Genomic DNA, 57671 nt, shown 5'->3' on the forward strand with positions numbered 1-57671 from the left:
CAATATCGAGCCCAATTACTGACACTGTCATTGGCCCCCTCCTTATGGCTCTCGTTGAATTGTTCGCACGATCAACCATGGCACATCGATGCCGAAGAGTGGGAGGGGACCATCCCATCAGCTACATGCTCGAGTTGACTGACGCTTCAAGACGAATCAGCGCCCACAAAAAAGCCGCTCGGCGAGGAGCGGCTTTTGCGAAATCAGGCGGCTGATCAGCTGCCGGACAGCGAGGTATCGGAAGGATCGATTTCCATCTGCTGGATGGCAATAACCGCCTGGGTCCGGTTGCGCACACCCAGCTTGCGGAACACCGCCGTAATGTGGGCCTTGACCGTCGCCTCGGACACATCCAGATCGTAAGCGATCTGCTTGTTCAGCAAGCCTTCGGCCAACATCCCCAGCACCCGGAATTGCTGCGGCGTGAGGGACGCCAGCTTTTCGGAGAAGTCGGTGACATCCGCCTGCATGCGCTCCAGCTTTTCAGCGACGCCGGCCGGCAACCACACTTCGCCATCCAGCACATCGCGAATCGCGCCGGTGATTTCCGGCAGCGGTGCGGATTTGGGGATAAAGCCGGAGGCGCCGTAATCGATGGAGCGACGCATCACCTGCAGTTCTTCAGAACCGGAGACGACCACCACCGGCAACCCGGGATACTGACCGCGCATGAACACAAGACCGGAAAAGCCGTGGGCGCCCGGCATATTCAGGTCCAGCAGCACCAGGTCAGCGTCGGGATGTTCCTCGACCGCGGCCTGCAACGTCTTGATACTGTCGACCTCCACCATCTGGGCATCCGGCACGGCCTCGGATACGGCCTGGCGCAGAGCCGCCCGGAAGAGCGGGTGATCATCGGCAATAATTATCTGCTGAACCATCGGGCGTTTGGCCTCCTTCATGACTTCTTGGCGGAAACGGACATGATGGATGCCGCTCCCGTGCGTTGAGTGAATGATAGCACGCGCAGGGAACACTCTGACCAATTCCCCGGATAGACAAAAGCCAGCAGACGCTGGTAACGCCTGCTGGCCCGAAACAAATCACGGTCGCCGACGACTGTCAGATGGCGACCGGGCAAGTCCGCTTACTTGAACTCGCGATGTTCGATCAGCTCGTCCACCACACCCGGGTCGGCCAGGGTGGAGGTATCGCCCAGCTGATCGTGCTCGTTGGCGGCGATCTTGCGCAGGATGCGGCGCATGATCTTGCCGGAGCGAGTCTTCGGCAGACCCGGCGCCCACTGGATCACGTCCGGTGATGCGATGGGGCCGATCTCCTTCCGCACCCACTGGACCAGCTCCTTGCGCAGCTCGTCAGAAGGCTCCTGCCCCTGGACCAGGGTGACGTAGACATAGATGCCCTGCCCCTTGATCTCGTGCGGATAACCGACCACCGCGGCTTCTGCCACCTTGTCGTGGGACACCAGCGCGCTTTCCACTTCCGCCGTACCCAGACGGTGACCGGAGACGTTGAGCACGTCATCCACACGACCGGTGATCCAGTAGTAGCCGTCTTCGTCGCGGCGCACACCGTCCCCCGTGAAATAGCGGCCTTTGTAGGTGCTGAAGTAGGTCTGCTTGAAGCGTTCGTGATCACCGTAGATGGTGCGCATCTGCCCCGGCCAGCTGTCGAGCATCACCAGGTTGCCCTCAGTCGCGCCTTCCAGGATGTTGCCGTCGTTGTCGACAACCGCCGGCTGGACGCCGAAGAACGGCAGCGTGGCCGAGCCCGGCTTCAGGTCGATCGCGCCCGGCAGTGGCGAAATCAGGATGCCGCCGGTCTCGGTCTGCCACCAGGTATCCACGATCGGGCACCTGGAGTTGCCGATGACCCGGTAGTACCACTCCCAGGCCTCCGGATTGATCGGCTCACCCACCGACCCGAGCAGCGTCAGACTCTCGCGGGTGGTATTGGCCATGCAATCGTCGCCCTGGGCCATCAAGGCGCGGATGGCCGTCGGCGCGGTATAGAGCACGTTGACTTTGTGCTTGTCGACCACCTGCCCCAGGCGCGACGCATCCGGGTAGTTCGGCACCCCTTCGAACAGCACGGTAATCGCACCGTTGGCCAGCGGGCCATAGAGAATGTAGCTGTGGCCAGTGATCCAGCCAAAGTCAGCGGTACACCAGTAGACGTCGCCCTCGTGGTAGTCGAAAACGTACTCGTGGGTGATCGACGCATACACCATGTAGCCACCGGTGGTGTGCAGGACACCCTTGGGCGCACCGGTGGAACCGGAGGTGTACAGCATGAACAGCGGATCTTCCGCGTTCATCGGCTCCGGCGGGCAATCCGCGGAGGCGCTCTTCATCAGGTCTTCGTAGCGGGCGTCCCGGGATTCATCCCAGGGCACGTCGGCGCCGGTGCGGGTCACCACGACCACGCGCTCGACATCCGGCACCTTGTCGCTCTGCAGCGCCTTGTCGACGTTCTTCTTGAGCGGGATGGTCCGACCGCCGCGTACGCCTTCATCCGCCGTAATCACGAAACGTGACTGGCCATTCTGGATACGGGCCCCCAGCGCTTCCGGCGAGAAGCCGCCAAAGACCACCGAGTGGATGGCGCCAATCCGCGCACAGGCCAGCATGGCCACGGCGGTTTCCACGATCATCGGCATGTAGATGGTGACCACGTCGCCTTTGCTCACGCCCAGCGTCTTCAGGACGTTGGCAAACTTGCAGGTCTCGGCGTGCAACTCGCGGTAGGTGACGTGACGGGACACCGAGGGCTCGTCGCCTTCAAAGATAATGGCCGTCTTGTCGCCCCGCTTTTCCAGGTGACGATCCAGGCAGTTGGCGCTGGCGTTGAGCTCGCCGTCTTCAAACCATTTAATGGACAGGTTGTCGTAATCGTAGGTGGTGTTCTTCACCTTGGTGTAGGGCTTGATCCAGTCGATTCGCTTGCCGTGCTCGCCCCAGAAAGCCTCCGGGTCCTTGACCGACTGTTCGTACATCTCGTCGTATTTGGCTCGATCAATGAGGGTGCGCTTCTTGAAGGCATCGCTCACTGGATACACAGATTTGTGTTGTTCTGTCATCGTGCTCCCCTTACTTATGGATCGGATTTATCGTTATTGGAATCGTCGGAACCATCAAGGCGCCTGCGCGAGGCACTGACCGGGCGCTGGGTTTGGTTGCCCCGGTCCTGAGATCGGCAGGCCGTGTAGGCGGCCTATCGGGCAGCGTTGCGCAGACCCTCTCCATTTTCCGTTAGTTCAACACGGTGCCTCTCACCGGTTGAATTAGACTAACGTACTATTAAGACAAAACTTTGTAGGCGGCCCAAAGGGTTACCTGAGCCACCTGATACGGATTTGGACACGCCAACAAAGCATAGTTCCTGAGGACGCGGGACGACAAAACCCGGACCGCAAAAGGCCCCGTTTGCCAGGCAACCGGCAGGCAACAAAAAACCCCGGCGCGAGGCCGGGGTTGAAAGAAGACACGGCGGAAGGCTCAGGCGGCCTTGCGCTGCTTGCGGGTCTTGAGCCGGTAGAGTTTGCGCTCGCTCAGCGCGTACTTGTTCAGCCCCGCCAGGTGGATCTTGCGCAGGTAGGTCGGCCAGTCGATGCGACGTGCATCCACCGGGAACAGATTACGGTCCAGCTCCCCCATTCGATCGGCCAGTTCCAGCAGCTGCGCGTTGTCGAACACGTAATCCGGTGCCGTGTAGAAACCGAAAATGGTGGCCAGCGACAGCGTCGTGTCGATGTTGCGCAGGGCCTTGAGCTCACGCTCGCTGCCGGCCAGCTTCAACGCCTGGTTGAACACCTTCAGCGGCAGGCGTGCACCACTCATCATGGTGTCGAACAGACGACGATTGACGGCAATGAAGGGTTTCCGCGGCTGACGATAGAACAGCTTGTCGTAGGTGGCGTAGTTTTCTTTGGCCTCCGCCATCAGGTGGTCGATGAACTCGCCCAGGTTGATGGGATTGCCCGAACCACTGCAGCACTGGTAGATCCGGTGCGCTGTCGGGGCACTCAGGCTCTCTGCCAGCGACAGGATAATGCTGTTGCCCACCAAATCTGCGGGAATGACATCGATGATGCCGCTGCGTTTCCCCGGGAAGAGGGCCACTTTCTCACGGGCGTAGGCAAGGATGATCGCATCGGCCACCTTCACCCCTTCAATCCAGCCTGGAGCCGGCTCTTCCAGGGCGCTCTCAATAATGGAGGGGCGCAGGACGGTCAGTGAGGACGCTTTCAAACCACGGGCGAGGATCTGCTCCCCCATCCACTTGGTGAAAGTGTAGGTATCGCTCCAGCCATAATGGTTGGCTTCGCGGATGCCCAGTTCCACCAGTTTCTTTTCCAGCACCTGGCCGGAATACCGGGCCTTCACGTCGGCGATCTTGTCCTGCAGCAGGTGAATCAGTTCGTCAACCTCGTAGGCGCCCTCGCTGTCCCGGCTGATGCCGCCATGCGCCGGGCTGACCGTCGCCTCGCGGGCCAAACCCGGATTCATGCCATTGACGTAGCAGGTCGATACCTGAACCACGGGCAACTCGCCGCCGGCACGGGACAGATCGATGATATTGTTCAGGCACAGGGCGTTGATCTGGAGGGCCTTGTCCAGCTCCTCCCGAAAGTTGACGCTGGCTGCGGAATTGATGACCGCGTCCAGGCGGCCGGCCAGCTCCTGGAAACGGCTTTCCGACAGCCCGAAGTGGGGTTCGGTCACCTCACCGGTGACACAATGCACCTTCTGCTCCAGGAACAGTTCGAAGGCATCCTGATCGTCCATTTTCAGACGCTCAAAAACAGAGGAACAGGCAATCTCGTTGACGAAACGATCCTCCGCATCCGGGTGTCGGCGGTTGCCACGGATCAGGAGGTGAATGCCCCCAATATCCGGTACGGCACGGATCAATTTCTCCAGGACCACCTTCCCCAGGAAACCGGTTGTTCCGGTAATCAGCACATGCTTCCCTTTCAGTGCCTTCAGAACATTCGAACCGCTGTTTTCAACGGTGTACGGCATGACGAAACTCCTTCTCGATATCACAAGCCAGTGTCTGATGAATAACTTGAGGAATGCATCAACCAGGCCAAAACCCTGAAATCGATGCACACATAACCGCCATACTTCCTAAGTTGCTGAATCGGGGGAAAGGATTTTCAGGCAACATACACATACGCCGGGACACCCGCATCCATTCAGTCAACGCTATTGGCCTTTAAGGCCATTTTACGGTGCACGCCGTGACAAATTGGTGACCTGAAGCAAGAAACTGCATCAGGTTGGAACACGTTACTAGAAATGTGAATTAGCGTCAGTGAAAGGTCGGCAATCTTGCGCGACTGCTGAAACCGATTGGTAATAAGGAAAGGTGAACTACTTCTTTCGTCGGTCTGACGAGGCAATCGAGTCCAGCCAGGCGTCGAGGGACACGTCGCTCGGCTGGTCTTTCAGCGCGCGCAACAGCGCATCCTGACTGCCGAAGCGCACCTCATCGTAGCGGGGTTCCTGGCGGGCCCGCGAGGCGTCGACGGCCGGAGCGGTCGGCTGGGGATCGATCTCTCCCGCCAGGTGGCGCAGGTGAGCGGCAAAGTGCGCACGCTGGGAGTCCGGAAGGCGCTCCCACGCCATCGATGCCAGGCCGGTCTGGATGATTTCGATGGTGTCTTCGTTCATCGTGCGCCCGAACTGGGCAAAGCAACTGGTCAGGGCTTCATAGCGCTGGATCGGCGATGTGTCCGAGGCGTTGAGCAACTCATCCAGTTCCCGGGTCCACTCACGCCAGCGGGTCGGCACATCCGCAGGCTGGGCCGGTGTGGGCGAAGGTGTCACTTTTACCGGCGCCGGGTTACGACGCTCGGCCAACCGGTTCCAGTAGGCCGCAAAACCGGCCCGGCGCGGCTCAACTTGCTCGAAACGCACCTTGACCATGTCCGCCAACACCCGGAACTGACGGCAGGACGGGTCGGATTCCGCCAGGGTCGCCACCGGGCGCTGGGTCGCCACCGCGTGTCGCAGCGTCTCATCCCGCCAGATGGCCCCCAGATAATGCGGGGAGATGTCCAGGTGGCGCTGGGATGCAGCGTAGAACCGCTGGAAGATCGACTGGGCCTGGCTGGCGCCCCGCGCCATATTAATGAGGATACTGGGCGTGCGCCGGTAACCGCGTCGTTTGAGCACCTTTAGCAAAGAAAAGGCGTCGGTGAGCGATGTGGGATCGGGCGTCACCACCACGCAAGCCAGCGAAGCACTGGCGATCATGTGCATGACGTTGGCCTGCAGCCCCGCAGCCGTATCGATCAGGATGTAGTCGTAGCGCTTCTCGAGCGACGCCAGACCGCGGAAGATCGACAGACGATCAGACGGCGCGATCCCCATACAGCGCTCCACGCCCGACGCCCCGGGCAGTATATGCAGCCCGAACGGCGCCTCGAAGATAGCCTCCTCCAACGTGCACTCACCGGAGAGGACATGTTCCAGTGTCCGGCCCGGATATTGCCCCAGCATAATGGTGACGTTGGCGAGGTCCGTGTCACCGTCCAGCAACAGCACACGGTTACCCTGACGCGCGAGGACCAGGGCGAGGTTCAGCGCGACGGACGTTTTACCCACGCCACCTTTACCGCCGGTAACGGCGAGGATACGCGGGGACGCTGTAGGGGATTCCGTGTGTCCAGCCATGGATCGACAATCCACTTTGCCAACGGTGAGCCGGCCCTGAGTGCAGCCGGTCCGGGAAGTTGATGTCTGGATTGTACAGGCCTGCCGCACGGATGGGACAGGCTTTAACTGCACATAGTCATGAAAAAAGCTCAGGATTTACGCGATTTTACAAGCAACATGCCTTGAATTGGGTCAAAATGTGTACAATTTCTCGTTGATATTCCATATGAAACAGCTAAGCTCCATCGTCAATAACGATATAATGTATAAAGCGTCATAACTTATGACCCGGGCTCATATCGAATTACCGGCCGACGGTGAGCTGCCCAGCCTGCCGCAGGTGGTCCTGCGTGCATTGGAAGCCTGTCGTGGCGAGGCGGATTATCGCGAAATCGGACGCATCATCAGTGCCGACACAGCCCTGTGTGCCCGGGTGCTGGCGCTCGCCAATTCGGCCCTGTACGGTCGGCCGGGTGAAATCAATTCCATTGAGCAGGCCTTGCTGCGCCTGGGTACCAACCAAATCCAGGCGCTGATCATCACCGCCTCCCTGCGCCAACTGCTGTTCGACCTGGGCACCGACCGCTGGCAGCAGCTGAGGGATTTCTGGCGTCACTCCCTGACCACCGCCCTCACCGCCCGGGCCCTTGGCCGACTGACCGGCTATCCGGATAACGAAGAAGCGTTCATGGTGGGCGTGCTGCACAACGTCGGCGAGTTGATCGCCCTGCGTCAGCCCGCCGGCGACAACCATCAGGCCCTGCTCGACAACCAGATCGAGATGGGCGCCCGCCTGGCCGAGCACTGGGGGCTGGGCCAGATGGCCACCGACGCCATTCGCTATCAGCAGGTGCCGGCCCGGGAGATCCGCGACGCCAGCCACCTGGTGAAACTGATCAATCTCTCCACGCGCCTGGCCCTGTCCGATTCCAGCGGGATCGAGGCTGCCCAAACCATTTTCGGCCTCACCAGCGCCCTCACCCGGGAAATCTGTGCCCGCATCGAGCGGGAGGTGTCCTCAGTGGCCCAGACCCTGGAGATACCGCTGGATGGCCCGTTTGATGGCGAATCCGCCCATCGCCGCCTGTTCAACCAGGTGGTCCGTTCAGCACTGGTGGATCAGGCCCTGCAGACGCTGCCCGCCCAGTCCACCGATACCGAACTGTTGGCCACGGCCCTGCGCAACCTGGTCACGCTGACCGGCCGGCCAGGCCTCGCTTTCCAGGAGCATGAAGGCGTACTGCGTCTGCTGGCCGCCACCCGCAGCCGACCGCCGCACATCGAAGTCCCGCTGGACAACCCGCGCAGCCTGGTTGCCCGGGTAGCAACACTCTATGAAACGGAAGTGCTGGCAGAAGATCATCGAACCGTCCTGGACCAGCAGTTGCTTGACCTGCTCGACTGCCCATCCATGATGTGCGTCGCCGTGCACGGCAATGGCCGCTGCCACGGCGTTTATGTCATTGGCCTGGACGCCACCAGCGACGCCGAAGACAGCGAAGTCCTGCTTGACCTCTTCGCCCGCCGCGTGGCCGGGCTGGCTGACACGCTGGAGCTGGAGAGTCCGGCCCGCGGCGATGAGACGCTGGAACAGCTGGCCCACCGCATCGAACTGCGCAAGCGCGTGCACGAAATCAGCAATCCGCTCACCATCGTGCGCCAATACATTTACCAGTTGCAGGGTAAACTGGCTTCCCTGGACGGGGGCGAGCGCGTGCAACCGGACCTCCAAATCGTGCGGGAGGAAATGGACCGGGCGGTTGCTCTGCTGGAGCGCATCAGCGAAACCGACCCGCCAGGCGTCGATGACAATGGTCCGACACTGGAGCTGAATACCGAGCTGACCCTGCTCTGCGAACTCTTCGAGGACGCCCTGTTTGCGCCCGCGCACATCGACTGCAAGCCGACGCTGACGGCCACCAGCACCGCTATCCGGGCGACGCGCGGGCCGGTGCGACAGCTGATCATGAACCTGGTACGCAACGCCGTCGAGGCGATGGAAGAGGGCGGCGAGCTGCGCCTGCACACGGCGGCACCGGTCTGGCAGGACGGCCGTCAGTGGGTGGAACTGCTGATCGAGGACTCGGGCGATGGAATTCCCGCATCCGTCAGGAGCCACCTGTTCAAACCGGTGCGCTCTACCAAGGGCCCGGCCCACAGTGGCCTGGGACTGAGTATCGTCAAACAACTCATGGATGACATGGAAGGTATCATCAGCTGTAAAACAAGTGACCAGGGCACCAGCTTCCGTCTCTTGTTGCCTGCAGCAGCAGACTCTGGAAAATACGACCGGGAAGCCAATGAAGAACCAGGGCATTAACACGAACCGCTTCCGGTTGCCCCAACAGGACGGGCTTAGGCCATGATGTCGGACCGACTGCAAGAAATCAGTACCATGGAGGCGCGCATCCTTGTTGTGGATGACGAGCCCAGATTATTGCGTAGTCTGGTGAACCTGCTCGAGGAACAGGGGTTCATTGCCGTGCCGGCGCTGGGCGGACGCGCCGCCTGTGAGTTGCTCACCCGGGAGACTTTCCAACTGGTGATGCTGGACCTGCGCATGCCGGAGGTAGACGGCCACCAGGTCATGCAGTTCATTCAGGACCGGAAAATCGAGACGCCGGTGATCGTGGTCAGCGGCGAGTCGTCCTTCACCGCCGTCAGTCGGGCCCTGCGCCGCGGCGCCGAAGATTACATCAAGAAACCGTTCGATCCCGAAGAGCTGTTGGCCACCGTCGGCAATGTGCTGCAAAAGCAGGCCCTGGCCTGGGCCCACCGCAACGTACAGATGCGCCTGGAAAAGTCCGAGGAACTGCACCGGTATATCGTCAACACGTCCCCCGATATCGTCTTCATGCTGGACCGCGAAGGGCGGGTCTGCTTCGTCAATCGCAAGATCGAGGCCCTGCTGGGTTACCGACCGGCGGAACTGATCGGACGCCATTTCCGGCACCTGATCGACGAGCAGGACGTGGCCCGCGGCACCTATGCCCTGCAGGATCCGGCCATCAGCGCGGAAAACCCCCGCACCTTCGAGATTCGTCTGAAAACCCGCGGCAGCCGCAAGGCCAACCGCTATTTCGAGATCACCGCCTTCCCGATCGGCGACGACAGCGGTCAGTTCCTGCCCCACGAGATCCGACGTTCTCACACCAGTGATCCATGCATCTATGGATCGGCCCGTGACATTACCGAGCGCAAGGAAGCCGAAGCCTTCATCAACTTCCAGGCCTACCACGACCTGCTGACCCGCCTGCCCAACCGGGCCCTGTTCAAGGACAGACTGATGCTGGCCATCACCCAGGCCCAGCGCAGTCGTCAGAAGCTGGCGGTGATGTTCCTGGACCTGGACCGCTTCAAAGTGGTCAACGACACGCTAGGCCACGCCATGGGCGATCGTCTGCTGCAGGCGGTCACCCAACGCCTGGAAAGTTGCCTGCGCAAGGGCGACACCCTCTCCCGCTTTGGCGGCGATGAGTTCACGCTGCTGCTGCCCGCCATCTCCACCCACAACGACGCCCGCAAAATCGCACGCAAACTGATCAGCGTGCTGAAGGAACCGTTCCAGCTCGGGGAGCATGAGGTGTTTGTCGGGGTCAGCGTGGGCATCGCCATTTTCCCGGATGCTGGCCAAACCATGGATCAGCTGATCCAGTGCGCCGACATCGCCATGTACCACGTCAAAGCCGGCGGCAAGGACGGTTACCGCTTCTACAGCGAAACCATGAGCATCGATACCGCCAACCGCCTGAGCCTGGAGCGGGACTTGCGCCAGGCCCTGGTGAACAGGGAGCTCTGCGTCCATTACCAGCCCCAGGTGGCCTCGGATACCGGCGAGGTGGTCGGCCTGGAGGCGCTGGTTCGCTGGCAGCACCCAGAACGCGGGCTACTCTATCCCAGGGATTTCCTGCCCCTGGCCGAGGAAACCAAACTGATCACCGAGCTCAGCGAGTGCGTCCTGGATACCGCCGGCCGGCAGATGAAGCAGTGGATCGACGATGGCCATCACAACCTGCGACTGGCCGTGAACCTCTCGCCCTTGCAGGTGGACCACCCCCGCTTCGTGCAGAATCTGATCGCCCAGCTCAAGGCGATCAACTTCCCCCCGGAAAATCTGGAAATTGAGATCACAGAAAACGTGATCATGAACGATCTGGAGCAGATCAGCCGCAAACTCCAGGAATTGGCCGAGCATGGCATCCGCATCGCCATCGACGATTTCGGTACCGGCTATTCCTCACTGAATTACCTGCACCGGCTGCCGATCCACACCCTCAAGGTGGACCAGTCGTTCGTACGGGGCATCCGCAGCGGTGAGGACGGCGCCTGCATCGTCAACGCCATCGTCGCCATGGCCCACGGCCTGCGTCTGGACATCGTCGCGGAGGGCGTGGAGACCGACATTCAACTCGCCTATTTGCGCAATTTGGGTTGTCAGCAGGTACAGGGCTTCTTCTACGGTCCTGCACGACCGGCCAGCGAAATCAATACGTTACTCAGCTCCCGTGCGCCAATCCAGGCGGTGGTCTGATCTCAGGTAGCGAGCCCGGATCTGCGTCAATTCGCCGGACTGGCGCAGCTCGACAATCCTCTTCCGGACGAATTCCCGGAATCCCGGCGGCCAGTTGATATCGATCACCAGATACAGCGGAAAGTCCGGAATCACCGCACTGAAATCCAGCCAGCGCAGGCAGGCGGAGCCCGCCTCTGGCATCGAACGGATGTGGTATCGGAGCCGGGCTTCCATCTCCACGAAACCGTCAGCCCGCCCCAGGCTCACCAGCTTGATTCCGGCTTCGTAACGATCGATCGGAATTTGCCGGAGGTGTCCCTGGGAGGCGGCCGTATCCAGCGACGGGTACTCGAAATTGCGCAGTGTGACGACGCTCAGATCCTGCAGATCGCTCACATCTAGAATGTGGTCGGGAATATTCTGGCGGCAGGTCAACATCACGTGATGGGTACGGAGGATCGGTTCCTCCACAAACAGCCCCCGATTACCAAACGTCTTCCAGGGTACCGCGTCGTAAGCAATCCAGTTCTGCACCTCATCATCCGCTACGACCCGGCGCAGACGGTTTACCGGATAGACCATGGGATTGACGGTATAGTCCGAGCCGGCAAAGATCGCGTCGACAATGTCCGAGACGATGCCACCGTCACTCTCGCCGTTCTCGACAATCTGGAATGGGCGGGTCTTGTCCTCGACAACGAGGTAGTTGACGAGGGTTTGTGCCTGAATCTGCGCCGCGAGCAGCAAGCCTGAAGCAACCCAACCAGCGAGCCCTGCCCGCCGACGTGCCCGGCAATCGGACATACCTATCACCTTGACCCTTACGGACTGAAGTGACGACCGGCCGGTGAGGGGCTGCCCTTCCTGCGCATCCGCACCGACCTTATTCCTGTCAGTCTTGCACCGATTCCGGCGATTCGCTACTGAACCCCGACATTTCCTGTCAGGCGTCATGCGGCTCTCAAAAAGGATTGTCCGACATTCCAATAGAAATTCTTGATTGGGTTTGCAAAGCGTAGCTTCACGTTAACTTTTGTATCGTGAAATGAGGGGTGCTGCACAAAACTCGATCGAGGAGTTTTCTAACCTTTCCACAGCAACAACAAAACAGATTCACCGCTCGCCCCGACATGTGAACAACAAGAGCCACCTGATTGGCCGGGACGACGGTTTCCCTCTGACTTGGACAGGCAGTGACGACAATGCGCGACAAGTATAAATACATCGGTCCCGTCTACGATTTCCTCAGTAACCTTTACAGCGGCAAGAGCATCCACCGTTGCAAGACCGCCATGCTGGACATTGAGACCATCCAGCCAGGCACTCGCGTGCTTTTCGCCGGCGTTGGCCACGGCCGGGATGCAATTCGCGCCGCCGAATTGGGCGCCGAGGTCACGGTGGTCGATCTGTCGGCCACCATGCTGCGCAAGTTTGCCGAAGCCCAGCAGAAAGAAGCACCGGGACTGAACATCAACACCATACACAGCGACATCATGAAGATTGACGAGACCGGGCAGTACGACATGGTTGTCGCCAACTTCTTCCTCAATGTGTTCGACGAGGACATGATGGTGACGGTCCTCGAACACCTGATCAGCCTCGCCCGGGACGATGGTCGCGTCGTGGTCGGTGACTTCAGCTACCCCACCGGCAATCCCCTCGCCCGACTGTTCAAGAAGCTCTACTGGTATGGCGCGGTCTTTACCTTCTGGCTGCTGGCCAACAACGCGTTCCACAAGATCTACAACTATCCGGAACACATGCAGCGGCTGGGTCTGAAGATCACCGACAAGAAGCACTTCAAGCTGCTGAACATGAACTGCTACTGGTCGATCCTGGGCGAGAAGCAGGCCTGATAACAACAACACGGACACGCCGGCCCCCAACAACACAACAATCGGGCCGGTGAGAACAGTGGTTTTTCGGGAGACATTCAACATGACTGACCAGATCCTTTCCCTGGACCGGTTGGCCGGGCTGCAGGAAGAAGGCCGCCTGACCTTCTCCCAGCGCGTGGATTACCTCAAGCAGCATGGCGCCCATTCCCAGTCGTTCTCCACGCTGCAACCCAACATGGATTACTTTGACCTGCCGGGCGTCGGCTACATCGCCTACATGCGCAAATGGGGCATGACGTTCGTGCTGTCGGATCCGGTGGCGGCACCGGAGCACTTCGAGCTGATCATCGAGCAGTTCCACGCCCGACACCCCAACGCCAGCTACATCCAGGTGTCCAAACCCGTGGTCGACATCCTGCACCGGCGCTATGGCCTCTACGGCACCCAGTTTGGCAGCGAGTCCCGCATTGATCTGCAGAAATGGTCGCTGTCGGGCAAGAAGAAGCAGATCATCCGGACCGCCGTGAACCAGGCCCAACGCAACGGCGTGACGGTCATGGAGCGTTTCAGCGATGATCACACGCGTGAGATTTCCGAGGCCTGGATTCGTACCCGCAAGGTGAAAAGCAACGAGATCCGGTTCCTGATCCGGCCGATGGAAATGGACTACCGGGAAAACGAGCGCCATTTCTACGCCTACGAGGACGGCAAGGCGGTGGGGTTCATCTACTTCGACCCGATCTACCAGAACAACCGGATCATCAGCTACGTGCCGAATATTTCCCGGGCGAACGCCGAATTCCGCCAGGGGCTGTTCTACACCCTGATGGCCCATGCCATGGAGGTGTTCCAGAGCGAGGGTGTTCCCTATCTGGATCTCGGCCTGATTCCGCTGTCGCTGGACAAGACCGCCGAGCCCCAGGAAGCCAAACTGCTGAAGAAGATCCTTCACGGCCTCTACGCTAAAGGGAACTTCCTCTACAACTTCAAGGGACTGGAGTTCACCAAGTCGCGTTTCCGCGGGGAATCGTTCAAGACCTACTGCTGCCATCAGCGTGTCCTGCCCACACTGGAATTCATGGCAATGCTCAAACTGACCCGGGTGGTGTAACCCGAGCTGTCAGGACGTTTCTGAAAGGCCCGGCCACTGGTCCCAGACCAGGCCGGGCTGCAGCCCCAGCCGGGGCAGGAAGGCATCGAGCGCCGCCGGCGCGGCCCCGGAAAACCGGGCAGCCAGACCCAACTCGCCCTCATCAAGAACGCCGTCCGCATCCAGGCCGGCTTCCTCCAGCAGGAACGCCACGCGCCGTGCGATGGCCTCACCCGAATCCACCCAATGGCGCACGCCCGGCAGCACCTGCGCCAACTCTTCGCGGATCAGCGGGTAGTGCGTGCAGCCCAGCACCACGGTATCCACACCGGCCTCGCCCAGCGGTTTGACCGCCTCTCGCAGCGCCTCCAGAGGCACCGGTTCTCCCGCCACCTTGTCTTCTGCCCAGCGTACCAATCCGGAATGCCCCACCCGGGTGACCTCACAGTGCGCGGCAAAGCGCAGGATCAGGTCATCGGTATAGGGGCGGCGCACCGTCGCCGGTGTCGCCAGCACGCCAAGACGCCCATTCTGCGTCAGCGCGGCCGCCGGCTTGATGGCGGGTACAACGCCGACAACCGGAATCCCCAAGCGCTCCCTAAGGGCCGGCAGCACCACGGTACTGGCCGTGTTGCAGGCCACGACCACCAGGTTAACGGGCACATCGGTCATCAGCCGCTCGACCAGTTCGACGCAACGGTGAATAACCGTGGCTTCCGGCTGGTCGCCATAAGGAAACCCGGCCGTATCGGCCAGATAGGACAGGCGCACAGCGGGCAGGTGGGCGCGGAGGCAGGCAGCAATACTCAGACCCCCAACACCCGAGTCGAACACAAGCACGTGGGGCGCATTCACGACGGGCGACGCCCCTCCGCGAGGGCTCGTTCGATCAGTCGACCGGCGATGGTATAGCCCGGGGGAACCGGTGGCAGCTGATCCGGAGCGAACCAGTCGGCGATGGCCAGTTCATCGGCCTGCAACCGAAGGTCGCCGCCGTTGTAATCGGCAAAGTAGCCCAGCATCAATTGATGCGGAAACGGCCAGGGCTGGGAAGCCTGGTAGCGGATGTTGGTCACCTTTAGGCCCGTTTCCTCCATCACTTCCCGCTGCACCGCTTCCTCGGCACTCTCACCGGGCTCGATGAAGCCAGCGATAAGACTGTAGAAACCATGGGTGTGACGGCTTGAGCGGGCCAGGAACAGGCGGTCGCCGTCGCGAATCAGCACGATCACGCAAGGGGCGAGGCGGGGATAGAACGGAATGCCGCAGTAATCACACCACTTGGCCCGCTCCCGGTCGTGCATACGGGTCGGGTTGCCACAGCGGCCGCAAAACCGGTGATCCCGCTGCCACTGCAAGACCTGGCTGGCCGTGCTGAGCAACGAGGCCTGAGCCTCGTCGACGCTGAACAGCGCGTCACGCAGGCCCACGGTGCGGTCGTCTTCGGTCTTCTCGGCCAGCGCCACAAACACTCGCCGACCATCCAGGTGGCCGAGGAACACCGGCCTTTCACCCGCCAGGCGCGCGTCTGGCGAGGCCGCGTCATGAAGCCAGCCATCCTCGGCGCGAACCACAGTTTGCCCTCGGGCCAGAACCAACCCATCGCCCGATTCGGGCGGCTTTTCCGACCAGCCGGGAGTCCAGACTGCCATACGCCACTCTCTCTCGCTGCAAGCAAAACAATCCCGCAAAGGTACCACAGAGTCGGTCATGCCGGGACATTTTGCCGCCGTTTGAGGTCGGCGCTTTGCGCTGCAGGAACGAGCAAGTAAACTTAGCCCACTTAACGGTTGTACTGGAGTCTGCATGCGACTTTTCCCGGGTCTTAGCGACCTGTTCTTTACGCTTTTTCGAAAGATCCTGTTTTTATGGGTACGCACCAACGTCATGGGTGCCAGCCGGGAACAGCTGGGTCTGGATCCGGATAAGCCGGTCTGTTACGTGCTGCAGTACAGCTCCCTGTCGAGCCGGCTGGTCCTGGAGCAGGAGATCCTGCGGGCCGAACTGCCCTCTTCACAGGCCCCGTTCCCTGCCGAAAAAGGCCCGCGTCGCTCGTTCTTCTTTCTGTACCAGCGTGCTGGCGGACTGTTCCGGCGCCGGCACTCGCCGGCGTTGACGCCGCGCATCAAGCAGATCACCGCCATGGCGCTGCACGATCCCTCACTGGACATCCAGATCGTGCCGGTCACCCTGTTCTGGGGGCGCTCGCCCGACAAGGAAAAATCCCTGTTCAAACTGCTGCTGTCGGACACCTGGTCCGTTGCTGGTCGCCTGCAGAAATTCCTGATCATCCTGGTCCACGGCCGCAACACCTACGTCCAGTTCAACCGCCCGATTTCCATCCAGCAGGTGGTCAACGAGTTCCGCGATAATGAAGAGCGGGCCACCCGCAAGCTCGCACGCATCCTGCGCACCCATTTCCGCCGGGTCCGTCAGGCCGTGCTGGGACCCGACCTGTCCCACCGGCGAACCCTGGTGGCTGAACTGGTCAAGACACCGGCCGTGAAAGAAGCCATCCGTGAAACCGCCCGGGACAAGGACCTGCCGCCGGAAAAAGTCCGCGCCAAAGCCCTGAAGTACGCCGACGAAATCGCCGCCAGCATGTCCATCGTGACCATCCGCTTCCTGGAGGTGGTGCTGTCCTGGTTGTGGAACCGCATCTACAACGGGGTGGCGGTCAACAACATCGAAGTGGCCCAGGACGTGGCCAAGGATTACGCCGTGGTCTACGTGCCCTGCCACCGCTCTCACATCGACTACCTGCTGCTGTCCTACGTGCTTTACCGCAACGGCCTGATGCCCCCGCACATTGCGGCCGGGATCAACCTGAACATGCCCATCGTGGGTCCCATCCTGCGGCGCGGCGGCGCCTTTTTCATGCGCCGCAGCTTCAAGGATAACCCGCTCTACGCCACCGTGTTCAACGAGTACATGCACGTCATGTTTTCCCGCGGGTACTCCGTGGAATATTTCGTGGAAGGTGGCCGCAGCCGGACCGGTCGAATGCTGCAACCACGCGCCGGCATGCTGTCGATGACGGTGCGCAGCTACCTGCGGGACCATCGCAAACCGATCGTCTTCGTGCCGGTCTACATCGGCTATGAAAAGGTCATGGAGGGTCGCAGTTACCTGGGCGAACTGCGTGGCAAGAAGAAGCAGAAAGAAAGCATCTTCTCGCTGGCCAAGACCGCCCGCAAACTGACCAACTCTTTCGGCAAGGTCGCGGTGAACTTCGGCGATCCGATCCGTCTCAGCCAGGTGCTGGATGACGTGCATCCGGCGTGGCAGGAAGAAGCCTACGACGCCGACTACCGCCCCCGCTGGCTGAACCAGGCCGTGGATGTCCTGTCGGATCGTGTGGCCGAACACATCAACGCCGCCGTGGCCGTGAACCCGATCGGCATGCTGGCGACGGTGCTGCTTTCGGCGCAGCGCCTGGCCATGGACGAGCGGCTGCTGGTTCGGCTGATGGACGAATTCTGCGACCTGATCCGTTCGGCACCCTACTCGCCACACGTGACCTACCCGGAAGGCACCGGCACGGACTGGATTGCCTACGGCGAAAACATGGGCCTCATCACCCGCTACAACCAGGACCTGGGCGACATCATCGCCCTGGAAGGCAACAACGCCATCCTGATGACCTATTACCGCAACAACATCCAGCACCTCTTCGCGCTGCCGGCCCTCATCGCCAGCCTGTTCGAGAACTTCTCGACGCTCAAGCGCGAGCGCGTGGTGTTCCTGGCCAGCTCGGTCTACCCCTACATCAAGTCCGAGCTGTTCCTGCAGTATTCAGACGAGGCGGTCGATCCGGTCATCGAACACTGGATCGATGTGCTGGTCGAACGCCAGCTGCTGACCCTGGACGGCGATCGCGTCTGCCGGCCGGCGGATGGGACCGAGGCAGCACTGCGGTTGCGTGCCCTGTCCCGCTTCATCATCCAGACGCTGGAGCGCTACCACATCTCCATCGCGATCCTGCGTAAGTACGGCTCCGGCCGGATCTCGGCCAGTGAGCTGGAGGAACAGAGCACCCTGATGGCCCAGCGCATGTCGATCCTGTTTGGCGTGAACGCACCGGAGTTCTTTGACAAGATGCTGTTCCGCAACTTCATCAATAACCTGCAGACCAACGAGATTCTCACCACCGACGAGAACGACCTGCTTTGCTATACCGAAGGGCTGGATGAAGTGGCGGAAGACGCCCGGCTGGTGCTGAACCTGGAGAAGCGCCAGGCGATCCAGCAAGTCACGATGCTGGGCGCCTGACGCACGGCCGCAGCCGCTATGGCAACGCTTTCAGGGCGTAGATGTCGTAGCGGCTGCTCTTGCCTTCCAGTTGCGTGGTCGGAGGCGGCCCCTCAATCGTCGGCGCCTTGCGCGGCCGCTTGACCACCACCCGGTAACGCGCCTTGTCCAGCGCCGCAGCCAACAAGGACGGTGCATCGTCGTCGTCCCCGACGATGGGCCGGAACAGTGCCATCTCCTTTTTGACCAGGGCCGACTTGTCGCGGTGCGGGAACATGGGGTCCAGATAGATGACATCCGCCAGCGGGCCCGGCCGGGATTGTATCCAGTCAATACTGTTGCCCGCTTCCAGGCGCATCCGCGCCACCAGCGGCGCCGCGTGCTCATCGCCCGCCCCGCGCGCCAGCCCATCCGCCAGCAGCGCATGAATGACCGGTGAGCGCTCCAGCAGGGTCAGCTCGCAACCCAGCCCCGCCAGTACATAGGCATCCTGGCCGAGCCCGGCGGTGGCGTCCAGAACATGCAACGGTTCACTGGCTCGCTTCAGGCCAACCGCCTTGGCCACCAGCTGCCCGGCGCCCCCCCCGTGTTCACGGCGGTAGCCGGCCTTGCCGGAAACAAATTCGGCACGCACCGGGCCAGGCACCTTGCGGCCCGTCATCTGCAGCGCCAATCCGGCTTCGTCCAGCCAAAGCAGGACCGGTACGTCACTTACACGGCGTGGGTCGATACACTCAAGACAGGGTAATGAAAGCTCGTGCGCCAGTTGTTGGGCACGTTCAAGGAAAGCGCTGTCGCCGCAGGCGACAGCCAGGGAAGAAGAAGTCATCGCAATGGCTTAAACGTGAATATCAATGCCCGCCAGCTCGACATCGCCGTCATCACGCTGGCTGGCCACGCCGTTGAAAACGTCGAGTGCGCGGGCATTACGCGCGGGAATGTCGTCGGCACGAAACTGCTCCAGCTTGGCGTCCTCGGATGCCTGCCGGGCCTGGACTCGTCGTTCCAGCCGCTCCGGATCCACCGTATCGCGTCGGGGCGACTGCTCCGAGACGACACTGTTCCGGTTGTTGTCACGCGCCTGAACCTCCGATTCCCGCTGGGCAGCGCGATCGGACGGTAAAGGCGTGTAGACGTTGGAATTGATCCCGCCAATCATGGACTGATATTACCTGAGAATCTCATCGAGTCAGATTCGGTCACAATACCACCAAAAGCAACACGGCGCCCAGTAACAAACGGTAAATCACATAGGGCAGGAAACCGAGTTTCTCGAGGAAGCGCAGGAACAGATGGATACACAGCAAGGCGCTGACAAACGACACGCCCGCCCCGATCAGGACATCCGCCCACTGGGACTCGGTCCCGGTCTGCGCCAGTTCGATGGACTTGAGCAGGCCGGCGGCAATGATCAGGGGAATCGACAGCAAAAAGGAGAAGCGTGCAGCGGCATCACGCTGGTATCCCAGGAACAACGCCGCCGTCATCGTGATGCCCGAACGCGACGTTCCCGGAATCAGCGCCAGCGCCTGGGCCAGACCGATCAGCACCGCATCCCGCCAGCCCAGGCTGGGCAATCCTTTCTCGCGTTTCCCGGCGACATCTGCCCACCAGAGCACCACGCCGAACCCGATGGTCGCAATGGCAATCACCAGCGCAGAACGCAACTGGGTCTCAATGACGTGCTCAAGTGCAATCCCGGCCAGACCGGCGGGGATCGTCGCAACAATAATCGCCCAGGCCAGCCGACTGTCTTCGGTCAGGCGACGGTGGGCGGTATCACTGAACCAGGCGCCGGTCAGCCGCATGACGTCCTGGCGAAAATACCAGACCACGGCCAGGAGCGTCCCTACGTGGACAGCCACATCGAAACCCAGCCCCTGGTCGCTCCAGCCGAGCACTTGCGAGGGAAGGATCAAATGGGCAGAACTGCTGATGGGGAGAAATTCGGTCAGGCCTTGGATGATGGCCAGGGCAAACGTATGCCAGAGTTCCATGAAAACGGCTTCCTGCTTGAGATGGACAGCACCGGCTTCAGACGCGCAAACACCTACGGATACCGCCCAGCGGCATCCGGGTTAGCCCGTCGTAGAGAGGGCGCGCTATCGTCCCGGCAGTTTCTTCCAGGTTATTTCGTCCCGAACGTAGACCGGAGCCGCCTGCTCGGCAGGTACGGTCGGGCCGTCGGGCCAGTCAGCCACCGCCAGGGTGGCGATGTCCGCGGCCAGAGGATACCAGTCCGGATGGGTCGCCAACATTGCGGCTCTGACAGGTTCGGGCATCTGATCCACGAGATTCCAGCCGGAACCGGCACCCAGCCAACGGCTGACGTCACCGGATAACGCCACTTGATCCGGTGGGCAGACCCGCTCCTGAGCGGTGGATTGTACCCGACCTTCAAGGATGCAATAACAGTTCCAGTAGACCTCGCTCATGCGCGCATCGAAAGCGACGGCGATGCCATCGCCCTCACCGGCAACGCCGGTTCGCAGGGCCCGGGAGGCCACAGCGGCAAGGGAGGAAACGGGGACGACCGGCAGGTCGAGCCCAAAGGCGAGGCCCTGCACCACACCAGTGGCGATGCGCAGCCCGGTAAAGGAACCCGGACCGCGGCCAAAAGCCAGGGCGTCCAGCGCCGCAAGGGCCACACCACTTTCATCCACCAGCTCCCGGATCATCGGCAACAGGTGCTGGGTATGGCCCCGTGGCGACCGGATGGCACGCTCGAACAGCGTGCCGTCTGTCCAGAGGGCTGCGGAACAGCCCTCGGCGGTGGTATCCAGTGCCAGTAGTTTCATGCGAACGCCGGTTTTAACAGCCGATCGGGTCGGCCGCCTTACTGCAGTTTGTTGAGGATCTGATCGCGGATTTCCGGCATGGTGCCAATGCCGTCCACCCGGACGTAGGTCGGTGCTGCGTCCGCGTCCTGCCTGGCCCAGTCCTGGTAGTAGCCGATCAGGGGCGCGGTTTGATCGTGGTAGATCCGCAGGCGATTGCGCACGGTTTCCTCGGAATCGTCGTTGCGCTGGATCAGCGGTTCGCCCGTCTCGTCGTCCTTGCCCTCAACCTTGGGCGGATCGTATTTGACGTGATAGATGCGGCCGCTGGCTTCGTGCACGCGACGGCCAGACAGTCGGCTGACGATTTCCTCGTCGTCGACGGCAATTTCCACCACGTAGTCGATGACCACACCTTCCTGCTTCAGCGCTTCAGCCTGGGGGATCGTGCGCGGGAAGCCGTCCAGCAGGAAGCCGTTTTTGCAGTCTTCTTCCTGGATCCGGTCCTTGATGAGCGCGATGATGGTCTCGTCCGGCACCAGACCGCCCGTGGCCATGATTTCCTTCACTTCCAGGCCCAGCGGGGATTCCGCCTTCACGGCAGCCCGCAGCATGTCGCCGGTGGAAATCTGGGGGATACCAAACTTCTCGGTAATGAACTGGGCCTGGGTACCCTTACCTGCGCCTGGCGCGCCCAACAGAATGATTCTCATAGTGGAATTGCTCCCGTTTATCGATGAAATCGTCGTGCGGAATCGGGAGGATGAACCTGCAACCGATCAAACATCGCACACCGCGCCTGCCCCCATTTGGGTGTCTGACAGACGGGCACTTTTATTCTTTATCGCCGGCCGCTCATGGCGAACCGATCCGGAATCTGAGATGGGTCGTGACGACGGTGTCCCGCTCTTGCAGGCCGCCGCAGCCTCAACCCGAGCCCCTGGCCATCTGCTGCCACCACGGGAACCATTGTGCGCGAACCGAGAGCAAACCGGGCATGAATCGCCAGCCGCAAGCGTCAGCTCGTCCACCCGCGCAGTAAAAGGATCGGGCATTATACGAACTCGGGCCGGCTATAGAAAGGGTACTAAGGTACGAACATTACCCAGATAAACCAGGGAACGTCTGATGGGCGCCTGAGCGGTCTTCAGCCTGCCCTAAGCCGCCAGCGAGCGGGCGAGCTCATCCAGCTCCTGGGCCACATCGTCAGTCGCGGACAGGAACATCGCCACATCGGCGTCGGTGAAACCCAGGGAATCGGCCAGCGCGACGGTATCGTCGGGATTGAACTCGTCGCCGATCTCTTTCCCCTTGAGCAGGCCGTTGGCGAGCTGGACCATGTGAACATGGTCCGCGTGATCCCCTTCATACTCCAGGTGCTGGTGCATGCCGGCGGTCTTGACCACCGCGTCCGGCAGTTGCCAGAGACGGTGCAGGATGCCGCCAATGGCCCCGTGGCCCACGGTGAGGAATTCCTGGTCGCCGCCGAACACCTGCATTTCCAGGGTGCGCATGCTCTGTTCCGGGTTGGCCTCGCGCAGGCGATTGAGCTGGTCGAATTCCGCCGGAAACAGATGCCCCACCAGCAGCAGCCCGAAGTTGTGCAGCAGACCGCACAAATAGGCCAGCCCCTTATCGACGCCCTTGAAGGCGGCCATCTGCTGGCACAGGTGAGCGCAGTAGAGGGAATGGCGCCAGAAGGCGTCCGTGCCCAGCATCCCGTCACGCGGCACGTCGAAGGCTCGCACCGAGGCAATCCCCATGGCCACGTGCGCCACCCTGTCAAAGCCCAGTACGCGGGTGACCGCTTCCTGTACGGAATTGATCTGGCCCGGGTAGTTGAACAGCGCGGAACGAGCGTAGCGCATGATCTGGGCCGAGAGGCTGGGATCGTACTCGATCAGATCCGACAGTTCCTTTGCCGTGGCCTCGGGATTGGCGGTCAGGCGCAGGATCTTCAGAGCCAGGGCCGGCATCGGTGGCAGGCGATAGAGCTTCTGCAGACGCCGTGCGACCTCGTCCAGCGTAATGTCCGAATTGCGCCCCTCGCCCAGGTCGTGGGCCTCGTCAACGATACTGATGCGGGCTTTGCGAGCCCCGGCCAGAACCAGACGCAGCGCCCGGCCGTCCAGTCGCAGGAGGCTATTATTGGAGCCGGACGTCAGATAGGCATGCGTCATCTCAAGCACCGGCGCATCCACAACCACCGGCACGTCATAGGCAGCACCCACCGGTGGGTGGAATCCGGGCTCACAGTCCGCGAAAAGCCGGTCAGCCTGACGGGCGGTGAGCAGTTGCAGGCGCCGGCCGGTCACTTGTGACACGGCGTCGACGTCGATCGCGGTCCGGTAGCTGTGAACCGCCATGACCACGCCATTGAGATCAATCAGCAGTGTGGCCCGCAACACGTCCTGCTGCGGAAGGCCCGCGTTGGAGACGGCCACATCGAAACTCGGCATTTCGTCATGGTTGACCGTCTCGTAATCGATACCCTTGCGATTGAGGAACATTTCCAGCTTGGCTGATGCCGGCACGCCCACTACCCCTGTCATACAAACCTACATAACCCAAGCGTAACCGAAACCGATGGGTTCGGGATACGGCCCGGCTCGTCTTTGCAACCGGTCAGCCGGTATTCCGCATCCCCGCGGCGATCCCCGCCATGGTGACCTTGAGCGCCCTCTCGACCTGTTCGGGCACTTTGCCCTGCCCCTCACCTTCCCGGTCACGGCGCAACAGCTCCGCCTGCAGGTAGTGCAGCGGGTCGGTGTAGGGATTGCGCACCCGCAGGGAGTGGGCAAACACCGGCTCATCGAGCAACAGTTCGTCCTGCTGCTTGAGTGTCTTCACATGACGGATACAGCCGGCAAGGCGCTCCCGCAGATCCTGACCCAGCGGCTTGTAGGCCGGCTCCACCAGGGTTTCCTCGTAATAGCTGGCGATACGCAGGTCGGCTTTCGCCAGCACCATTTCCAGCATATCGACATAGGTCTTGAAGAACGGCCAGCGAGCCATCATGTCGCGCAGGATCGGCTCATGCCCGGCCTCGGCGGCCTCTTTCAGGGCCACATCGCTACCCAGCCAGCTGGGCAGCATCATGCGCATCTGGGTCCAGGCAAAGATCCAGGGGATCGCCCGCAGGCTTTCCACGCCGCCGGTCGGTTTACGACGCGCCGGACGACTGCCCAGCGCCAGTTTGCCCAGCGCCTGCTCCGGTGTTGCCTGACGGAAATACGGCACAAAATCCGGATTCTCACGCACCACTTCACGGTAGGCCTGGAGCGACCGTTCGGTCAGCCAGTCCATCATGTCCCGCCAGGGTTTTTCCGGGGCGGGTGGCGGCGCCAGCGTGGCTTCAATCACGGCGGTGCCGTAGAGGGTCAGGCTCTGTTCCGCCAACTTGGGCAGACCGAACTTGAAGCGGATCATCTCGCCCTGCTCGGTGATCCGGAAACTGCCGTTTACCGAACCCGGCGGCTGCGACAGGATTGCCCGGTTGGCCGGACCGCCGCCCCGACCGACGGTGCCGCCACGGCCGTGGAACAGGGTCAGGTGCACACCGTATTCGGCGGCCACATCCGTCAGGGCTTCCTGAGCCTGGTACTGGGCCCAGGCGGCCATCATCTGGCCGGCATCCTTGGCGGAGTCGGAGTAGCCGATCATCACTTCCTGGCGGTCGGCACAGTACTGGCGATACCAGTCGACACTGAACAGCGCCGTCATGGTCGCTGGCGCGCCGCGCAGATCATCCAGGGTTTCGAACAGCGGCACCACGCGCATCGGGTGCTGCATACCGGATTCCCGCAGCAGCAGGATGACGCTGAGTACGTCCGACGGCTGGCTGGCCATCGAAATCACGTAGGAGCCCAGGGATTCCGGTGTCTGTTTGGCCACCACGGCGCAGGTGTCGAGCACCTCCCGGACATTGTCCGAGGGATTCCAGTGGCGCGGCACCAGCGGCCGGCGGCTCTGCAGCTCCCGAACCAGGAATTCCTGACGCTGGGTCTCGTCCCAGCTGCTGTAGTCGCCCAGCCCCAGCTCGCTGACGATCTCGGCGACCGCCTCGGCATGGCGGCCGGCCTCCTGGCGGATGTCCAGCTTCACCAACGGCAAGCCGAAGGTGTGTACGCGACGCAGTGTGTCCAGCAGCAGGCCATCAGCGATTTCGTCCAGGCCGGAGGCCACCAGCGAGTCATAGCACAGCTGCAGCGGTCGGATCAGTTCCTCATTTCCGAACAGGATATCGCTATCGTCCGCCGGCTCGCCGTTGACGCAGGCTTCGGCCCAGTCCCGGGTCTTCAGCAGACGCTCACGCAGTTGGCCCAGGATTGCCCGGTAGGGTTCGCGGGTCTCACCGGCTTGGGCGCGCAGCTCGTCCGTCGCTTCCCACATGGACAGCTCGGCGCGCAGGGTCTGGATGTCCCGCAGGTAGAGATCAGCGGCCATCCAGCGGCCCAGCCAGAACACTTCGCGGGTCACTTCATGGGTCACGTTGGGGTTGCCGTCCCGGTCGCCACCCATCCACGAGGCGATTCGGATGGGTGCGGCATCGATGGGCAGCCCCTTACCGGTTGCCTCGCGCAGGGAGCGATCCAGGCTGCGCAGGAAGCGTGGCAGAGCCTCCCACAAGCTGTTTTCGATGACGGCAAAGCCCCATTTGGCTTCGTCCACGGCAGTCGGGCGCTGGTAGCGGATTTCATCGGTATTCCAGGCTTCGGAAATCAGCTGTCGCAGTCGGGTGGTGATTTCATTGCGTTCGACCGGCAGCAGGTCGTCGTGATCCAGCTGCCCCAGGCAGTTGGAGATTTCATCGTACTTGAGGATCAGCGTGCGACGGGTGACCTCGGTCGGGTGCGCCGTGAGTACGAATTCGATGCTGAGCTCGGTGACCCGGCGATGCAGTTCGTCCTGATCGACGCCCTGCTCCAGCAGACGCTGGAACACATCGCCGAGGGATTCCACCATCATATCGGCGTGGTGACCCTGCTTGCGGCGGATACCGTGGTACTGCTCGGCGATGTTCGCCAGATTGAGAAACTGACTGAAGGCGCGGGTGACCGGTAGCATCTGATCGTCACTGAGATCGCTGAGCAGCTTTTCCAGCCGCTGGCCGGAACCGCTTTCCTGGCGCCGGTCGGCCTTGGCAGCGGCGCGAATTTCCTCAATCAGGTCAAAGCAGTCCTGGCCCGGGAATTTACGAATACTGTCGCCCAGTAGCTCGCCCAGCATGCGGACATTTTCCCTCAGATCTGGATGCAGTTCGGTCATGATGCGCTATCGTCCCTCTCTCGTGTTTCCGGGCTACCCCATCACCGGCCAGCCCTCTGTGAAGCAAATCGCATTTCAATATAACAGCCTGTTACCGCCACATCATCACAGGCTGCTAAAATACATCCTTGATTCATTCGATTGAAATCACGACCTCAAAGGTGTTTATTGGAAGCGTACTATCGCCGCGAAAAACGTGAGGACAACCCATGAAAGTGACTGACCTGCCCGCACATTGGGAAGGCAAGAAAGAAGAAGACGAACGGCCCCAGAGCTATACCCTGCGCCTTCCGCTGGAAGACGCCGCCCGTATCGCGGCCCTGGCGGAGCTGTACCCGGACCGGACCGAAACCGACATCCTGAACGACATGATCGGCGCCGCCCTGGACGACCTGACCCGGCAAACGCCGCTGAAAGGCAAGCTGGAATCCGTGAAGAAGTAAGAGACAGGAATGCTTTTACTCCGGGGCGCGCGCCTGCACCCCGGTCACCCCTTCCAATACCCGGTATGACGACGCATCGAGACGAGCTCGCTGGATATGGGTATCCATCGTTCGGGGACTTATTCGAGAGAGTCGTGTGCTTCTCAGGGCCGCCGGCCGGCGACCCCGAAGGGAGAGAGCCAGCCACCGGGCTGGCTTGTTACTGGTCTTTCAGGTCTTCAGGCGGCGGTTTCGAGCTGCCGCGCCTTCAGATCCTGCATGTGCTTCTGACTCAGGCTGACGAATCTTGGCGTGAGGCCTTCATCCTCATAGATTTCGAAGCCATCTTCATCAAAGGCTACCACTTTGCTGCCCTGGACGTAGGGGAAGCTGGTTTCCAGCTCGTCCAGTGCGGCAGAGACCAGGTCACGGATCAGGTCTTGTGGCGACTTCATCGGGTAAAGCTCGGCCAGCTTTTCCAGGCGGGCCTGATGCTGCTCAGACAGCGCAGCTTCAAACGTGTCCCGGCTCAGGCGACCACGTGCATGCTTATCCCAATACTTCACCAGATCCTTGATCTTCATGGTTCAACGCTCCCGCTTCAGTGCTCGATCAAGACCGCGCAGGTACCTTTTGAGTGCCTTTGCGGTGTACTTCTTATTTGAGCGTTGCGTCAGGACAAAGCCACTCTGACGTAACGGATGTCGCAATCCCGGTGGATAACCGGTGACGCGTACTGAAAGTGTAGCTGAACGATATGCGGCTTACTGCGTGATATCGTTACGGATTGTACCTAGTCAGCTTCCGAATCAACGCCCTGCGTAACGGTATTCAGCAGTGAGACCGGGTGGCACATCAGCTGTCGTTCGCGGCCTTTTCGACACCCTTCACGGATTGCCAGATGGCATCCAGTTGCTCGAGTGTCTGGTCATCGAATTCGCGACCTTGTGAGGCAAGCTCCCGCTCGATGGCCCGAAAGCGTGCATCGAATTTCCGATTGGTGCGTCTCAGCGCCTGTTCCGGATTGACTTTCAGGAAGCGTGCCAGATTCACGCACACGAATAAAAGATCCCCCAGCTCGTCTTCCAGCGCATCGCGATCCTCAGGGTGCTGCCGCGTGTGGGCCCAGGCTTCCTTGAGCTCGTCGATTTCCTCGTGCAGTTTGTCGAAGACCGGTTCAATGTCGGGCCAGTCAAAGCCATGGCTGGCCGCCCGGCGCTGCAACTTCTCGGCACGTACCATTGCCGGCAACGACCCGGCAATGCCGTCCAGCCGGCTGGTCTCAGCGACCGGCTCTGGCTTGGCCGCCCGCTCTTCCGCCTTGATGCGCTCCCAGCTGGCCTTGATCTGCTCGTCGGTGGGCCGGTTGTCCGGGTCCACCCGGCTTTCCAGCGTGCCTTCGGGAAAGACGTGCGGGTGACGACGGATCAGCTTGCGCACCAGGTGATCGACAACGGCATCGAAATCGAAGTGGTCCGCTTCCGCCCCCAGCTGGCCATAGAAGATCACCTGGAACAGCAGGTCACCCAGCTCGTCCTTCAGGTGGGGATAGTCTTCCCGCTCAATGGCGTCGGCCACTTCGTGGGCTTCTTCCAGCGTGTGGGGCACGATGCTGCGGAAGTCCTGCTTGCAGTCCCACGGGCAGCCGATCTCCGGATCGCGCAGGCGCGCCATCAGTGTTTTGAGGTCGTCGATGTCATAGGTTCGGGACATGCTTCACTCCACGATTACTGGCTGCGCTTGCGTCGAACGCCCATGATGTTGGGCAGGTTGCGGATCTGGGCCAGCAGCTTGGCCAGCTGCTCCAGGCTTTCGATCTCGACGGTGACGGTCATGGTGGCGGAATTGTCGTCCTTGTTGGACAGGGTATTCAGCGCCAGCACGTTGGTCCGGGACGAGGCCAGGATGGTGGTGATGTCCCGCAACAGACCGGACCGGTCGTACGCCTCGATCTCGATGTCTACCGGGTAGACCGCCTCCTGGCGACCGCCCCAGTTCACCTCGATGATGCGGTTCGGTTCGTACTCGCGCAGGTGCAGGAACGTCAGGCAATCCTGCCGGTGCACGGTCACGCCCCGCCCCACGGTAATGTAGCCGCCGATGGGGTCGCCGGGCAGCGGCTTGCAGCACTTGGCCACCTGGGTCTTGAGCTTGCCCACGCCCTGGATCTGGATGTCCGAATCGGCATCGTAGGTCTGGTGGCGGGTGCCCTGGAGCTTGAGGTCCAGTTGCTGACGACGAGGCTCCACCAGTTGCTGGGCGATGTTGGCCACATGGGTCGGGCGCAGGTCGCCGGCCCCGACGGCGGCGAACATGTCGTCCGCGGCCTGGTAGTTGACCTTCTGCGCCAGCTGGGTCAGATCCACTTCGTGGATCGACAGGCGCTTGAACTCGTCTTCCAGGATCGCCCGGCCATCGATCACGTTGCGATCGCGGTCCTGTTCCTTGAACCAGTGGGTCACCTTGGCCCGCGCCCGCGAGGTCTGGATGTAGCCCAGGCTGGAGTTCAGCCAGTCGCGGCTGGGCGCCGGATTGTTGGAGGTCAGGATGAACACCTGGTCGCCGGTCTTCAGCGGGTAGGTCAACGGCACGATGCGCCCGTTCACCTTGGCCCCGCGGCAGGCATGCCCCACCTCGGTATGCACCCGGTAGGCGAAGTCCACCGGTGTCGCGCCCTGGGGCAGATCCACCACGTGACCCTCGGGCGTGAAGACGTAGACCCGGTCCGGCGTGACGTCGGTCTTGAGCTGATCCACCAGGCCCGACAGGTCCCCCAGATCCTCCTGCCATTCCAGCACCTGGCGCAGCCAGTTGATCTTGGCCTCGTAACCGGTGGACTTGTTGCCCGTATCCATGCCCTTGTAGAGCCAGTGGGCGCACACGCCCAGCTCGGCCTCTTCATGCATCGCGCGGGTCCGGATCTGGACTTCCATCACCTTGCCTTCGGGCCCGATCACCGCGGTGTGCAGGGACTGGTATCCGTTTTCCTTGGGGCTGGCGATGTAGTCGTCAAATTCGTTGGGAATGTGCCGCCAGAGACTGTGCACGATGCCGAGGGCGGAATAACAGTCGCGCACCGTCGGCACCAGGATCCGGAAGGCGCGCACGTCGTAGACCTGGCTGAAATCGATGCCCTTGCGGCGCATTTTCCGCCAGATGCTGTAGATATGCTTGGCCCGGCCTGACAGTTCCCCCTGGATACCGGCGAGATCCAGCTCGTGCTTGATGTCCGCCAGGACCCGCTTGACATACTGGTCCCGGTCCAGCCGCTTTTCGTCCAGCAGCTTGGCGATTTTCTTGTAGGCGGATTCGTGCAGGTAGCGGAACGAGAGGTCCTCGAGTTCCCACTTGATATGACCGATTCCCAGGCGGTGGGCCAGGGGCGCGTAGATGTCGAACACTTCGCGGGCCACGCGCATACGCTTTTCCGGGGGCGCACTCTTGACCGCCCGGATGGCACAGGTCCGTTCCGCCAGCTTGATCAGGGCCACACGGACATCGTCGATCATGGTCACGAGCATCTTGCGGACGTTGTCCAGCTGCCCCTGGCTCTGGCCCAGCACGTTGCCCTTGAGCGGATGGTGCAGGGACGAGATGGCGGCCATCTGCTGGACACCGTCGATCAGACGGGCGACATCGTCGCCGAATTCCTCGCGGATCTCCTCGAGGGTCGCCCGCTCTTCACGAACCGCCCGATACAGGATGGCGGCGACCAGGGCCGTCTGGTCCAGGTGCAGTTCCGCCAGCACCTGGGCCATCTCGACGCCGGTGCGAAAACTGCTGGCACCCGGCGCCCACAACCGGTCTTCACGAACGGCCTGCAGATCGATGAGCGCGGCCTTCTCGCAGGCACGACGAAACTGATCCACATCCTCAAGGGTGGTCTGGGCCTGGATGTGCCGGACCCAACCTTCGATGTCCACCTGACCATCCGTGGTCACGGCGTAATCTTCTCGAACCTTCACCATAGCGGTCCACTTTCCCTTTATGACTGTCGCGAACAGGAAGACTGGTTACCTGGCGGCGCCTGTACCGCCAGCCGCAGCCTCCCAGGGCATTCGCAACACCGGCCCCGTGTTGTTGTATTTGGCGTCGAGACCGCGTTAAACGCGCTCGAACAGGGCCATTGATTCAACATGCGTGGTGTGCGGGAACATATCCATCACCCCGGCCTTGACCAGACGATAGCCCTTGTCCACCAACACGCCGGCATCCCGGGCGAGTGTCGCCGGGTTGCAAGATACATACACAATGCGGCGGGCCCCGAAAGCCGTGAGGTATTCACAGACTTCCTGGGCACCGGACCGGGGCGGGTCGATGAGGATCTTGTCAAACCCCTCGGCGGCCCAGGCCTCGCCGGTAAAATCGCCCTGCAGGTTGGCACCGTGAAAACGGATGTTGTCCAGACCGTTCAGCTCGGCGTTTTCCCGGCCGCGCACCACCATGGCATCGTCGCCTTCCACGCCAACGACCTGGCCCGCCTTGCGGGCCAATGGCAGCGTAAAATTACCCAGACCGCAAAACAGGTCCAGGACCCGCTCGTCGTCCTGCGGGGCCAGCCAGTCCAGCGCCTGGCGCACCATGCTGCGATTGATCTCGGCATTCACCTGCGTGAAGTCCATCGGGTGGAACTGCAGGGTGACGTCAAAATCATCCAGTCGATAGGACAGACGCTCATCATCCCGCCCCGCGCTCTCCGGCCAGATCCGGTGAACCGTATCGGGCCCTTTCGGCTGCAAATAGATATGCAATTCATGCGCCTTTCCGAAAGCGATCAGTTTGTCCGTGTCGCTTTCAGACAGGGCCTCCATGTTACGGAAAACCATGGCGGCCACATCGTCACCGCAGGCCACTTCCACCTGAGCGATGGTACGATAGGCCTCCATGCCGTAAAAAAGTTCACGCAGGTCGCTGATCCGCTCGCCGATGCGGGGATCCATCACAACACAGCGGTCGATATCGGTCAGGAAGCTGTTGCGCTTCTCCCGAAAACCCACCAGAACAGCGTCGCGCTTGGGCACGAAGCGCACACCCAGGCGAGCCTTGCGGCGATAACCCAGTCCTTGCGAGCGCATCGGCGCGATCCACTCTTCCGGCTCAATGCCCCCAAAATGGGCAAAGTGTTCTTTGAGCGTCTGTTCCTTGAACGCAATCTGGGCATCCGGCGCCATATGCTGGAGGCTGCAGCCTCCGCACAGATCGGCGTACTCGCACGGCGGCGTCTCACGTTCCGGCGACGCCTCGAGCACCTCCAGCGCCCGCAACTCATCGAAGCTGCGGCGCGTGCTCACGTATTTGGCCATCACCGACTCGCGCGGCAGGGCGGCATCCACAAACTGGGTCTTGCCGTCGAGGTGGCAAATCCCCCGGCCATCGTGACTCAGCTTTTCAATCTGGCAGTGGATCGGTTCGGCAGGCAGGACTTTTCTTCTACGTCGTTTACTCATCAGGTATTCCGGTCAGGCTTGGCGGGCCGGTTTCGGCCCGCCTCTTTCAACGTCAGGCGCCGGGAAAAACGCCGGTGGACAGATACCGGTCGCCCCGGTCACAGATAATGGCGACGATGACGGCATTCTCAACCTGCTCCGAGAGGCGCAGCGCGGCGGCAATGGCCCCGCCGGAAGAGACACCGCAGAAGATCCCCTCTTCACGGGCCAGCGCCCGCATGGTGTCTTCAGCGTCTTTCTGGTCGACATCCAGCACCTGATCGACCCGGGCGGCATCGTAGATCTTGGGCAGGTATTCCTGGGGCCAGCGGCGGATGCCCGGAATGGAGGAACCATCCGAAGGTTGCAACCCGACGATCTGGATATCCGGATTGCGCTCCTTGAGGTACCGGGACACACCCATAATGGTGCCAGTGGTTCCCATTGAGCTGACAAAATGGGTGATCCGCCCCTGGGTCTGCTCCCAGATTTCCGGCCCGGTGGTGCGGTAGTGGGCCAGCGGATTGTCCTGGTTGGCGAACTGGTCGAGCACACGCCCCTTGCCTTCCTGCTGCATTCGGGCCGCCAGGTCGCGGGCCCCTTCCATGCCTTCTTCCTTGCTCACGGTGACGATCTCCGCCCCGTAAGCCCGCATGGACGCCCGACGTTCCTCACTCATGTTCGCCGGCATGATAAGCACCATGCGGTAACCCTTGATGGCCGCTGCCATGGCCAGCGCAATGCCGGTGTTACCACTGGTCGCCTCGATCAGGGTATCGCCCGGTTTGATGTCGCCACGGCGCTCGGCTTCCTGGATCATGCTGATGGCCGGCCGGTCCTTGACCGAGCCGGCGGGATTGTTGCCTTCCAACTTGGCCAGAATCACATTGGACGTGTCACCCGGCAGGCGCTGCAGGCGCACCAGGGGCGTATGACCGACGTAGTCTTCAATGGTGGGAAAATGCATGGATTTTCGGACTCCTGACAGCAATAACTTGTGGGAAAAACTGTCGGTTCGGTCCACCGGCAGCCGCCGCAAGCTGTGATACACTCTGACGACGCATCATACGCGCATCGCAGCCGGTATCCCAATACAGCTTGTCGCTACTAAAATGACTGCAGGTTCTAAGCGGGTCTGGCGAAATGGCTTTCGGTTACCTGGCCGGGTGACCGGTGATGCGATTCCCGATTCTGTCGGGGTTCACGATCAAGAGAGTATGGCTTGCCGGTGGTCGAATCACCCGACGCCGAAGTGCCAATAAGAATCAGGGACGACGCTTTGTACTTCCGGAAGGCTCATGGACGAACCGGTACAAGGCCTGCTGACGGAATCAGGAAGCGCACGATGCGACGCTGGGGTATTCGCAAGAAAGTCATTTTTGTCACGCTGGTGCCGACCATCCTCACCACGCTGATTCTGGGGATCTTCTTCACCCAGAGCTGGGTCGGCAACATCGAGCACCTGCTGCGGGACCGCGGCGAATCCCTGTCCCGGCAACTGGCCGCCGCCTCTGAATACGGCATGTTCACCGGCAACCGCAGCCTGCTGAACAACCTCTCCAATGCGCTGTTCGAAGAGCAGGATGTTCGCTCCATTACCTTTTTCAACGCCAAGGGCAAACGCCTGCTGCACACCGGTCCCAGCCTGTCCGACGAAATCGGTGATGAAAAGCTGACCGACAAGAAAACCATGACGCTGCCCGGCGAGAACAGCTCTGTCTTTATCGCCCCAGTATTCCTGCAGGACCTGATGATCGACAGCATGCTCGATATGGAGTCCCGCAAGACCGCCCCCAGCGCCGTCGAGCCGATTGGCTGGGCAGCCGTGGAAATGTCCCACACCCGTACCGACGCCGAGCGTTACAAGGCCCTGCTGATCAGCCTGTTGCTCATCCTCGGTGGAATCGCGCTGAATGTCCTGATTGCCCTGCGCATGAGTCGCAGCGTGACTGACCCTATTTTCGAGTTGAACTCGGCGGTCGCCAAGCTCAAGGGCGGCGACCTCAAGACCCGCGTCCACACCCGGGCCGGACCGGAGTTCGAGCAGCTGGAGTCCGGCCTCAACGCCATGGCCCAGGAGCTCAGCGAAGCCCAGGCGGAAATGCAGCAGAACATTGACCAGGCCACCGAGGATCTGCGGGAAACCCTGGAGACCATCGAGATCCAGAATATCGAACTGGACCTGGCCCGCAAGGAAGCGCTGGAAGCCAGCCGCATCAAGTCCGAATTCCTGGCCAACATGTCTCACGAGATCCGCACGCCGCTGAACGGGATCATCGGTTTCACCGAACTGCTGCTGAAAACACCGGCGGCCCAGCAGCAGCGGGACCACCTCAACACCATCCGCAAGTCCTCGGAAATCCTGCTGACCATCATCAACGACATCCTCGACTTCTCCAAGATCGAGGCCGGCAAACTGGTGCTGGACCGCATTCCCTTCGGCCTGCGCGATACCATCGAGGAAGTCATGGTGATGCTGGCCCCCGCCGCCCACGCCAAGAACCTCGACCTGGTGCCGCTGATCTACAGCGACGTGCCGGACACGGTGATGGGTGACCCGTTACGGGTGAAACAGGTCATTACCAACCTGGTCAACAACGCCATCAAGTTCACCCAGACGGGCGAAGTGGTCCTGCGCGCCAGCCTGGAGGAAGAGGATGCCGAAGGCTTCAGCGTGGTTCTGCGGTTCAGCGTCACCGATTCTGGTGTGGGGCTGTCCCGGGCACAGCAGCAATCCCTGTTCAACGCCTTCAGCCAGGCGGATGCGTCGACCGCGCGCCAGTATGGCGGCACGGGCCTGGGGCTGGTGATTTCCAAGCGCCTGGTCGAAGAGATGGGCGGCGACATCGGACTGGACAGCGAGCTTGGCCGCGGCTCCACCTTCTGGTTCACCCTGGCCACCGAAGTGGCCCGCAATGCCGAGCCGCCCGCACCGCGGGATGGCCTGCAACGCGAGCGGGTGATCTACCTCGAGCAGCAGAAAACCACCGCCCTGTCGGTGACGCACCTGCTGCGGGACTGGGGCATCAGTGTGGACGAAGCCACCTCACCCGGCGATCTGCTGGAGAAGGTGGAACAGGCCCAGTACGAAAACCGCGGCTACGCCGTGGCCATGATCGGCGTCACCCGCCACCTCCTGCACTCCAGCCAGTACCGGGAAATGTTCCATACGCTGGAAGTGGAGCGGGACTGCCGCACCCTGCTGCTGACACCGACCCTGGACGATCAGGACGGCCATCTCGCCGGCGTTTCCAGCGGGCATGTATCCAAACCGGTGTGCCGTGACCGCCTTTACGACGAGCTGTTCATGCTGATTCACGGCACCCACGCCCCGGATCAGGCGCTGCCCGACAACCGGCCGGCCGAGCTGCCGCCGCCCGCATCGGACCAGACGCCCCGCGTCCTGGCGGTGGACGACAACGACGCCAACCTGAAGCTGGTGCTGACGCTGCTGGCCGATTGCAAGGTGCATGCGGAAGGCGCGACCAGCGGCTTCGAGGCGCTGAGCAAGGCGCGCCAGACCCGCTTCGATCTGATTTTCATGGACCTGCAGATGCCGGGCATGGACGGGCTGGAAACCACCGGCCGCATCCGCCACCTGGACGACCGGCAGCCGCCAGTGCCCATCATTGCCCTGACCGCTCACGCGCTGTCGGAAGAGAAGGATCGCCTGCTGCGCCAGGGCTTCGACGGCTACCTGGCCAAGCCGGTGAGCAACCAGCAATTGCTGGACACCCTGTACCGGCACACCGGCTACCGCGGTCCAGGCATCGTTGACGAACGGCCCACGACCTCGCGACACGAGACCCAGCAGCGCAGCATTCGCCCATCCAGCCGGGAGAAACAGCTGCCCTGCGTGGACATTGAAGAGAGTATTCGACTCGCCGCCGGCAAGGCGGATCTGGCCGAGGAGCTGTTCAGTATGCTGTTGGAGCAGGTGACGTTCGACCAGAGCAGCATTCGGGAACTGCTTGAGAAAGGCGACCATGCCGAATTGCTGGAGCGGGTACACAAGCTGCACGGCGCCACCCGCTACTGCGGGGTACCGGAACTGCGCAGTATCGCGGAGACACTGGAAACGGCCATCAAACGTGACAGCGATGAACGCGAACCCTTGACCCGTTCGCTGATGGCGGCCATCGACCGCCTGTTGATCTGGTCCGAGGAGACGGACTGGCAGGGCATGTTCCGCGGCCAGGTCGGCGCCACCGCCGACCCGACCTGACCGGGCGAGCGTCCTGTCGGCTAACGAGACTCGACGGCCTTGTCGAGGATAGCCCGCATGTCCCGCACGGCCTCTTTCATCCCGGTGAACAGGGCTCGGGCAATGATACTGTGGCCAATATTCAGCTCATTGATGCCCGGGATCGCCGCCACCCGTTCGGTATTGTGATAGTGCAGGCCGTGACCGGCATTGACGATCAGTCCCAGTGAGCGGGCATAGGCAACGCCATTGGCCACCTGTTTGAAGGCCGCTTCCACGGCCTCGGGCGTTTCCGCGTCGGCGTAGTGACCAGTGTGGATCTCGATGACCGGGGCGCCACAACGTGCGGCGGCGTCGATCTGGTCCTGGTCGGCATCGATAAACAGGGACACTTCAGCGCCGATACGCGCCAGCCGCTCGCAGGCCCGGGCCACCCGCTCTTCCTGACCGGCCACGTCCAGGCCGCCCTCGGTGGTCAGCTCCTCCCGCTTCTCCGGCACCAGGCACACACACGGCGGACGCACCTGCTCGGCAAACGCAAGCATGGCATCGGTGACCGCCATTTCCAGGTTCATCTTGCTGTTGAGCATGTCCCGCATCAGCATCACGTCCCGATCCTGGATGTGGCGCCGATCCTCCCGCGGATGAATGGTAATCCCGTCGGCACCGGCTTCTTCTGCCAACAGGGCGGCCTGGACCGGATCCGGGTAGCGGGTTCCACGGGCCTGGCGTAGCGTCGCCACGTGGTCCACGTTGACGCCCAGCAACACTCTAGGATTCATGCTTGTCTCCTCGCGATTGAGTGAACAGGGATCGGCTGTGCAACGGTCGCCCCTGCAAGAGATGATCGATCAGCACCCGCATCACGCGTTTGGCCGTGCGCCGGGCTTCCACAGACTCCAGCCGGTAATCCGCCAGCTCCAGCAGCACCTCACCACGCAAGCCCCGCAGCAGGCTGCCGGGACCGGGTTCGCGTTGCAATCCCTGCTCCGGATCATAGTAGTAGTCACCGCCGGCCGTCACGGGCGTGCCGGTATCCATGGTCATCGCCCAGTCGAAGGCGTAGCCCATCGCCTCGATCAGGCGCCACTCGAAGCGCCGTAGGGTGGGTTCGAAATCGTCCGTTTCGGCCAGGGCATCCAGGGTTTCGATGTAGTGGGCGAACAGGGTCTGGAAGGGCTCTGCCGGGGGCAGCAGGCGCTGCAGCAATTCGTTCAGATAGAGGCCACAGTACAGCCGCTCGGTCCGGCGCAGGTCCGGACCCATGCGGCTTTCGGCCGAGGTCAGCGTTTTCAGGTCGGAGCGCCCCTGCCAAGCCAGCAGCATGGGCTGGAACGGTTGCAGCTGCGCCTTGAGGGGGCTTTTCGGACTGTTGGCACCGCGCGCCACCACCGTCAGGCGACCGTGGTTGAGGGAAAACAGGTCCACCATCAGGCTGGTTTCACGGTAGTTCCGGCGGTGCAGGACATAGCCGGGTTCCTGGTCGACCCTGTCAGTCATGCCTCAGGTCGTCTCCTGGTGTCATCCGGATGGTTGCCCAACGGCCGCCTCAGAAGTCGTCCATGCCCAGGCTCTTGAGCGCCCGGTCACTGTCGGCCCAACCTTTCTTCACCTTGACCCAGAGCCGCAGCATGACTTTGCTGTCGAACAGCTTTTCCATATCGATGCGGGCTTCCTGGCCAATACGACGGATGCGCTCGCCCTTGTCTCCGATGAGGATTTTCTTCTGGCCGTCGCGCTCCACCAGGATCAGTGCGGCGATGTGCAGCACCTTGCCGTCCTGCTTGAATTCCTCAATCTCGACAGCCACCGAATACGGCAGCTCGGCCCCCAGTTGGCGGGTGATCTTCTCGCGCACGATTTCCGAAGCCAGGAAACGCTGGCTGCGGTCGGTCAACTGGTCGTCCGGATAGAAATGGATGCTCACCGGCAACAGGCGGTCGACGGCCTTTTCCAGTGGTTCCAGGTTCTGTTCGCGCAGAGCAGACAGCGGAATAATCTCCGCAAAGTCGTATTTCTTGGCCAGCTCCGCCAGGTGCGGCAGCAGGATGTCGCGGTTCTCGACCTTGTCCACCTTGTTGACGGCCAGGATCACCGGCGCTTTCACGTTTTCCAGCTTCTTGAGGACCATGTCGTCCGCCGTCGTCCAGTGAGTCTGGTCGACGACGAACACCACCACGTCCACATCCTTCAATGCCGAGGACGCCGCGCGGTTCATGTAGCGATTCAGGGCCCGAGGCTCTTCCTCGTGCATGCCCGGCGTGTCGACGTAGATGGCCTGCACGTCGCCCCGGGTCTGGATGCCCAGCACCTGGTGGCGTGTGGTCTGGGGCTTGCGCGAGGTGATGCTCAGCTTCTGGCCGAGGATATGATTGAGCAGCGTGGACTTGCCCACGTTGGGGCGGCCAACGATGGCGACAAAGCCACAACGGCTGTCGGGGTTGTCCGGTTGGGTGGGGTCGATCATCAATTATTCTCCACACCCAGTGATTTCAGGGCGTTGCGCGCGGCTTGCTGTTCGGCGACGCGGCGGCTGCCGCCGACGCCGGTGGTCTTGCGGTCCAGGGAGGGTAAGGCGCACTCCACGTGGAATGTCTGGGCGTGCGCCTCGCCTTCGATGGAAATGACGTCGTAGCGTGGCAGCGGATACTGGCGGGACTGCAGGTATTCCTGCAGGCGCGTCTTGGGATCCTTCTGCGTATCCTGCAGGTCGAGCCGCTCCAGCCGCTCGTTGAACCAGTCCAACACCCGCGCCCGGCAGGTGTGAAAATCGCTGTCCAGATACATGGCCCCGATCACCGATTCCACGGCATCCGCCAGGATCGAGTCACGCCGGAAACCGCCGCTCTTGAGCTCCCCGGAGCCCATACGCAGATAGTCACCCAGGCTGAATTCCCGGCCGATTTCCGCCAGCGTCACGCCTTTCACCATGCGCGCACGCAGACGGCTGAGCTGACCTTCCCGGGCATTCTCGAAATGCCGGTACAGATGCTCGGCGATGACCATATTCACGATCGAGTCGCCCAGGAATTCCAGGCGCTCGTTATTCTGGTTGCCATGGCTCCGGTGGGTCAGCGCCAGTGTCAACAGCTCCGGATCCCGGAACTGGTAACCCAGGCGCTTCTGGAGGCGGCCCAATTCGATTTCGCTTACCCTCACTGACCAGTCATCTCGTAGGCGTGATTGAAGTGGACAACGGCGTCCACATTCTGGAACAGATCCGTGCGCACCTCGTACTCAAGGTCGATGTGTACCTTGCCATCTTCCTTGTGGACCTTGATGAGCTTCTCGTCAAACCCGTCGACGTTGTTGACGCTCAGGCGCTTGCGGATCAGGGTCTGGACATCGCGGACGCTCAGACTGTCCAGGTTGTCGGTGTCATTCAGGCTCTCGATGGCCTCCTGAATGGTGATGTCGTCCAGGTAGATCGGCCCCAGTTTGATCACCAGGGTGATCAGGCTGCCGAAAAAAAGGACAGCGATGAGGATCCCCAGGGTGGAAGCGCCACGTTGAGTCTTCATTGATTTCTCTCTTTTTATTCCATGATTCCGGAATGGCCGAACACGGGCATTCCGACTACTTGATCAAGCCGACGCGATCAAAGCTCGGGATCCAGGATTCCAGGTGCATCCAGATGGCAAACGCCTTGCCCACCACCAGATCTTCCGGAACGAAACCCCAGTACCGGCTGTCGTTACTGTTGTCGCGGTTGTCCCCCATCATGAAGTAGTGCCCCTGGGGAACGACCCAGTCCCCTTCCCCATCCAGCCCGCGTCGGGTGTGGTTGAGAAGAATATTGTGATGCACGCCTTCCAGGTTCTCTTCACGCAACTCCACCGGCGGCAGGTTGGCGACGAAATCGGATTCGATCACCTTGCCGTTAATGGCCAGGGTCTTGTCGTGATAGCTGATCTTGTCCCCCGGCAGGCCGATTACCCGTTTAATATAGTTGGTCTCACCATCCTTGGGGTATTTGAAGACCATCACGTCCCCGCGCTCCGGCTCACCGATCGGTAGTATCTTGGTTCTCAGTACGGGCAGTCGCAAGCCGTAGGCAAATTTGTTGACCAGGATGAAGTCGCCCACCTGCAGGGTCGGCAACATGGAACCGGAGGGAATCTGGAACGGCTCCACCAGGAAGGAGCGCAGCACCAGCACGATCGCAAGAACCGGGAAAAAGGACCGGCTGAGTTCGACCAGGTAGGGCTCGCCGGCCTCCTCCTGCTCCTCACCGGTGCGTTCTCCGGGCGGGACACTGCCGGTGCCGCCGCTGGAGGATTCTGACAGACGGGCCTCCCGACGCGACCGCAGGAACAGCCGGTCCGCCAGCCAGATCAGGCCGGTGGCGAACGTCAGGGTGACGAGGATCAGGGGAAAATCGATATCCATGCTTGGGTCCTAGTTGTCGACGCGCAGTACGGCAAGAAACGCTTCCTGGGGCACCTCGACATTACCAAGCTGCTTCATGCGCTTTTTACCTTCTTTCTGTTTCTGCAAAAGCTTCTTCTTCCGGCTGACGTCGCCGCCGTAGCACTTCGCCGTCACGTTCTTGCGCAGCGCCTTGACGGTCTGACGCGCGATGACGTGATTGCCGATTGCGGCCTGCAGGGCAATATCGAACATCTGCCGCGGAATAAGTTCCTTCATCTTTTCCAGGACCGCCCGGCCACGGTGATGGGACTGGTTGCGATGGACGATCAACGCCAGCGCATCCACCCGGTCGCCGTTGATCAGGATATCCAGGCGCACCAGGTCCGCGGTCTGGAATCGCTTGAAATGATAATCCAGTGAGGCAAAACCGCGACTGGCGGACTTGATCCGATCGAAGAAATCGAGAACCACTTCACCCATCGGCAGCTCATAGGTCAACTGCACCTGGCTGGCGAGGAACAGCATGTTCTTCTGCACACCGCGCTTTTCTTCGCACAGGGCGATAACGTTACCCAGGTGCTCCTGAGGCACTAGGATGTTCGCTTCGACAATCGGCTCGCGCATTTCTTCGATGCTGCCGATGTCCGGCAGGCGCGACGGGTTGTCGACGTACAGCGTTTCGTTCTGCTTGGTGAGGACCTCGAACACCACCGTCGGCGCGGTGGTGATCAGGTCCAGGTCGTACTCCCGTTCCAGCCGCTCCTGGATGATCTCCATGTGCAGCATGCCCAGGAAACCACAACGGAAACCGAAACCGAGGGCATCGGAACTTTCCGGCTCGAAGAAGAGGGACGCGTCGTTCAGGGTCAGCTTGTCCAGCGCTTCCCGGAAATCGTCGTAATCGTCGGAACTGACCGGGAACAGGCCGGCATAGACCTGCGGCTTGACCTTCTGGAAGCCCGGCACCATGGCCGTATCCGGCGTATTCTGGTGGGTAATGGTATCGCCCACGGGGGCACCCTTGATGTCCTTGATGCCGGCGATCACGAAGCCGACTTCACCGGTACCCAGCACACCGGTATCGGTGGGCTTGGGCGTAAAGATCCCCACCTTGTCCACCTGCCAGGCGCGGCCGGTGGATTTGATCAGGATCTTGTCGCCCTTGCGCAGCGAGCCCTGGCGCACCCGAACCAGTGAGACGACGCCCAGGTAGTTGTCGAACCAGGAATCGATGATCAGCGCCTGCAACGGGCCTTCGGTATCCCCCTGGGGCGGCGGCACCAGACGGATCAGCTCCTCCAGCACGTCCTCGACGCCCAGGCCGGTCTTGGCGCTGCAACGCACCGCCTCGGTGGCCTCGATGCCGATGATGTCCTCGATCTCCTGGGCAACGCGATCCGGCTCGGCCTGGGGCAGGTCCATCTTGTTGAGAACCGGCACCACTTCCAGCCCCTGCTCGATGGCGGTGTAGCAGTTGGCCACGGACTGGGCCTCGACACCCTGCCCGGCGTCCACCACCAGCAAGGCGCCTTCACAGGCAAACAGCGAGCGGGACACCTCGTAGGAAAAATCCACGTGGCCCGGAGTGTCGATCATGTTGAGTTCATATTCGATGCCGTCCCGGGCCTTGTAGCGCAGGGTCACACTCTGCGCCTTAATGGTGATCCCCCGTTCACGCTCCAGGTCCATGGAGTCCAGGACCTGTTCGGCCATTTCCCGGTCGGTCAGGCCGCCGCAGACCTGGATAAAGCGGTCAGCAAGCGTGGATTTTCCGTGATCGATGTGGGCGATGATGGAAAAATTACGGATGTGGCTCAGGTCAGTCACAGAATCGGGTGTCTCACGTCAGAAAAATGTCCGGCGCGCCGGCGCTGGACCGGCGGCAGATTTGGGAAGGCTGATTTTACCGGTTAAGCGGCGCTATTGCCATGTAAGCCGATCAGGATTTATGCAGACCCGACAAGAGCCCGTGAAAACGACGGCGCCGGACTTGGCGCCGTCGTCACAGGATCTCATGACGATCCCATCAATAGCTGTTCCGTTCCTGCTGTCGCACCAGGAATCCGATCAGGGCGTCTTCATCCAGCGGGTAGCTGAACAGGTTGCCCTGCCCCTGGGCGCAGCCGTTGGCGCGCAGGAAGGCGAGCTGCTGCGGCGTTTCCACGCCCTCGGCAATGACCGCCAGGTGCAGCTTGTGAGCCAGTGCGATCACGGCCGAGGTCACATCGGTGGCGGTGGCGTTGTAGGGAATGTCCCGAATGAAGACCTGGTCGATTTTCACCGCATGCAATGGCAGACGCTGCATCGCCGCCAGCGAGCAATTGCCGGCCCCGAAGTTGTCGAGGATGAGACAGACGCCAATATCGTGCAGCGCCGTCATCAACGGATGCACCACATCCGGCTCTTCGTTGAGCAGGTCCGCCGGCAGTTCGAGCTCCAGTTGCTCCGGCTTGACGCCGGTCTCGGTGATCACCCGCCGGAACATGTCGAGGAAATTGGGATCGGTCACCTGCCGCGACGACAGGTTCACGGAAATCTTCAGCTCACCGAATCCGGCCCGCTCCAGCGCCTGGATCTGGATACAGGCCTGGCGCAGCGCCATTTCACCGAGACGGACAATCAGGCCCGACTCTTCCGCCAGATTGATGAACTGTTGGGCTGGCACCAGCCCCCGATCCGGGTGCTGCCAGCGCAGGAAGGCCTCGACGCCGAGGATGTGATCCTTCTCCAGGTCGAACTTGGGCTGGTAGTGGAGCACAAAGCGGTCCGCATCCAGGGCGTTGCTCAGTTCCTCCTGCTGCAGCAGGCGACGGGCCGCCTGGATATTCAGGGCCGAGGTGAAGAACTGGACGTTGTTGCGCCCCAGCTCCTTGGCCCGGTACATGGCCAGATCCGCGTATTTCATCAGCGAGGTGGCGTCTTCGCTGTCTCCGGGGATCATGGCCAGACCGATACTCACGGTCACGCCAACTTCATGCTCACCCAGACGCACCCGCTGGCAAAGACGGCGCAGAATGCTCTCCGCCACCGCCAGTGCTGCGTCCGAACCGCTCACCTCCGACAGCAATACGACAAACTCGTCGCCGCCCAAACGGGCCACCGAGTCTTCCTCGCGCACACAGCCACTAAGCCAGCCGGCCACCGTTTGCAGCAGGTGATCGCCCACATCGTGGCCCAGGGTGTCGTTGATCCGTTTGAAGCCATCCAGGTCCAGAAACATCAGCGCGGCGGCATTGCCGCTGCGCTTACAGCGGCGAATGACGTGTTCCAGACGGTCACGGAACAGCTGGCGGTTGGCCAAGCCGGTCAGCGGATCGTAGAACGCGAGGCGATGCAGTTCTGTCTGGGCGGCCTTGAGTTCAGTCAGGTCGCGCAGACTGACCACCACACCGTTGACCCCGGGTACGTCGGTCATCGCGGTGTAGGTGCCTTCCATGTCACGCCATTCACCCTGGGCATCGCGGATACGGGCATGCACCACCGGCAGCCCTTTGCCCGGCTCGGTGAGCGCCTGATCGAAACAGTGCTGCAGCTGGGGCCAGTCGTCCGGATGCACCTGGTCTTCGAGCTGCAGGTTGGGCACGCTACCCGGATCGTAGCCGAGAATCGTCTCGGACGATGGACTGACGTACTGGGTCTGCCCTTTCTGGTCGAGGATCAGCGTGATGTTGCTGGCGCCCTCGGTGATGGCCCGGTAACGACCGGCGTTGATCTGGGCCAGTAGTCGTGAGCGGATCATCGCCAGGGAGAACGCGAACAACAGCAAACTGATGATGACGCCGGCTACCAGCACGATCAGCGGCCGCGGATCCGACGAGCGAAAATCGAAGGCCGGCGTGGTGTGCGTCTGCAGCAGCCAGGTACGCCCGCCGTGCTCGACTTTCTGGGTCATCTCAAAGGTGTAGTCGTCGTCCAGCGAGCCCAGGTTGGAGGCATACATCAGATCCTCCTTCACCGGCACGTCGCTGTCGTAGATGCGCACGTCGAGGAAAGGCGCAATCAGGCCGACAATCCCGTCCATCAGGTTGTTCATGCGGAAGGCGCTGAACACGAAGCCGCGCAATCGCATGCGCCGCTCCTCCAGTATATTGGGCACCTTGTCGCCCTGGTAGACCGGGAAATACATCAGGAAACCGGCCTGTTCGTCGTCCACCTGCTCCTGCACCAGGACCACCTTGCCGGTCATGGTGGCCTTGCCGGTATCGCGGGCTTCTTCCATGGCAATGCGGTGGGTGGGATCGCCGAACGCGTCGTAGCCGTAGGCGCGTTTGTTGCGCTGGGTACTGGGCTCCAGAAACACGATCGGGTGATATTCGGCGCGCACACCGGCGGGATTGATCAGGTAATCCGGCAGCCCCTGGTCCCGGATCCTGCGCACGAAGTCCTTGATCTCATCCCCTTCCACCCGGGCGGTGTAGCCAATGCCCTGAATTCCCGGATAGTAGCGGTTGATGTCCAGCTTGTTGACGTACAGGCGCCAGTCGTCACGCCCGACCAGATCGGCGACGGCAAACAGGCCGGCACTGCCGGCCAGCACCTGTTCGTAGTTGAGCAACCGCTCCTCGATGGCCGTCTTCAACTGCATGGACTGGTTTTCAAAACGCGCCTGGGTCCGGTCCTGGACCAGGCGGATGGAAAACTGCCAGGCACCGGCGGTCAGCAGCAGGGAGATCAGCAAGACCAACCATGCTATGCGAGAAGAGGAGCGTCGGGCCAGTTGTCCCAGGGTTACTTCCTTCGCCATTACTTCAATCCATTGAATCGGGGCACGACGCCCACGGTCAGAAATGCACCCGCAGCCCCTGGGTCAGGGGGCTCCGGGCCCTGATCAATTTTAAACCGGGGAGTATAGCAAAACCCGTCGCGGATCGTGCCACGACGGGTTCAAATGACGGGAAGGAAGTAAGCGCCGACGGGACGCCGGCGCCGACAGGGTTACTTCTCGGTCTTGATGACGAGGAACGTCGACTGCCCCTCGCGCATGACCAGAACCGGGATCGCCTTGCCCTTGGGCAGGTCGCCGGCAATGCGGCGGAAGTCGTCCACGGAACTCACGGTCTCGTTGTTGAGCTTGCGGATCACGTCGTCGGGACGGATCCCCGCATCCAGGGCCGGTCCCGTTCCAACGTTCTGCACCAGGACACCATCCTTGATACCCAGCTGCTGGCGCTGGTCGGCGGTCAGGTCGGCGACGGACAGTCCCAGCGGGCCATTACTCACGGAGGGAGACGGCTCCTCACCAGTGCTCGCCTGACGGTCCTCCGGCAGCTTGCCGATGGTCACATCCAGCTCTTTTTCCTCACCGTTGCGCAGTACGGTCAGCTCGGCCGATTCGTTGATCTTGGTGCGCCCCACCATCGGCGGCAGGTCGGAGGACAGATTGATTGGCTCGCCGTTGTATTCCAAAATGATGTCGCCCGGTTGCAGACCGGCGGCCTCTGCCGGCGAATCCGGCAGCACTTCAGCCACCAGCGCACCGCGTGGACGCTTCAGGCCGAACGACTCGGCCAGGTCCCGGTTGACCTCCTGGATCAGCACGCCCAGCCAGCCACGGGAAACGAAGCCCTGGTCCTTGATCTGATGAAACACGTTCATGGCCACGTCGATGGGAATCGAGAAGGACACACCCATGAAGCCACCGGAGCGGGTATAAATCTGGGAGTTGATGCCGACCACTTCACCATCGAGGTTGAACAGCGGACCACCGGAGTTACCCGGATTGATGGCCACATCCGTCTGGATGAACGGGACATAGTTCTCGGAAGGCAGTGAACGGCCGATGGCGCTGACGATGCCCGCGGTCACAGTGTAATCGAAGCCGAACGGCGACCCGATCGCGAAAACCCACTCACCCTGCTGCAGGTCGCTGGAGTGGCCCATCTTGACCACCGGCAGGTGGTCGGCCTTGATCTTCAGCACGGCGATGTCCGAGCGCGGGTCCGTCCCGATCACCTTGGCATTGAGTTCACGACGATCGCTCAGGCGCACGATGATTTCGTCGGCCCCTTCCACCACGTGGTTGTTGGTCAGGATGTAGCCATCCTCGGAGACAATGAAACCGGACCCCATGGAATGCAGCGGCTGCTGTTGGCCGGGCTGTTGCGGGCCATTGGGCCCTTCGAAGAAACGGCGGAAGAATTCGGGCATCTGATCCAGCTGACGCTGGTCAAATGGCATCCCTGCCTGAGATTTGGGGTTCTGCGTCGTGCTGATATTGACCACAGCCGACGAGTTCTCCTTCACCAGCCCGGTAAAATCAGGCAACTCGGCATGGGCGCGGCTTGCCAGCAGCATCATGAACGCCAGAATGGGCGCAAACCAGACTCTCAGGTTCTTTTGGGGCATACCTCACTCCAGAATTTGGTTGGGTTTTACAGAATGGACACGTCTATTTTCTAGGCAGACTCTGCCGTTTCAAATTAAGGAAATGTTATGCGGAGCCCGGTCCCGGTCAGGGCGCCCCCAACGGGCCCGAATCCCGCACAGTGACTGGCTCGACCGCCACATGATGCAGATCAACACGCAACAGGACCGGTTCAAACCCGGGGTTCTTGCGTCGATCACGGGAACTTTTTCGAAGTGCTCCAAAACCGACGGCCAACCCCAGGGCGCCCCCCAGAATGGCCGGCCCGTCCTGGCCGGGCCAGAGAGTCGCCGCAACCATGGCGCCCAGCAGCAGGGCCACCAGGGGCCAGGCATATACCAGCAGCGACGCCTTCAGCAATTGCGATTCCTCGATACCGAGCGTGACCTGGTCACCCACGCGGGCGCCGAGTGGGTTGTGCACCCGAACCTGATTGGCTCGGCCATCGGTCATACTGGCCAGCGCCCCCTGACCGCAGCCTTTACGGGCGCTGCAGCTGCCGCAGGTACTCTGGCGAATGGTCTGCACCCAGACGGCGTCGTCAATCTCGGCAACGACGGTCCCGCTTTCCTCAATCATGATCGTCTCCGGGCACCACAGCGGTGTCCGCTTTGGCGGCCGACTTTTCGGCCGCCTGCGGTGCCGGTTCCTTTTCAATCCGAATCGATTGAGCCACTTTGACAGCGGTTTCCGGCGGAATTTCCCCAACCACCGTCACCAGATGACGTTGATCACCTGCTATCAGCTTGCTCATGAAGATCGTAGTGGCGCCGATCCGTGAAATACCGGTCGGCATATCCATGTTCCCCACGGGTGCAACGAACACCGAGAAGGAAGCCAGTCCGTCGGAGAACGCGATTGCCTGTCCTCCCGGCGGATGCGGAGCCGGCGTTGCCTGGAACCCCTCCGGATGCCAGCTGAGTTTCCAGGTCACGTTTGGCATGGGCGGTGGCGGAGAAGGCGGCGGTGTCGGATGCGCCCCGCCGACAGCCAGCTTGCGGGTCGACTCTTGTGAAGGGATACGGAATTCGCTGTCCGGAATGTCCTTGGTCAGCTCGAGCATGGTGAACTGGAAACGCTCCAGCACCTTGTCGTCGTTGCTCAGTACCTGGCTTTTGACCAACAGTCCGGAGGTTTTCTCAAGCCACAGCCGATAGCGGTAGCGATGAATGTCCTTGGGATTAAGGGCGACGACCACCGCCTTGTGTCCGGCCACCCGATCATCGTCAAGCAGCCTGGCGGCGTACCAGCGCCGAACGGGCGCCATCTTGTCGGAAAAGACTTCGGAGAAGGGGCCGGATGGCAGCATGGCATCCAGTTGAATGCGGCCATGGGACGGCAGTATGCAGAACACGCGGCCACCCCGTCGGATAATCTCGCCCTGGTCGCCATCCTGGATCACCAGGCGCTCCTGCACCTCTCCATCCTTGAATCGGTGGGCGATGCGCATGGAACTGACCTGATCCCCCCGGCTATAGACGAACACCCCTTTGTAACTGGTGGTGTTCAGCGCCGGTCCCATCTGTTCGAGCCAACCTTCGGCGGTGGTCGGCATATCCCCGGCCCAGACCGAAGCCGAAAGCACCCAGGCGCTCACACCACAGGCCAGCCGGGTGAGGAAGGTGTGACGTCTGTTGATTCCTGAATGGGCCATTGGATCAGCGCAGGCCGGTCGACACGCTGGCCACCCGGGCATAACCCATCGAGCCGTACCCCATGCCCACACTGTTATGCTGGGCGTGCTCAAGCAGATAGCGGCTCATTTGTTCCCGCTGCTCGTCATCCAGCCCCTGCAGGGCAATTTCAGGCACGCGGGGCGTATCCTGGGCATCATCGTCATTGCCGTCCATACCCAGACCCGCTGTCAGGGCACCGGCACCGGTCTCATCGGAAATGCCCCAGTGGGCACCCGCGCCAAAGCCAACCAGCAGGGCCATGGACACCGCAGCCACCGCCGACCAGCGCAGGGAGCGCCGTGACGGGTTGGTCGCCTTCGAATCGGCGCCTCGTTCAGGCAATTCGGCATCGGCATCGATAGCGTCGCGAACTGCGCTGCTGACATCCACCGTGGCCAGGTCACGACGCTCGTCATGCATCAGATTGCGCAGTTGCTGCCATCTCTGCCACTGCTCCCGGACTTCCGGTTCACCGGCACGAGACAACAGACGACGCACAGCCAGTTCGTCGGCCTGATCATCCATCATGGCTGACAGCGTCTCTCTCAGACGATCATCCATTGCGCATGCACCTCAAAATCAACAACACCGTTTTAAATTCTGTAGACACTCAGTCTGCACTCAACATCGGGGCCAACTCACGGTCCACGGCATCCCGTGCTCTGAATATCCGCGAGCGTACCGTTCCGATCGGGCATTCCAGGATCCGGGCGATGTCTTCATAGCTCAGCCCCTCGTATTCCCGCAACAACAGGGCCGAACGCAACTCCTCCGGTAAACCGCTGATCGCGCGCTGCATGGCTTCATACATTTCCTCGCGCTGCATCAGTTTCTCCGGGGTGGCCACATCGCGCAACCAATCACCGGAATCGAGCCGTTCGGCTTCCTCGGCCTCCATGCTGCCACGCGGGCGCCGCCCGCGGGATTCCAGGAAATTCTTGGCGGTATTCACCGCAATCCGGTACAGCCAGGTATAGAAGGCGCTGTCACCGCGGAAGCGTTCCACCGCGCGGTAGGCCTTGACGAATGTTTCCTGCGTGAGATCCAGAATGTCCTGGGAGTCGTTGGTATAGCGGCTGATAATGGATGCCACGCGGGACTGGTACTTCAGCACCAGAAGATCGAACGCAGACCGGTCACCCCGCTTGACGCGCTGGATGAGCTGTTTGTCGGTCTGACTTTCAGAGGGAGACTGTGGCGTGCTCTCTGTCACCGGTTTCTTCGCCGTTTGGCCGCCTGCATTCGGGCGCTCTGGCAGGGAGGTTACCGTGGCTTTCTCCGGGGTGCCCTCCCCCGAACTCGTACGGCAGTCCCGCAGGGCCGAAGTTGGCAATCTGGATAACGTCATGCTGCAGTCCCATTCGCACTTGACTGAAAGGCTCTCTGCCAACCCTGACTTGTGGCAGGTAAGCCCGTGTGGCCAAATAGACAGCAGCCGTAAAGTTTAGTTCAATAGCGCCCTCATTATGGCCCGCGATACCGAACAGATGCCACAGTCCCACCAATATGATGTGCTGATTATCGGCAGTGGTGCCGCCGGCTTGAGTGTCGCACTCAACCTGCCCGCCCATATGAAAGCCGCCGTCATCAGCAAAGGCGAACTGACCAGTGGCTCCACGCTGTGGGCCCAGGGCGGTATCGCCGCCGTGCTGGATTCAGAGGACAGCGTCGAGGCGCACATCCGGGATACCCTGAACGCCGGCGCCGGCCTGTGCCATGAAGATGCCGTGCGCTTCACCGTCGAACACGGCCGCGAAAGCATCGAGTGGCTGATCGACAAGGGTGTTGATTTTACACGGGATGACGACCAGAAATACCATCTCACCCGTGAAGGCGGTCACAGTCATCGCCGGATTATCCATGCCGCCGACGCCACCGGTCAGGCCGTTTCCCACACGCTCAGCGACCGGGTTCGCCAGTGTGCCAACGTGGAAATCCTGGAGAACCGGGTCGCCGTCGACCTGATCACCCATCGCAAGCTGTCCCTGCCCGGCAACCGCTGTGTGGGTGCCTACGTGCTCAATCTTGACGACAGTCATGTCGAGTTGTTCCGCGCGCGCTTCGTGGTGATCGCTACCGGCGGCGCCAGCAAGGCCTACCGTTATACCAGCAATCCCGACGGAGCCTCCGGCGACGGCATCGCCATGGCCTGGCGGGCCGGCTGCCGCACGGCCAACATGGAATTCAACCAGTTCCACCCGACTTGCCTGTATCACCCGCACGCCAAGTCGTTCCTGATTACCGAGGCGGTGCGTGGCGAGGGCGGCCGCCTGCTGCTGCCCGATGGGTCCAGCTTCATGGAACGTTTCGACGAGCGCGGCGAACTGGCCCCCCGGGACATCGTGGCCCGGGCGATCGACCATGAAATGAAACGTCTCGGTGCCGATCATCTCTATCTGGACATCAGCCATAAGCCGGCCGATTTCGTGAAGACCCATTTCCCGACCATCTACGAGCGCTGCCTGGCGTTCGGGATCGACATGACCCGGGAACCGATCCCGGTGGTGCCGGCGGCCCACTATACCTGCGGCGGCGTGATGACCGACCACCGGGCACGCACCGACGTCAACCAGCTCTACGTGGTCGGCGAAGCCGCCTTTACCGGCCTGCACGGCGCCAATCGCATGGCCAGTAACTCGCTGCTGGAATGCCTGGTGTATGGCCGTTCCGCCGCCGAAGACATCGCACGGCTGGACAACGACATCCCCGATCCGCCGCAGGCACCGGCCTGGGACGAGTCCCAGGTCCGCGACTCGGATGAAGACGTCGTGATCTCGCACAACTGGGATGAGCTGCGTCATTTCATGTGGGACTACGTCGGCATCGTGCGCACCACCAAGCGCCTGCAGCGGGCCAAACACCGGGTCGATCTGTTGTCACGGGAAATCGGCGAGTTCTACAACAACTACCGGGTCTCCAACGACCTGCTGGAACTGCGCAACCTGGTCACCGTGTCCGACCTGATCATCTGTTCGGCCATGCAGCGCCGGGAAAGCCGCGGCCTGCATTACACTCTCGATTTTCCCGGAGTGCTGCACGAAGCGCGGGACACTATCCTGACGCCCACCACTTTTCGTTCCCGGGCGCCCTAGTGCCCGGAACCTGTTTTCACCCTGAGGTCGTTTTGTATGGATCGTGATGTCGAATTCAAGCGTCTTTACTGGCACAGCCGACGCGGCATGCTGGAGCTGGATGTTCTGCTGATCCCTTTCCTGGAACAGGTCTACCCGAGCCTGCCGCAAGCCGATAAGGCACGCTACCAGAAGCTGATCGACTGCGAGGATACCCAGATCTATCAGTGGTTCATGCAGCGCGAACGCCCGGAAGACCCGGACCTTCAGGTCATCGTGGATATGATCCTGGATCGTGTACAGCCGGATTGACTTGCCGCTGCAATGTTCCTTGCCGCTGGCTACCTTGCTGGCGCTGTGCTGGGCAATACCCACCGGCCTTGCGCTGACGCTGACCACAGGCCTGGCAGCCGGCCACCTGATGGCATCGGTGGTGTTCGTATGGCTCGGCTGGCGCAGCGTGCGACGTTTCGCCCTGCTGGGCAGCCAACGGGCGGTGACGGGGCTGCATTTGAGGCGACAGCAATTGTCGGTCCGCACGGCCGAAGGTAGCGATATTCCTGTCACAGTGGCTGCCAACAGCCGGCTGACAAGCCGTGTTGCACTCTTGAAACTGCGGCCCGAGGCCTCCACCTTACAGGAACACACAGTCCTGCTGGTGAATCTGCCTTTCTGCACGAACGTCGATCCGGACGCCTTCCGGCGTTTGCGGGTGTGGCTTCGTTTTGCCGGCAGTCCATCGCCCTCTTCGAATCAACCGGTCTGACAGGAGTAGCGCATGTCCGATTCCGCCGCGCCGCAAGTCGCTTCCGCCCAACGCCCGAGTCATGCGTACACCAGCCTGGACAATGTCCAGCTCTATCGGGTGGGCGGCAAGGATCCCCGCAAATTCCTGCACGGCCAACTCAGCCAGCATATGGATGAGGTGACCGAAACCCGCGCACGCCGAGCGGCCGCCTGCACCCCCAAAGGCCGCGCCTACGCCTTGTCGTTGCTGGTTGGCGAGCAGGACGCCATCCTGTTGCGTCTGCCCAAAGCCATTGAAGAGCGCATCACCGGCCAGCTGAAAAAATTCCTGATGCTGTTCCGCGGCACGGAGATGACCAGTCTCGACAGCGCCCGGGTGTTTGGCCTGTGGGGCCTTGAGGCGGCGCGCAGCCTGTCGGCGGATGCCGATACCCTCGACACGACCGGTGACGCACTGACGCTGGAAGACGGCAAACTGATCCGGGTTCAGGACACCGCCGAGGGCGTTCCCCGTTACGAATTCTGGCGCCTCAGTGGCGACCGCCTGCCGGATGCCCCGACCGCCACCCCGGCGGATTGGGCAGCTGCCGAAATCAGCGCCGGCCTGGCCGAACTCGACAGCGACAGCACTGAGGCCTACGTGCCCCAGATGCTGAACCTGCAGCACGTCGATGGCATTCACTTCAAAAAAGGCTGCTATACCGGCCAGGAAGTCATCGCGCGCATGCACTACCTGGGGCAGCTGAAGAAGAGCCTGTTCCGCCTGGCTGTCGCGTCCGACCAGCCCCTGTGCCCGGGCATGTCGGTGATTGCCGGTGACAAGGCCGTCGGTGAACTGGTCAACGTGGTCGGATTCGAAGACGGCCGACAGGAAGCGCTCGCAGTGATCAAGCATGCCGCCCTGAACGCACAGCCCTGGAAGATTGACGGGGCGGAAGGCACCGTTGAACGCCTGGATCTGCCCTACCCGGTGCCAGAACAGGAAAAGGCCTGACGCGAGCCCGAGAACCAACAACCGGCCGTTGCGTCGCCCTTGCAGATACGTTTTGTGACGGCTGCGTCGGGCTTTATTTGCTATAACTGCACATTAACGGCGTTGCGCCCTGTTTTTCATGCCAGTCACCGATGGATGGAACATCTTACTATGGCGACGATTTCGGAAACCCTTAAAGACGACCTGACCGCTGCGATCGAGAGCGACAAACTGGTCCTGCCGACCCTGCCCGAAGTGGCCCTGCAGGTCCGTGAAATCGCGGAGGCAGAAGACTCCTCCATACAGGACCTGGTCAAGGTCATCAGTAACGACACCGCCCTCTCGGCCCGCCTGATCCGCGTCTGCAACAGCCCGCTGTTCCGGGGCTCCCGACAGATCGAAAACCTGACCATGGCGGTCAGCCGCCTGGGCATGGCCTACACCAGCAACCTGGCCATGGGTCTGGCGATGGAACAGATGTTCCAGGCCACTTCCGACATGATCGACAAGCGCCTGCGGGCCACCTGGCAAACCAGCACCGAAGTGGCGGGCATCTGCCACGTTCTGGCCCAGCACTACACCCGTCTCAAGCCGGACCAGGCGACCCTGGCCGGGCTGATACACCTGATCGGCGTGCTGCCGATCCTGCGTTATGTGGAAGACAACGAAGTTCAGATCAGCAGCATCATGCTGGACAAGGTCATCGAAGAATTGCATGCCGATATCGGCCAGCGAATTCTCAAGAAGTGGGACTTCCCGACGGAACTCCAGACCGTACCGGCCGATTTCACGGACTTCCAACGTGTCGTACCCAAGGCCGATTACGCCGATCTGGTGATGATCGCCAACCTGCAGCTGGTCGCCGGCACCGAGCACCCGTTCACAGAGCTGGACTGGAACACCATCCCCGCGTTCGAGCGGCTGGGCCTGGACCCGAACATCGATATGAGTCAGGAAGAGGACCTGAACGCCGAAATGGAAGCGGCGATGGCGCTGCTCCAGTAAACGGGTACAGACGCCAAACGCAAAAAAGGCCGGTGATTCACCGGCCTTTCTTGTATCGCGCGATCAGCTCTTCCTGATTGGGCAAGCCCCAGTCGATGGGTGCCCGCCCCTTTTCAACCAGCCACTCGTTGGTCTGGCGGAAATGACCGCAACCAAAGAAGCCCCGATGGGCGCTCAGTGGAGACGGATGCGGCCCCTGCAGGACGAGGTGCCGGTTCCGATCGATGATCCGCCCCTTCTTCTGGGCATAGCTGCCCCAAAGCAGGAACACCACGCCTTCTCGCTCGGCATTGATGTGCTCGATCACGCGGTCGGTGAAGTGCTCCCAGCCTTTGCCCTGATGGGCGCCCGCCTGGCCCTGCACCACGGTCAGTACGGCATTGAGCAACAACACTCCCTGATCGGCCCAGGGCTGCAAGCAGCCGTGATCCGGTGGATCGATGCCCAGTTCCGCCTGAATTTCCTTGAAGATATTGACCAGTGACGGCGGCGTTTTAACGCCCGGTCGCACACTGAAGCACAGACCATGGGCCTGCCCCGGACCGTGATAGGGATCCTGCCCGAGGATGACCACCGACACCTTGTCGAAAGGGGTCGAATTCAGCGCATTGAAACAGTGCTGACGGGCCGGAAACAGCGTCTTGCCTGCCTGTTCTTCCTGGGCCAGGAAATCAGCCAGCGTTTGCAGGTACGGCTGCTCGAACTCGTTACCGAGACGTTCGAGCCAGCCGCGGTCGGGCTTGAGCTGCTGTCGCAGGGCTTCGGCCGCCGGGTGCATGGACTCAGGCCTTTTCCGGACGCATCGCCGGGAACAGGATCACGTCCCGAATGGACGGCGAGTCGGTCAGCAGCATGGTCAGCCGGTCGATGCCGATCCCTTCGCCGGCCGTCGGCGGCAGGCCGTATTCCAGCGCAGCGACGTAATCCTCGTCGTAGAACATGGCTTCGTCGTCGCCGGCCTCTTTCTCCGCCACCTGCTCGCGGAAACGCTCGGCCTGGTCCTCGGCGTCGTTCAACTCCGAGAAGCCGTTGGCGATCTCGCGACCACCGACGAAGAACTCGAAACGCTCGGTGACGAACGGGTTGGCATCCTTGCGGCGGGCCAGCGGAGACACTTCCGTCGGGTACTCGGTGATGAACGTGGGCTGCATCAGGCGATGCTCGACGGTCTTCTCGAAGATCTCGATCTGGACCTTGCCCAGCCCCCAGCCTTCCTTCAGCGGAATACCCATGTCCGACGCGATGCGACGGGCCGCGTCGGCATCCGCCAGATCTTCGGCCTTAATGTCCGGATTAAACCGCAGGATGGAATCGAATACGGTCAGGCGCTCGAAAGGCTTGCCGAAATCGTATTCCACGGTTTCGGTCTCGCCGTCGGCCAGCAGTCGGGTGTTGGTGACGGTGGTGGTCTGGAGGACTTTCTCGGTCGCTTGCCGCAGCATGGCCTCGGTGTGATCCATCAGGTCGTTATAGTCCGCGTACGCCTGGTAGAACTCCAGCATGGTGAACTCGGGGTTGTGTCGGGTCGACAGCCCCTCGTTACGGAAGTTGCGATTGATCTCGAACACCCGCTCGAAACCGCCCACCACCAGACGCTTGAGATAGAGTTCAGGTGCGATGCGCAGGTACATATCCATGCCCAGCGCATTGTGATGGGTAATGAACGGACGCGCTGTGGCGCCGCCGGGAATCGCCTGCAGCATCGGCGTTTCCACCTCGATGAAGTCACGTTCGGCGAAGTAGTTGCGGATGCTGTTGATGATCTTCGAGCGGGCCTCGAACACCCGGCGCGAATCCTCGTTGACCATCAGGTCGACGTAGCGCTGGCGATAGCGCATCTCGGTGTCGGTCAGGCCCTTGTGCTTTTCAGGCAGCGGACGCAGGGACTTGGTGAGCAGCTTGTACTCATCCATCATCACGTACAGATCGCCCTTGCCGGATTTGCACAGCTTGCCGCGAACCCCGATGACATCGCCCAGATCCCAGTGTTTGGTGTCCTTCTGCACATCCTTGGAGGCATAAACCTGAATCCGGCCACTCACGTCCTGGACCACCTTGAACGCCTTGCGATCAAGCATCAGGCGGCCTGCGATGGCCACTTCCAGACCCAGCTCTTCCAGCTCTTCCTTCGATTTATCGCCGTAGGCCTTCTGCAATTCCGCCGCCGTGCTGTCACGTCGGAAGTCGTTGGGGAAGGCGTTGCCCTGCTCGCGCAATTCAGCCAGCTTGGCACGACGCTCGGCAATGAGCTTGTTGTCGTCCTGCGTTACGGCGTTGGGGGTCTGGTCGGTCATGATCTCTCGCTAGCGTGTTCAGGCCCGGCGGATGACGTCGCCGGGACCGCGGTTGGTTTGCAGATTAAAGGGCCATTTTCAGGCTGGCTTCGATGAACTTGTCGATGTCACCGTCCAGCACGGCCTGGGTGTTGCTGGTTTCCACCTTGGTGCGCAGGTCCTTGACCCGGCTGTCGTCCAGAACGTAGGAGCGAATCTGGCTGCCCCAGCCGATGTCGGACTTGGCGTCTTCCTGCTTCTGCTTCTCGGCGTTGCGCTTCTGCATTTCAAGCTCGAACAGTTTGGCCTTGAGCTGTTTCATCGCCTGGTCTTTGTTCTGGTGCTGGGAACGGCCGGCCTGACAGGCCACGACCGTGTTGGTCGGCAAGTGCGTCAGACGAACCGCGGACTCGGTCCGGTTAACGTGCTGACCACCGGCCCCGGAGGCGCGGTAGACGTCGACCCGCAGATCCGAGGGATTGATCTCGATCTCGAAGCTGTCGTCCACTTCCGGCGATACGAAAACCGAGGAAAACGACGTGTGACGGCGGTTGCCGGAGTCGAACGGGGACTTGCGCACCAGACGATGCACGCCGGTTTCCGTCCGCAGCCAGCCGTAGGCGTACTCGCCCTGGATGTGGATGGTAGCACTCTTGATACCGGCCACTTCCCCTTCCTGCAGCTCGACGATGTCCGCCTTGAAACCCCGGCGCTCGGCCCAGCGCAGGAACATGCGCAGCAGCATGTTGGCCCAATCCTGGGCTTCCGTACCACCG

47 protein-coding genes (1 of these 47 running past the window's edge) are annotated in these 57671 nt (G+C 61.5%); 12 read left to right on the forward strand and 35 right to left on the reverse strand.

Going from position 1 to position 57671, the window contains the following annotated elements; translation table 11 throughout:
• Positions 1-215: 215 nt before the first annotated feature.
• The 4 genes from J3364_RS18070 to J3364_RS18085 all read right to left on the reverse strand — a co-directional run bounded on the left by J3364_RS18070 (position 216) and on the right by J3364_RS18085 (position 6644).
• Entirely contained in the window at positions 216-881 is a 666-nt protein-coding gene (locus tag J3364_RS18070) for a LuxR C-terminal-related transcriptional regulator (RefSeq protein WP_349559604.1), read from the reverse strand.
• A 206-nt stretch (positions 882-1087) separates the two neighbouring features.
• Complete coding sequence (gene acs / locus J3364_RS18075) at positions 1088-3040, reverse strand: acetate--CoA ligase (protein ID WP_349559605.1); 1953 nt, start codon at positions 3038-3040, stop codon at positions 1088-1090.
• Positions 3041-3458: 418 nt separating this feature from the next.
• Positions 3459-4985, reverse strand: coding sequence for a fatty acyl-CoA reductase (locus J3364_RS18080; protein WP_349559606.1), 1527 nt, complete (start codon positions 4983-4985; stop codon positions 3459-3461).
• 354 nt (positions 4986-5339) lie between these two features.
• Positions 5340-6644, reverse strand: a complete 1305-nt coding sequence (locus J3364_RS18085; protein WP_349559607.1) for a MinD/ParA family ATP-binding protein — start codon at positions 6642-6644, stop codon at positions 5340-5342.
• A gap of 265 nt (positions 6645-6909) precedes the next feature.
• Here J3364_RS18085 and J3364_RS18090 point away from each other — a divergent pair, with 265 nt between their 5' ends.
• Together J3364_RS18090 and J3364_RS18095 are read left to right on the forward strand one after the other, a co-directional pair.
• Complete coding sequence (locus J3364_RS18090) at positions 6910-8946, forward strand: HDOD domain-containing protein (protein ID WP_349559608.1); 2037 nt, start codon at positions 6910-6912, stop codon at positions 8944-8946.
• A 42-nt stretch (positions 8947-8988) separates the two neighbouring features.
• Positions 8989-11157: a putative bifunctional diguanylate cyclase/phosphodiesterase gene (locus J3364_RS18095; RefSeq protein WP_349559609.1), complete on the forward strand. Its 2169-nt coding sequence runs from the start codon at positions 8989-8991 to the stop codon at positions 11155-11157.
• On the opposite strand, the gene J3364_RS18100 is transcribed toward J3364_RS18095, so the two are convergent.
• Positions 11119-11943, reverse strand: a complete 825-nt coding sequence (locus tag J3364_RS18100) for a substrate-binding periplasmic protein (protein ID WP_349559610.1) — start codon at positions 11941-11943, stop codon at positions 11119-11121. The two genes, J3364_RS18095 and J3364_RS18100, sit on opposite strands and share 39 nt — an antisense overlap.
• A 398-nt stretch (positions 11944-12341) precedes the next feature.
• Here J3364_RS18100 and J3364_RS18105 point away from each other — a divergent pair, with 398 nt between their 5' ends.
• A complete protein-coding gene (locus J3364_RS18105) occupies positions 12342-12995 on the forward strand; it encodes a class I SAM-dependent methyltransferase (protein WP_349559611.1) in 654 nt (217 codons plus the stop codon).
• Between the two features lie 82 nt (positions 12996-13077).
• Positions 13078-14088 carry a DUF2156 domain-containing protein gene (locus tag J3364_RS18110; protein WP_349559612.1) on the forward strand — a complete coding sequence of 337 codons (1011 nt, stop codon included), beginning with the start codon at positions 13078-13080 and terminating at the stop codon, positions 14086-14088.
• Positions 14089-14097: 9 nt separating this feature from the next.
• Here J3364_RS18110 and murI read toward each other — a convergent pair whose 3' ends face one another.
• Entirely contained in the window at positions 14098-14922 is an 825-nt protein-coding gene (gene murI / locus J3364_RS18115) for a glutamate racemase (RefSeq protein ID WP_349559613.1), read from the reverse strand.
• Positions 14919-15719, reverse strand: coding sequence for an NAD(+) diphosphatase (gene nudC / locus J3364_RS18120; RefSeq protein ID WP_349559614.1), 801 nt, complete (start codon positions 15717-15719; stop codon positions 14919-14921). The genes murI and nudC overlap by 4 nt, the downstream gene beginning before the upstream one ends.
• A 154-nt stretch (positions 15720-15873) precedes the next feature.
• On the opposite strand from nudC, the gene plsB reads away from it, so the two are divergent.
• Entirely contained in the window at positions 15874-18339 is a 2466-nt protein-coding gene (gene plsB, locus J3364_RS18125; RefSeq protein WP_203142534.1) for a glycerol-3-phosphate 1-O-acyltransferase PlsB, read from the forward strand.
• Positions 18340-18355: 16 nt separating this feature from the next.
• On the opposite strand, the gene J3364_RS18130 is transcribed toward plsB, so the two are convergent.
• The 7 genes from J3364_RS18130 to ppc form a co-directional block, all read right to left on the reverse strand.
• Entirely contained in the window at positions 18356-19147 is a 792-nt protein-coding gene (locus J3364_RS18130) for a class I SAM-dependent methyltransferase (protein WP_349559615.1), read from the reverse strand.
• 9 nt (positions 19148-19156) lie between these two features.
• Positions 19157-19477 carry a UDP pyrophosphate phosphatase gene (locus J3364_RS18135; RefSeq protein ID WP_123635807.1) on the reverse strand — a complete coding sequence of 107 codons (321 nt, stop codon included), beginning with the start codon at positions 19475-19477 and terminating at the stop codon, positions 19157-19159.
• A 40-nt stretch (positions 19478-19517) separates the two neighbouring features.
• Positions 19518-20315: an undecaprenyl-diphosphate phosphatase gene (locus J3364_RS18140; protein ID WP_349559616.1), complete on the reverse strand. Its 798-nt coding sequence runs from the start codon at positions 20313-20315 to the stop codon at positions 19518-19520.
• Positions 20316-20420: 105 nt separating this feature from the next.
• A complete protein-coding gene (gene tsaB / locus J3364_RS18145; RefSeq protein WP_349559617.1) occupies positions 20421-21116 on the reverse strand; it encodes a tRNA (adenosine(37)-N6)-threonylcarbamoyltransferase complex dimerization subunit type 1 TsaB in 696 nt (231 codons plus the stop codon).
• Between the two features lie 38 nt (positions 21117-21154).
• Positions 21155-21808, reverse strand: a complete 654-nt coding sequence (gene adk / locus J3364_RS18150) for an adenylate kinase (protein WP_349559618.1) — start codon at positions 21806-21808, stop codon at positions 21155-21157.
• Between the two features lie 444 nt (positions 21809-22252).
• Complete coding sequence (locus J3364_RS18155; protein ID WP_349559686.1) at positions 22253-23629, reverse strand: aminoacyl-tRNA deacylase and HDOD domain-containing protein; 1377 nt, start codon at positions 23627-23629, stop codon at positions 22253-22255.
• Between the two features lie 91 nt (positions 23630-23720).
• Positions 23721-26363, reverse strand: a complete 2643-nt coding sequence (ppc, locus tag J3364_RS18160) for a phosphoenolpyruvate carboxylase (RefSeq protein WP_349559619.1) — start codon at positions 26361-26363, stop codon at positions 23721-23723.
• Between the two features lie 209 nt (positions 26364-26572).
• On the opposite strand from ppc, the gene J3364_RS18165 reads away from it, so the two are divergent.
• Positions 26573-26806: a hypothetical protein gene (locus tag J3364_RS18165; protein WP_123635812.1), complete on the forward strand. Its 234-nt coding sequence runs from the start codon at positions 26573-26575 to the stop codon at positions 26804-26806.
• Positions 26807-27024: 218 nt separating this feature from the next.
• Here J3364_RS18165 and J3364_RS18170 read toward each other — a convergent pair whose 3' ends face one another.
• From J3364_RS18170 to cysM, 5 genes are all read right to left on the reverse strand, one after another.
• The gene (locus J3364_RS18170; RefSeq protein WP_349559620.1) at positions 27025-27369 is read right to left on the reverse strand and encodes a pilin assembly protein; all 345 of its coding nucleotides are present in this window, start codon (positions 27367-27369) and stop codon (positions 27025-27027) included.
• A gap of 271 nt (positions 27370-27640) precedes the next feature.
• Positions 27641-28498, reverse strand: a complete 858-nt coding sequence (mazG, locus tag J3364_RS18175; protein WP_349559621.1) for a nucleoside triphosphate pyrophosphohydrolase — start codon at positions 28496-28498, stop codon at positions 27641-27643.
• A gap of 14 nt (positions 28499-28512) precedes the next feature.
• On the reverse strand, positions 28513-30753 hold the full coding sequence (relA, locus tag J3364_RS18180) for a GTP diphosphokinase (RefSeq protein WP_349559622.1): 2241 nt from the start codon (positions 30751-30753) through the stop codon (positions 28513-28515).
• Positions 30754-30888: 135 nt separating this feature from the next.
• On the reverse strand, positions 30889-32232 hold the full coding sequence (gene rlmD, locus J3364_RS18185; protein WP_349559623.1) for a 23S rRNA (uracil(1939)-C(5))-methyltransferase RlmD: 1344 nt from the start codon (positions 32230-32232) through the stop codon (positions 30889-30891).
• A gap of 52 nt (positions 32233-32284) precedes the next feature.
• Positions 32285-33178, reverse strand: a complete 894-nt coding sequence (gene cysM, locus J3364_RS18190) for a cysteine synthase CysM (RefSeq protein ID WP_203142525.1) — start codon at positions 33176-33178, stop codon at positions 32285-32287.
• 378 nt (positions 33179-33556) lie between these two features.
• On the opposite strand from cysM, the gene J3364_RS18195 reads away from it, so the two are divergent.
• A complete protein-coding gene (locus J3364_RS18195; RefSeq protein WP_349559624.1) occupies positions 33557-36436 on the forward strand; it encodes a response regulator in 2880 nt (959 codons plus the stop codon).
• Between the two features lie 20 nt (positions 36437-36456).
• Here the strand turns inward: J3364_RS18195 and pdxJ are convergent, their stop codons facing one another.
• The 13 genes from pdxJ to rpoE all read right to left on the reverse strand — a co-directional run bounded on the left by pdxJ (position 36457) and on the right by rpoE (position 50039).
• A complete protein-coding gene (gene pdxJ, locus J3364_RS18200) occupies positions 36457-37197 on the reverse strand; it encodes a pyridoxine 5'-phosphate synthase (RefSeq protein ID WP_123635819.1) in 741 nt (246 codons plus the stop codon).
• Positions 37187-37915, reverse strand: a complete 729-nt coding sequence (recO, locus tag J3364_RS18205) for a DNA repair protein RecO (protein ID WP_349559625.1) — start codon at positions 37913-37915, stop codon at positions 37187-37189. The genes pdxJ and recO overlap by 11 nt, the downstream gene beginning before the upstream one ends.
• A gap of 49 nt (positions 37916-37964) precedes the next feature.
• Positions 37965-38882 carry a GTPase Era gene (gene era / locus J3364_RS18210; protein ID WP_349559626.1) on the reverse strand — a complete coding sequence of 306 codons (918 nt, stop codon included), beginning with the start codon at positions 38880-38882 and terminating at the stop codon, positions 37965-37967.
• Positions 38882-39574 carry a ribonuclease III gene (rnc, locus tag J3364_RS18215; RefSeq protein WP_123635822.1) on the reverse strand — a complete coding sequence of 231 codons (693 nt, stop codon included), beginning with the start codon at positions 39572-39574 and terminating at the stop codon, positions 38882-38884. Before rnc ends, era begins: the two co-directional genes overlap by 1 nt.
• Positions 39571-39936, reverse strand: coding sequence for a DUF4845 domain-containing protein (locus J3364_RS18220; protein WP_349559627.1), 366 nt, complete (start codon positions 39934-39936; stop codon positions 39571-39573). Before J3364_RS18220 ends, rnc begins: the two co-directional genes overlap by 4 nt.
• Positions 39937-39991: 55 nt before the next feature.
• Entirely contained in the window at positions 39992-40804 is an 813-nt protein-coding gene (lepB, locus tag J3364_RS18225) for a signal peptidase I (protein ID WP_349559628.1), read from the reverse strand.
• 9 nt (positions 40805-40813) lie between these two features.
• Entirely contained in the window at positions 40814-42613 is a 1800-nt protein-coding gene (lepA, locus tag J3364_RS18230; RefSeq protein ID WP_123635825.1) for a translation elongation factor 4, read from the reverse strand.
• A gap of 199 nt (positions 42614-42812) precedes the next feature.
• Entirely contained in the window at positions 42813-45530 is a 2718-nt protein-coding gene (locus J3364_RS18235) for a bifunctional diguanylate cyclase/phosphodiesterase (protein WP_349559629.1), read from the reverse strand.
• A gap of 191 nt (positions 45531-45721) precedes the next feature.
• Entirely contained in the window at positions 45722-47131 is a 1410-nt protein-coding gene (locus J3364_RS18240) for a DegQ family serine endoprotease (protein WP_203142521.1), read from the reverse strand.
• Positions 47132-47237: 106 nt separating this feature from the next.
• On the reverse strand, positions 47238-47729 hold the full coding sequence (locus tag J3364_RS18245; RefSeq protein ID WP_349559630.1) for a SoxR reducing system RseC family protein: 492 nt from the start codon (positions 47727-47729) through the stop codon (positions 47238-47240).
• A complete protein-coding gene (locus J3364_RS18250) occupies positions 47722-48804 on the reverse strand; it encodes a MucB/RseB C-terminal domain-containing protein (protein ID WP_349559631.1) in 1083 nt (360 codons plus the stop codon). The genes J3364_RS18245 and J3364_RS18250 overlap by 8 nt, the downstream gene beginning before the upstream one ends.
• Before the next feature lie 4 nt (positions 48805-48808).
• The gene (locus J3364_RS18255) at positions 48809-49387 is read right to left on the reverse strand and encodes a sigma-E factor negative regulatory protein (RefSeq protein ID WP_349559632.1); all 579 of its coding nucleotides are present in this window, start codon (positions 49385-49387) and stop codon (positions 48809-48811) included.
• 49 nt (positions 49388-49436) lie between these two features.
• Positions 49437-50039: an RNA polymerase sigma factor RpoE gene (gene rpoE / locus J3364_RS18260; protein WP_123635859.1), complete on the reverse strand. Its 603-nt coding sequence runs from the start codon at positions 50037-50039 to the stop codon at positions 49437-49439.
• 274 nt (positions 50040-50313) lie between these two features.
• Between rpoE and nadB the strand changes: the two genes are divergently transcribed.
• The 5 genes from nadB to J3364_RS18285 all read left to right on the forward strand — a co-directional run bounded on the left by nadB (position 50314) and on the right by J3364_RS18285 (position 54622).
• On the forward strand, positions 50314-51918 hold the full coding sequence (nadB, locus tag J3364_RS18265; protein WP_349559633.1) for an L-aspartate oxidase: 1605 nt from the start codon (positions 50314-50316) through the stop codon (positions 51916-51918).
• Positions 51919-51954: 36 nt separating this feature from the next.
• A complete protein-coding gene (locus J3364_RS18270) occupies positions 51955-52209 on the forward strand; it encodes an FAD assembly factor SdhE (RefSeq protein WP_349559634.1) in 255 nt (84 codons plus the stop codon).
• Entirely contained in the window at positions 52193-52663 is a 471-nt protein-coding gene (locus J3364_RS18275) for a hypothetical protein (protein ID WP_349559635.1), read from the forward strand. The genes J3364_RS18270 and J3364_RS18275 overlap by 17 nt, the downstream gene beginning before the upstream one ends.
• A gap of 12 nt (positions 52664-52675) precedes the next feature.
• The gene (gene ygfZ / locus J3364_RS18280) at positions 52676-53638 is read left to right on the forward strand and encodes a CAF17-like 4Fe-4S cluster assembly/insertion protein YgfZ (protein WP_349559636.1); all 963 of its coding nucleotides are present in this window, start codon (positions 52676-52678) and stop codon (positions 53636-53638) included.
• Between the two features lie 150 nt (positions 53639-53788).
• Positions 53789-54622, forward strand: a complete 834-nt coding sequence (locus J3364_RS18285; RefSeq protein ID WP_349559637.1) for an HDOD domain-containing protein — start codon at positions 53789-53791, stop codon at positions 54620-54622.
• Between the two features lie 37 nt (positions 54623-54659).
• On the opposite strand, the gene ung is transcribed toward J3364_RS18285, so the two are convergent.
• The 3 genes from ung to prfB form a co-directional block, all read right to left on the reverse strand.
• A complete protein-coding gene (gene ung, locus J3364_RS18290) occupies positions 54660-55400 on the reverse strand; it encodes a uracil-DNA glycosylase (protein ID WP_203142515.1) in 741 nt (246 codons plus the stop codon).
• Between the two features lie 4 nt (positions 55401-55404).
• On the reverse strand, positions 55405-56916 hold the full coding sequence (gene lysS / locus J3364_RS18295; RefSeq protein WP_123635836.1) for a lysine--tRNA ligase: 1512 nt from the start codon (positions 56914-56916) through the stop codon (positions 55405-55407).
• A gap of 64 nt (positions 56917-56980) precedes the next feature.
• Positions 56981-57671 (reverse strand): peptide chain release factor 2 gene (gene prfB, locus J3364_RS18300; RefSeq protein ID WP_349559638.1) (it continues 405 nt past the right edge of the window). Within the gene, positions 56981-57671 belong to an annotated coding region that runs on past the window's edge; the region does not span the whole gene.

This window comes from Marinobacter sp. NFXS9 (assembly GCF_040148665.1).
GTDB classification, from domain to species: Bacteria; Pseudomonadota; Gammaproteobacteria; order Pseudomonadales; family Oleiphilaceae; genus Marinobacter_A; species Marinobacter_A mangrovi.

What these genes read in the sequence shown, in the direction of transcription:
- J3364_RS18285 (WP_349559637.1), top strand. Translation starts at nt 53,789, where the DNA reads ATGGCGACGATTTCGGAAACCCTTAAAGACGACCTGACCGCTGCGATC.
- J3364_RS18090 (WP_349559608.1), top strand. Translation starts at nt 6,910, where the DNA reads ATGACCCGGGCTCATATCGAATTACCGGCCGACGGTGAGCTGCCCAGC.
- J3364_RS18240 (WP_203142521.1), bottom strand. Translation starts at nt 47,131, where the DNA reads ATGCCCCAAAAGAACCTGAGAGTCTGGTTTGCGCCCATTCTGGCGTTC.
- J3364_RS18085 (WP_349559607.1), bottom strand. Translation starts at nt 6,644, where the DNA reads ATGGCTGGACACACGGAATCCCCTACAGCGTCCCCGCGTATCCTCGCC.
- adk (WP_349559618.1), bottom strand. Translation starts at nt 21,808, where the DNA reads ATGAGAATCATTCTGTTGGGCGCGCCAGGCGCAGGTAAGGGTACCCAG.
- cysM (WP_203142525.1), bottom strand. Translation starts at nt 33,178, where the DNA reads ATGCATTTTCCCACCATTGAAGACTACGTCGGTCATACGCCCCTGGTG.
- J3364_RS18165 (WP_123635812.1), top strand. Translation starts at nt 26,573, where the DNA reads ATGAAAGTGACTGACCTGCCCGCACATTGGGAAGGCAAGAAAGAAGAA.
- lepB (WP_349559628.1), bottom strand. Translation starts at nt 40,804, where the DNA reads ATGGATATCGATTTTCCCCTGATCCTCGTCACCCTGACGTTCGCCACC.
- J3364_RS18270 (WP_349559634.1), top strand. Translation starts at nt 51,955, where the DNA reads ATGGATCGTGATGTCGAATTCAAGCGTCTTTACTGGCACAGCCGACGC.
- ppc (WP_349559619.1), bottom strand. Translation starts at nt 26,363, where the DNA reads ATGACCGAACTGCATCCAGATCTGAGGGAAAATGTCCGCATGCTGGGC.
- recO (WP_349559625.1), bottom strand. Translation starts at nt 37,915, where the DNA reads ATGACTGACAGGGTCGACCAGGAACCCGGCTATGTCCTGCACCGCCGG.
- J3364_RS18080 (WP_349559606.1), bottom strand. Translation starts at nt 4,985, where the DNA reads ATGCCGTACACCGTTGAAAACAGCGGTTCGAATGTTCTGAAGGCACTG.
- J3364_RS18130 (WP_349559615.1), bottom strand. Translation starts at nt 19,147, where the DNA reads ATGACTTCTTCTTCCCTGGCTGTCGCCTGCGGCGACAGCGCTTTCCTT.
- J3364_RS18100 (WP_349559610.1), bottom strand. Translation starts at nt 11,943, where the DNA reads ATGTCCGATTGCCGGGCACGTCGGCGGGCAGGGCTCGCTGGTTGGGTT.
- lysS (WP_123635836.1), bottom strand. Translation starts at nt 56,916, where the DNA reads ATGACCGACCAGACCCCCAACGCCGTAACGCAGGACGACAACAAGCTC.
- nudC (WP_349559614.1), bottom strand. Translation starts at nt 15,719, where the DNA reads ATGGCAGTCTGGACTCCCGGCTGGTCGGAAAAGCCGCCCGAATCGGGC.
- era (WP_349559626.1), bottom strand. Translation starts at nt 38,882, where the DNA reads ATGATCGACCCCACCCAACCGGACAACCCCGACAGCCGTTGTGGCTTT.
- acs (WP_349559605.1), bottom strand. Translation starts at nt 3,040, where the DNA reads ATGACAGAACAACACAAATCTGTGTATCCAGTGAGCGATGCCTTCAAG.
- pdxJ (WP_123635819.1), bottom strand. Translation starts at nt 37,197, where the DNA reads ATGAATCCTAGAGTGTTGCTGGGCGTCAACGTGGACCACGTGGCGACG.
- tsaB (WP_349559617.1), bottom strand. Translation starts at nt 21,116, where the DNA reads ATGAAACTACTGGCACTGGATACCACCGCCGAGGGCTGTTCCGCAGCC.
- J3364_RS18255 (WP_349559632.1), bottom strand. Translation starts at nt 49,387, where the DNA reads ATGGATGATCGTCTGAGAGAGACGCTGTCAGCCATGATGGATGATCAG.
- J3364_RS18105 (WP_349559611.1), top strand. Translation starts at nt 12,342, where the DNA reads ATGCGCGACAAGTATAAATACATCGGTCCCGTCTACGATTTCCTCAGT.
- J3364_RS18135 (WP_123635807.1), bottom strand. Translation starts at nt 19,477, where the DNA reads ATGATTGGCGGGATCAATTCCAACGTCTACACGCCTTTACCGTCCGAT.
- mazG (WP_349559621.1), bottom strand. Translation starts at nt 28,498, where the DNA reads ATGTCCCGAACCTATGACATCGACGACCTCAAAACACTGATGGCGCGC.
- J3364_RS18245 (WP_349559630.1), bottom strand. Translation starts at nt 47,729, where the DNA reads ATGATTGAGGAAAGCGGGACCGTCGTTGCCGAGATTGACGACGCCGTC.
- J3364_RS18070 (WP_349559604.1), bottom strand. Translation starts at nt 881, where the DNA reads ATGGTTCAGCAGATAATTATTGCCGATGATCACCCGCTCTTCCGGGCG.
- rlmD (WP_349559623.1), bottom strand. Translation starts at nt 32,232, where the DNA reads ATGAGTAAACGACGTAGAAGAAAAGTCCTGCCTGCCGAACCGATCCAC.
- relA (WP_349559622.1), bottom strand. Translation starts at nt 30,753, where the DNA reads ATGGTGAAGGTTCGAGAAGATTACGCCGTGACCACGGATGGTCAGGTG.
- J3364_RS18235 (WP_349559629.1), bottom strand. Translation starts at nt 45,530, where the DNA reads ATGGCGAAGGAAGTAACCCTGGGACAACTGGCCCGACGCTCCTCTTCT.
- J3364_RS18095 (WP_349559609.1), top strand. Translation starts at nt 8,989, where the DNA reads ATGATGTCGGACCGACTGCAAGAAATCAGTACCATGGAGGCGCGCATC.
- nadB (WP_349559633.1), top strand. Translation starts at nt 50,314, where the DNA reads ATGCCACAGTCCCACCAATATGATGTGCTGATTATCGGCAGTGGTGCC.
- ygfZ (WP_349559636.1), top strand. Translation starts at nt 52,676, where the DNA reads ATGTCCGATTCCGCCGCGCCGCAAGTCGCTTCCGCCCAACGCCCGAGT.
- J3364_RS18110 (WP_349559612.1), top strand. Translation starts at nt 13,078, where the DNA reads ATGACTGACCAGATCCTTTCCCTGGACCGGTTGGCCGGGCTGCAGGAA.
- J3364_RS18170 (WP_349559620.1), bottom strand. Translation starts at nt 27,369, where the DNA reads ATGAAGATCAAGGATCTGGTGAAGTATTGGGATAAGCATGCACGTGGT.
- J3364_RS18250 (WP_349559631.1), bottom strand. Translation starts at nt 48,804, where the DNA reads ATGGCCCATTCAGGAATCAACAGACGTCACACCTTCCTCACCCGGCTG.
- plsB (WP_203142534.1), top strand. Translation starts at nt 15,874, where the DNA reads ATGCGACTTTTCCCGGGTCTTAGCGACCTGTTCTTTACGCTTTTTCGA.
- J3364_RS18220 (WP_349559627.1), bottom strand. Translation starts at nt 39,936, where the DNA reads ATGAAGACTCAACGTGGCGCTTCCACCCTGGGGATCCTCATCGCTGTC.
- ung (WP_203142515.1), bottom strand. Translation starts at nt 55,400, where the DNA reads ATGCACCCGGCGGCCGAAGCCCTGCGACAGCAGCTCAAGCCCGACCGC.
- J3364_RS18140 (WP_349559616.1), bottom strand. Translation starts at nt 20,315, where the DNA reads ATGGAACTCTGGCATACGTTTGCCCTGGCCATCATCCAAGGCCTGACC.
- J3364_RS18195 (WP_349559624.1), top strand. Translation starts at nt 33,557, where the DNA reads ATGCGACGCTGGGGTATTCGCAAGAAAGTCATTTTTGTCACGCTGGTG.